Annotated in this window: 50 protein-coding genes, 1 tRNA gene and 1 riboswitch (1 of these 52 running past the window's edge); of the genes, 25 read left to right on the top strand and 26 right to left on the bottom strand. The window is 55.9% G+C overall.

Annotation, left to right across the window (positions count from 1 at the left end; genetic code table 11):
- On the bottom strand, positions 1 to 1,376 hold a 1,376-nt coding region (locus NP590_RS01220; protein ID WP_256600321.1), incomplete at its 3' end, for a putative inorganic carbon transporter subunit DabA.
- Positions 1,373 to 2,845 (bottom strand): complex I subunit 4 family protein, encoded by a 1,473-nt coding sequence (locus tag NP590_RS01225; RefSeq protein WP_256600322.1) that lies wholly within the window; start codon positions 2,843 to 2,845, stop codon positions 1,373 to 1,375. The genes NP590_RS01220 and NP590_RS01225, both read right to left, overlap by 4 nt.
- 312 nt (positions 2,846 to 3,157) lie before the next feature.
- Here NP590_RS01225 and rlmH point away from each other — a divergent pair, with 312 nt between their 5' ends.
- The 6 genes from rlmH to NP590_RS01255 are packed head-to-tail and all read left to right on the top strand — an operon-like array spanning position 3,158 to position 10,919.
- Positions 3,158 to 3,622 carry a 23S rRNA (pseudouridine(1915)-N(3))-methyltransferase RlmH gene (gene rlmH, locus NP590_RS01230; protein ID WP_256600323.1) on the top strand — a complete coding sequence of 155 codons (465 nt, stop codon included), beginning with the start codon at positions 3,158 to 3,160 and terminating at the stop codon, positions 3,620 to 3,622.
- A gap of 4 nt (positions 3,623 to 3,626) precedes the next feature.
- Positions 3,627 to 4,202, top strand: a complete 576-nt coding sequence (locus NP590_RS01235) for a Maf family protein (RefSeq protein WP_256600324.1) — start codon at positions 3,627 to 3,629, stop codon at positions 4,200 to 4,202.
- Positions 4,199 to 5,653, top strand: a complete 1,455-nt coding sequence (gene rng / locus NP590_RS01240) for a ribonuclease G (protein WP_256600325.1) — start codon at positions 4,199 to 4,201, stop codon at positions 5,651 to 5,653. The genes NP590_RS01235 and rng overlap by 4 nt, the downstream gene beginning before the upstream one ends.
- A gap of 12 nt (positions 5,654 to 5,665) precedes the next feature.
- The gene (locus NP590_RS01245) at positions 5,666 to 9,454 is read left to right on the top strand and encodes a YhdP family protein (RefSeq protein WP_256600326.1); all 3,789 of its coding nucleotides are present in this window, start codon (positions 5,666 to 5,668) and stop codon (positions 9,452 to 9,454) included.
- Between the two features lie 53 nt (positions 9,455 to 9,507).
- A complete protein-coding gene (locus NP590_RS01250) occupies positions 9,508 to 10,326 on the top strand; it encodes a carbon-nitrogen hydrolase family protein (protein WP_256600327.1) in 819 nt (272 codons plus the stop codon).
- Between the two features lie 5 nt (positions 10,327 to 10,331).
- Positions 10,332 to 10,919, top strand: a complete 588-nt coding sequence (locus NP590_RS01255) for a hypothetical protein (protein ID WP_256600328.1) — start codon at positions 10,332 to 10,334, stop codon at positions 10,917 to 10,919.
- A gap of 240 nt (positions 10,920 to 11,159) precedes the next feature.
- Here NP590_RS01255 and NP590_RS01260 read toward each other — a convergent pair whose 3' ends face one another.
- The 9 genes from NP590_RS01260 to NP590_RS01300 all read right to left on the bottom strand — a co-directional run bounded on the left by NP590_RS01260 (position 11,160) and on the right by NP590_RS01300 (position 23,381).
- Positions 11,160 to 12,182, bottom strand: a complete 1,023-nt coding sequence (locus NP590_RS01260) for an HD domain-containing phosphohydrolase (protein ID WP_256600329.1) — start codon at positions 12,180 to 12,182, stop codon at positions 11,160 to 11,162.
- A gap of 2 nt (positions 12,183 to 12,184) precedes the next feature.
- The gene (locus tag NP590_RS01265) at positions 12,185 to 15,973 is read right to left on the bottom strand and encodes a response regulator (RefSeq protein WP_256600330.1); all 3,789 of its coding nucleotides are present in this window, start codon (positions 15,971 to 15,973) and stop codon (positions 12,185 to 12,187) included.
- 593 nt (positions 15,974 to 16,566) lie between these two features.
- Entirely contained in the window at positions 16,567 to 17,421 is an 855-nt protein-coding gene (locus NP590_RS01270; protein ID WP_256600331.1) for a CHAD domain-containing protein, read from the bottom strand.
- Between the two features lie 5 nt (positions 17,422 to 17,426).
- Complete coding sequence (gene pssA, locus NP590_RS01275; protein WP_256600332.1) at positions 17,427 to 18,167, bottom strand: CDP-diacylglycerol--serine O-phosphatidyltransferase; 741 nt, start codon at positions 18,165 to 18,167, stop codon at positions 17,427 to 17,429.
- Between the two features lie 86 nt (positions 18,168 to 18,253).
- Entirely contained in the window at positions 18,254 to 19,117 is an 864-nt protein-coding gene (locus NP590_RS01280; RefSeq protein WP_256600333.1) for a DUF2608 domain-containing protein, read from the bottom strand.
- A 135-nt stretch (positions 19,118 to 19,252) separates the two neighbouring features.
- A complete protein-coding gene (locus NP590_RS01285) occupies positions 19,253 to 20,035 on the bottom strand; it encodes an outer membrane protein OmpK (RefSeq protein WP_256600334.1) in 783 nt (260 codons plus the stop codon).
- Between the two features lie 70 nt (positions 20,036 to 20,105).
- Positions 20,106 to 21,122: a ketol-acid reductoisomerase gene (ilvC, locus tag NP590_RS01290; protein WP_256600335.1), complete on the bottom strand. Its 1,017-nt coding sequence runs from the start codon at positions 21,120 to 21,122 to the stop codon at positions 20,106 to 20,108.
- Positions 21,123 to 21,152: 30 nt separating this feature from the next.
- Positions 21,153 to 21,644, bottom strand: coding sequence for an acetolactate synthase small subunit (gene ilvN, locus NP590_RS01295; RefSeq protein WP_256600338.1), 492 nt, complete (start codon positions 21,642 to 21,644; stop codon positions 21,153 to 21,155).
- Positions 21,645 to 23,381, bottom strand: a complete 1,737-nt coding sequence (locus NP590_RS01300) for an acetolactate synthase 3 large subunit (RefSeq protein ID WP_256600339.1) — start codon at positions 23,379 to 23,381, stop codon at positions 21,645 to 21,647.
- A gap of 186 nt (positions 23,382 to 23,567) precedes the next feature.
- On the opposite strand from NP590_RS01300, the gene NP590_RS01305 reads away from it, so the two are divergent.
- From NP590_RS01305 to NP590_RS01325, 5 genes are all read left to right on the top strand, one after another.
- Positions 23,568 to 25,025, top strand: a complete 1,458-nt coding sequence (locus NP590_RS01305) for a DUF3375 domain-containing protein (RefSeq protein WP_256600340.1) — start codon at positions 23,568 to 23,570, stop codon at positions 25,023 to 25,025.
- A 150-nt stretch (positions 25,026 to 25,175) separates the two neighbouring features.
- A complete protein-coding gene (locus NP590_RS01310) occupies positions 25,176 to 25,409 on the top strand; it encodes a type II toxin-antitoxin system Phd/YefM family antitoxin (protein ID WP_256600341.1) in 234 nt (77 codons plus the stop codon).
- A complete protein-coding gene (locus NP590_RS01315; protein ID WP_256600342.1) occupies positions 25,410 to 25,796 on the top strand; it encodes a type II toxin-antitoxin system VapC family toxin in 387 nt (128 codons plus the stop codon).
- Between the two features lie 160 nt (positions 25,797 to 25,956).
- Positions 25,957 to 26,991: a bifunctional nicotinamide-nucleotide adenylyltransferase/Nudix hydroxylase gene (locus NP590_RS01320; RefSeq protein WP_256600343.1), complete on the top strand. Its 1,035-nt coding sequence runs from the start codon at positions 25,957 to 25,959 to the stop codon at positions 26,989 to 26,991.
- 61 nt (positions 26,992 to 27,052) lie between these two features.
- Positions 27,053 to 28,435: a nicotinate phosphoribosyltransferase gene (locus NP590_RS01325; RefSeq protein ID WP_256600344.1), complete on the top strand. Its 1,383-nt coding sequence runs from the start codon at positions 27,053 to 27,055 to the stop codon at positions 28,433 to 28,435.
- Between the two features lie 592 nt (positions 28,436 to 29,027).
- Here NP590_RS01325 and NP590_RS01330 read toward each other — a convergent pair.
- The 7 genes from NP590_RS01330 to NP590_RS20540 all read right to left on the bottom strand — a co-directional run bounded on the left by NP590_RS01330 (position 29,028) and on the right by NP590_RS20540 (position 36,924).
- Positions 29,028 to 30,830, bottom strand: coding sequence for a restriction endonuclease subunit S (locus tag NP590_RS01330; RefSeq protein WP_256600345.1), 1,803 nt, complete (start codon positions 30,828 to 30,830; stop codon positions 29,028 to 29,030).
- A gap of 205 nt (positions 30,831 to 31,035) precedes the next feature.
- Complete coding sequence (locus tag NP590_RS01335) at positions 31,036 to 32,505, bottom strand: type I restriction-modification system subunit M (RefSeq protein WP_256600346.1); 1,470 nt, start codon at positions 32,503 to 32,505, stop codon at positions 31,036 to 31,038.
- 196 nt (positions 32,506 to 32,701) lie between these two features.
- Positions 32,702 to 33,037 (bottom strand): endonuclease domain-containing protein, encoded by a 336-nt coding sequence (locus tag NP590_RS01340; protein ID WP_256600349.1) that lies wholly within the window; start codon positions 33,035 to 33,037, stop codon positions 32,702 to 32,704.
- 12 nt (positions 33,038 to 33,049) lie between these two features.
- Positions 33,050 to 35,407, bottom strand: coding sequence for an EcoAI/FtnUII family type I restriction enzme subunit R (gene hsdR / locus NP590_RS01345; RefSeq protein WP_256600352.1), 2,358 nt, complete (start codon positions 35,405 to 35,407; stop codon positions 33,050 to 33,052).
- Between the two features lie 95 nt (positions 35,408 to 35,502).
- Entirely contained in the window at positions 35,503 to 35,988 is a 486-nt protein-coding gene (locus NP590_RS01350; RefSeq protein ID WP_256600353.1) for a GNAT family N-acetyltransferase, read from the bottom strand.
- Positions 35,957 to 36,268 (bottom strand): type II toxin-antitoxin system TacA family antitoxin, encoded by a 312-nt coding sequence (locus tag NP590_RS01355; RefSeq protein WP_256600354.1) that lies wholly within the window; start codon positions 36,266 to 36,268, stop codon positions 35,957 to 35,959. The genes NP590_RS01350 and NP590_RS01355 overlap by 32 nt, the downstream gene beginning before the upstream one ends.
- Before the next feature lie 302 nt (positions 36,269 to 36,570).
- Positions 36,571 to 36,924 (bottom strand): HGGxSTG domain-containing protein, encoded by a 354-nt coding sequence (locus NP590_RS20540; protein ID WP_371927212.1) that lies wholly within the window; start codon positions 36,922 to 36,924, stop codon positions 36,571 to 36,573.
- Between NP590_RS20540 and NP590_RS01360 the strand changes: the two genes are divergently transcribed.
- Entirely contained in the window at positions 36,869 to 37,093 is a 225-nt protein-coding gene (locus NP590_RS01360; protein WP_256600355.1) for a transposase, read from the top strand. The two genes, NP590_RS20540 and NP590_RS01360, sit on opposite strands and share 56 nt — an antisense overlap.
- Entirely contained in the window at positions 37,071 to 38,636 is a 1,566-nt protein-coding gene (gene lnt / locus NP590_RS01365; RefSeq protein WP_256600357.1) for an apolipoprotein N-acyltransferase, read from the top strand. The genes NP590_RS01360 and lnt overlap by 23 nt, the downstream gene beginning before the upstream one ends.
- 36 nt (positions 38,637 to 38,672) lie before the next feature.
- On the opposite strand, the gene NP590_RS01370 is transcribed toward lnt, so the two are convergent.
- The 6 genes from NP590_RS01370 to thiC form a co-directional block, all read right to left on the bottom strand.
- The gene (locus NP590_RS01370; RefSeq protein ID WP_256600358.1) at positions 38,673 to 39,020 is read right to left on the bottom strand and encodes a hypothetical protein; all 348 of its coding nucleotides are present in this window, start codon (positions 39,018 to 39,020) and stop codon (positions 38,673 to 38,675) included.
- A 335-nt stretch (positions 39,021 to 39,355) separates the two neighbouring features.
- Positions 39,356 to 40,480 (bottom strand): fatty acid desaturase family protein, encoded by a 1,125-nt coding sequence (locus NP590_RS01375; protein ID WP_256600359.1) that lies wholly within the window; start codon positions 40,478 to 40,480, stop codon positions 39,356 to 39,358.
- Positions 40,481 to 40,677: 197 nt separating this feature from the next.
- Positions 40,678 to 40,754 (bottom strand) — tRNA-Arg (locus NP590_RS01380).
- Positions 40,755 to 40,812: 58 nt separating this feature from the next.
- Positions 40,813 to 41,376: an RnfABCDGE type electron transport complex subunit B gene (locus tag NP590_RS01385; RefSeq protein ID WP_256600360.1), complete on the bottom strand. Its 564-nt coding sequence runs from the start codon at positions 41,374 to 41,376 to the stop codon at positions 40,813 to 40,815.
- A gap of 8 nt (positions 41,377 to 41,384) precedes the next feature.
- On the bottom strand, positions 41,385 to 43,397 hold the full coding sequence (metG, locus tag NP590_RS01390; protein WP_256600361.1) for a methionine--tRNA ligase: 2,013 nt from the start codon (positions 43,395 to 43,397) through the stop codon (positions 41,385 to 41,387).
- 135 nt (positions 43,398 to 43,532) lie between these two features.
- Positions 43,533 to 45,401 carry a phosphomethylpyrimidine synthase ThiC gene (thiC, locus tag NP590_RS01395; protein WP_256600362.1) on the bottom strand — a complete coding sequence of 623 codons (1,869 nt, stop codon included), beginning with the start codon at positions 45,399 to 45,401 and terminating at the stop codon, positions 43,533 to 43,535.
- 36 nt (positions 45,402 to 45,437) lie between these two features.
- Positions 45,438 to 45,548, bottom strand: a riboswitch (TPP riboswitch).
- Positions 45,549 to 45,581: 33 nt separating this feature from the next.
- On the opposite strand from thiC, the gene NP590_RS01400 reads away from it, so the two are divergent.
- Positions 45,582 to 45,749: a hypothetical protein gene (locus NP590_RS01400; protein WP_256600363.1), complete on the top strand. Its 168-nt coding sequence runs from the start codon at positions 45,582 to 45,584 to the stop codon at positions 45,747 to 45,749.
- A gap of 20 nt (positions 45,750 to 45,769) precedes the next feature.
- Positions 45,770 to 46,177 (top strand): hypothetical protein, encoded by a 408-nt coding sequence (locus tag NP590_RS01405; protein ID WP_256600364.1) that lies wholly within the window; start codon positions 45,770 to 45,772, stop codon positions 46,175 to 46,177.
- A gap of 5 nt (positions 46,178 to 46,182) precedes the next feature.
- Here the strand turns inward: NP590_RS01405 and NP590_RS01410 are convergent, their stop codons facing one another.
- Positions 46,183 to 47,187, bottom strand: a complete 1,005-nt coding sequence (locus NP590_RS01410) for a polyprenyl synthetase family protein (RefSeq protein ID WP_256600365.1) — start codon at positions 47,185 to 47,187, stop codon at positions 46,183 to 46,185.
- A gap of 210 nt (positions 47,188 to 47,397) precedes the next feature.
- Here NP590_RS01410 and rplU point away from each other — a divergent pair, with 210 nt between their 5' ends.
- From rplU to NP590_RS01455, 9 genes are all read left to right on the top strand, one after another.
- Positions 47,398 to 47,709, top strand: coding sequence for a 50S ribosomal protein L21 (gene rplU, locus NP590_RS01415; protein WP_013819936.1), 312 nt, complete (start codon positions 47,398 to 47,400; stop codon positions 47,707 to 47,709).
- A 17-nt stretch (positions 47,710 to 47,726) separates the two neighbouring features.
- Positions 47,727 to 47,984 (top strand): 50S ribosomal protein L27, encoded by a 258-nt coding sequence (gene rpmA / locus NP590_RS01420; RefSeq protein WP_256600366.1) that lies wholly within the window; start codon positions 47,727 to 47,729, stop codon positions 47,982 to 47,984.
- 83 nt (positions 47,985 to 48,067) lie between these two features.
- Positions 48,068 to 49,126: an Obg family GTPase CgtA gene (gene cgtA, locus NP590_RS01425; RefSeq protein ID WP_256600367.1), complete on the top strand. Its 1,059-nt coding sequence runs from the start codon at positions 48,068 to 48,070 to the stop codon at positions 49,124 to 49,126.
- Entirely contained in the window at positions 49,113 to 50,234 is a 1,122-nt protein-coding gene (gene proB / locus NP590_RS01430; protein WP_256600368.1) for a glutamate 5-kinase, read from the top strand. Before cgtA ends, proB begins: the two co-directional genes overlap by 14 nt.
- Before the next feature lie 22 nt (positions 50,235 to 50,256).
- Complete coding sequence (locus tag NP590_RS01435) at positions 50,257 to 52,788, top strand: tetratricopeptide repeat protein (RefSeq protein ID WP_256600369.1); 2,532 nt, start codon at positions 50,257 to 50,259, stop codon at positions 52,786 to 52,788.
- Between the two features lie 9 nt (positions 52,789 to 52,797).
- Entirely contained in the window at positions 52,798 to 53,124 is a 327-nt protein-coding gene (locus NP590_RS01440; RefSeq protein WP_256600370.1) for a J domain-containing protein, read from the top strand.
- Positions 53,125 to 53,129: 5 nt separating this feature from the next.
- Positions 53,130 to 53,780, top strand: coding sequence for a nucleotide exchange factor GrpE (locus tag NP590_RS01445; protein WP_256600371.1), 651 nt, complete (start codon positions 53,130 to 53,132; stop codon positions 53,778 to 53,780).
- Between the two features lie 17 nt (positions 53,781 to 53,797).
- Positions 53,798 to 55,534, top strand: coding sequence for an Hsp70 family protein (locus NP590_RS01450; RefSeq protein ID WP_256600372.1), 1,737 nt, complete (start codon positions 53,798 to 53,800; stop codon positions 55,532 to 55,534).
- Positions 55,534 to 55,941 (top strand): hypothetical protein, encoded by a 408-nt coding sequence (locus NP590_RS01455; protein WP_256600373.1) that lies wholly within the window; start codon positions 55,534 to 55,536, stop codon positions 55,939 to 55,941. The genes NP590_RS01450 and NP590_RS01455 overlap by 1 nt, the downstream gene beginning before the upstream one ends.
- A 27-nt stretch (positions 55,942 to 55,968) precedes the next feature.
- Here the strand turns inward: NP590_RS01455 and apbC are convergent, their stop codons facing one another.
- Entirely contained in the window at positions 55,969 to 57,060 is a 1,092-nt protein-coding gene (gene apbC, locus NP590_RS01460) for an iron-sulfur cluster carrier protein ApbC (RefSeq protein ID WP_256600374.1), read from the bottom strand.
- A 248-nt stretch (positions 57,061 to 57,308) separates the two neighbouring features.
- Between apbC and NP590_RS01465 the strand changes: the two genes are divergently transcribed.
- Positions 57,309 to 57,671, top strand: partial view of a L,D-transpeptidase family protein gene (locus NP590_RS01465; RefSeq protein WP_256600376.1) — the 5' portion only. It continues 969 nt past the right edge of the window; only the first 363 of its 1,332 coding nucleotides appear in the window; it begins with the start codon at positions 57,309 to 57,311; the stop codon falls past the right edge of the window.

Below are 57,671 nucleotides of genomic sequence, written 5' to 3' on the forward strand. Positions count from 1 at the left end.
GCCTCGGCCAGGCCCAGGGCTTGGCCGAGGCGGAACAGCCGCCAGCCGTGTCCGAAAACACTGAGTTCGCCGGCGCGCTCGGCCAAGGGGCTGTGCCGCCAGGTGCGGATGCGGTCGGCCAGTATTTGCCATTCGTCGCTGCTCCTGGGGTTGTCCGCCAGCAGGTTCAGGCCGGCATGTTGCAGATATTCCGGCAATTGCCGGCCGAAAACCGCTTGCCGGACCGTGAATTCGGCGCGGTTTTTTTCGAAACAGGCCCGCAGCTTGTCCAAGCGCGGCGCACAGCGCCAAGTGGCTTGGCACAGCCTGCCCAGATAAGCGTTATCCAGAATCAGGCGTATCGCCAGATAATCCGCCAGCAAGGGTTGGGTGGCTTCGTCGGCCCGGTAATCCGGGTGAGTTTGCCGCCAGTTGATCAGTCCCGACCAGCCGGGTAATTCCAGCGTCAGTCTTTCCAGATATCCCGCCCAGCGCTCGGCGGGAATGCCGGCATTTTGCAGTTGCCGGACAATGGCATCGACCGCATCCCCTGGCCAGTCGCCAGGCGGATTTTTCCAATCGTCCAGTTCCTGAAACATCGGCTCGGCGTCGTGTTCAAGCGTTAGCAGCCAAGCTTGGTACAAACCCAGTTCCCGCCGTTGCGGCAGGCGCCAGGCCGCCTGGCCTTCATCCAGCAGCGATGCGCAAAACCGGATCAATTGCGGGCGCACCTGCTCCAGGATATCGACGCCGGTCAATGCGGCCAGCAGGCCGCGCAGGCTCAAGCCGGCGCCCACTTGATCAAACAAATCCATTAACCGCATCGCATCTTGTTCGGCGCGGTCGATGTCGGTATTTGCCAGCCAGCTTTCGGCCTGTTCGCGGCTCAGGTCCAGCAGTTGTTCCGGATGCAGGTCCGGCAAGCTCAGTTCAAGCCGCTCCAGCACGCTATCCCAGAGCGCGCGGCTATCTTGCCCTTGCAACAAGTCGGTTTCCCGCAGTTGCCAGAGCAATTGAGCGGGAGTGGCGGGCGATAAATCGCACAGCAAGGCCTGTCGATAGAGTTGCCGGCGAGTCAGGGATTGTCCCGCCCACTTGCAGACTTCCTCGCCGCCGCTGTCGCCAAAATGCCGGTTTAAGGCGGCGTCCAGGTCGGCATCGTTGATGCGTCCTTCGGAGTAATATTGGCGGAATTGTTCGGCGGGCTGGTAGCAATCGATGCCGGTCAGGGCGGTAAAGGCCGCCAGGGCTTGCTCGAAAGGCAGATGTTGGAAGCCGTGCAGGGTATTGTGGTGCACGAAGTCGTGTATCGGCGCTTGACCGGGCAGCACATGATCCAGGTGCTTGATCGCATCCAGGACGATTTGCCGGTTTGAGGCTTGCTGCGCGGTTTTCAAGGCAGACGCTCCCCGATGGTCAGCAGCATGCGATCTATGGTCGACGTAGACAATTCGATCAGCGGCCCGGGCAGCAGGCCGAACAGGACGATGCCGGCCACCAATACTCCGGAGGCCATCAGTTCCAGCGGCTGTAAATCGGCGACGGTCTGCATGCGCGGCTTGACCGGGCCGGTAAACAGCAGGCCTATGGTGCGCATGGCGTAAGCGGCGCCGATCAAAATGCTCAGGCTGAAGAATACTATCAGCCCGCCCCATTGTTGGAAACCGCCGATCAGGGCGTGCAGTTCGGCGATAAAACCGACCGAGCCCGGCAGGCCCATGGCGGCCAGCAAGGTCAGCGTGGTAAAGGCGGCAAAGCGCGGCATCACCTGTGCCAGGGAGCTGTAATCCTGGATGTTGCGGGTATGGGTGCGTTCGTAAAGCAGACCGACCAGTAAAAACAAGGCGCCGGCAATCAGGCCGTGGGCGCTCATCTGCAAAATGGCGCCGGTAAAGCCGATTTGATTCATGGCGGCAATACCCAACAGCACCACGCCCATATGGCTCAGGGAAGAATAGGCCACCATGGCTTTCAGGTCGCGCTGCCGCCAAGCCAGCAAGCCGCCGTAAATCATGCCGAACAAGGCCAGGGCCACCAACAGCGGCTGGATCAATTTGGCTGCCACCGGCAGCATCACCACCGTGCGCAGCAAGCCGTAGGCGCCCATTTTCAACAGAATGCCCGACAGCAGGATGCTGATGGGGCTGGGCGCTTCCACATGCGCCAGCGGCAACCAGCCGTGCAGCGGGAAAATCGGCATTTTGACGCCGAAACCCAATAAAAAACCCAGCAATACCAGAACCTGTTCCAGTACCGGCATGCTTTGGGCCGCCTGTCCCATGGATACCATCAGAGAGCCTTGGTGTTCCAGATCGTATTGGCTGATGGCCAACAGGCTCAGCAGCATGAATACCGAGCCGCCCATGGTGTAGAGTACGAAATTCAAACTGGCCGCGTGCCGGCGCTTGCCGCCCCAGCGGTCGATCAGGAAAAACAGCGGGATCAGCGTCACTTCCCAGAAAATATAAAACAAGGCCCAATCCTGAGCCATGAATACTCCCAGCATGCCGAATTCCAGCAACAGCACGCAGATGTGATAACCCTTGAGACCGTCGCGAATGGAAAAAGACGCCAGCAAGGCGATGACGCTCAACAGGGTGGCCAACATCAGCATGGGCATGGACAAGCCGTCCACGCCCAAGGCGTAGGCGCTGCCCAGTTTGGGGTTGAGCGGATAAAATTCGCCGAACTGCATGGCACTGTCGGCGGTTTCGAAACTGAACAACAATCCGCAGGCCAGGATAAACGCGGCCAATGTGCTTGCAATGCTGATGTGCCTGATCAGTTTGTGTCTCTGCCCGGAAATGGGCGCCAGCAGCAGCACCCCCAGCGCCGGAGTCCAAAGCAGAGCGCTTAATATTGCCATGATTAATGGTGGTCAAGTCGAGTTGGCTTGGTATTCTAATGGCATTTGGTTGAAATAGGCCAATTTTAGCCAAATTGGTTTATATAAACCGGCTCGCTTCGACCAAGCCGATGCCATGGGAAGCTTTGGAGCCGGGAAATTTATGAGCTGTTTTTCGGCTTTGCTTTCGCAAAGTCAGGCGTATCGTGTACCCTTAGCGGCCACAAATTCGCGGTTGCCGAACCATGCGGCGGCCGAATTTTCCTCTCGACACTCGCTGAATTCAAGGTTGCAAGATTTGAATATGACTACCGACAGTACGCCCGCCAAACCATGCAGATACATCTGATCGCGGTCGGCAACAAAATGCCGGACTGGGTACGGCAAGGCTATAATGAATATGCCAAACGGCTGCCGCGCGAGTGCGAATTGGTGTTGAGGGAAATTGCTCCCGACAAGCGCCGAAGCGGCGATATCGCCCGGATTACCCAAGACGAAGGCGAGCGCATGTTGGCGGCCTTGCCGCCGCGCGCGCATCCGGTCACGCTGGACATACCCGGCAAACCCTGGACCACGCCCGAGTTGGCCAAGGCCCTGCAACGTTGGTTGGACAGCGGCCAGCCGGTGGCCTTGCTGGTGGGCGGCCCGGAAGGTTTGTCGCCGCAAGTCCGCGACGTGGCGCGGGAATCCTGGAGCCTGTCGCCGTTGACATTTCCCCACCCGCTGGTTCGCGTCATAGTGGCTGAACAAATCTACCGGGCCTGGAGTCTGATGAATAACCACCCTTATCACCGTTAAGCGTATGACGCCACAGCTTGTGCTTGCCTCGGCTTCCCCGCGCCGCAGCGAATTGCTGCGGCAAATCGGCATTCGCCACCTGATTCATGCGGTGGATATTGACGAAACTCCCTGGCCGGGCGAATCGCCCTTGGCCTATGTGGAGCGGGTAGCCAGCGAAAAGTCGGCGGCCTGCCGGGCCCTGCGCGGCGACGCACTGCCGGTATTGGCGGCCGATACCAGCGTGGTTTGCGACGGCGAAATCATGGGAAAACCCGAGAACGGCCGGCATGCCGCGCGGATGTTGACGAGGCTGTCCGGACGCGAACATCAGGTGTATAGCGCGGTTTCGCTGCGCGGCGACGGGCATTGGCAAGCTGTCAGCGTCAGCCGGGTGAAATTTCGTTGTCTGAGCGAGGCGGAAATCGGCGCTTATTGGGATAGCGGCGAACCGCGCGACAAGGCCGGCGGCTACGCCATTCAGGGGCTGGCCAGCATTTTTATCGAATCGATTACGGGCAGTTTTTCCGGCGTGATGGGCTTACCGCTGTTTGAAACCGCACAATTATTAGCCAAACAAGGGATTAGAGTCATCGCATGAGTGAGGAAATATTGATCAATGTCACCCCGCCGGAAACCCGGGTAGCGGTGATAGAAAACGGCGTGTTGCAAGAGCTGATCATCGAGCGGGTGCGGCAAAAAGGCTTGGTGGGCAATATCTACAAGGGCGAGGTGTGCCGGGTGTTGCCGGGCATGCAGGCGGCTTTCGTGGATATCGGCCTGGAAAAGGCCGCCTTTCTGCATTTGTCGGATTTCAACAGCCAGGAACTGGCCGACGGTTCGGAAAGCATAGAGCATTATCTGAAGGAAGGGCAGAAAATCGTGGTGCAGGTTACCAAGGACCCCCTGGGCAACAAGGGGGCCCGCCTGACCACGGATATTTCCATACCGTCCCGTTTTCAGGTGTACATGCCTTACGCAGCCAATTCCGGGGTTTCCCAGCGCATCGAGAGCGAGGAGGAACGCACCCGATTACGCGCCTGCATCGAAAACTATCTGCAAAAACACGCGGTGCCGGGCGGTTTTATTGCCCGTACCGCCGCCGAATGCGTGGAAGAGGTGATTCTGTTTTCGGACATGACGTTTTTGCATAAACTCTGGGAATCCATCCTGGATAAGAGCAAAAAGGCTAAGGTCAAATCGCTGATACACGAGGACCTGCCGCTCAGCGTGCGCACGCTGCGCGACCTATATAAGGAAGGCGTCGAACGGGTCAGGGTCGACTCCAAGGAAACCTTTTTACGTCTGGTGGAGTTCGCCGAGACCTTCGTGCCGGAAGTGGTGCCGGTGATCGAGCATTATTCCGGCGAACGACCGGTGTTCGATATCTATAACGTCGAGGACGAGATCAGCAAGGCCCTGGACCGCAAGGTCAAGCTGAAGTCCGGCGGTCATCTGGTGTTCGACCAGACCGAATCGATGACCACGGTGGATGTGAATACCGGCGGTTATGTCGGCGGCCGCAACCTGGAAGAAACCATCTTCAAAACCAATCTGGAGGCCGCGCAGACCATTTCCCGCCAACTGCGCTTGCGCAACCTGGGCGGCATCATCATCATCGATTTCATCGATATGCAGAGCGACGACCACAAGAAACAGGTGCTGACCGCCTTGCAGCGCAATCTGGACAAGGATCACGCCAAAACCAAAATCACCGAGGTCTCCGCGCTGGGCCTGGTGGAAATGACCCGCAAGCGCACCCGCGAAAGCCTGGAACACATTTTGTGCGAGCCTTGCTCGACCTGCGGCGGACGGGGTGTGTTGAAAACCGCCGAATCGATTTGCCTGGAAATTTTTCGCGAAATCATCCGGGTGGTGCGGCAATACAACGTGCAGCAAATTCTGGTGCTGGCGTCCGAACAGGTAGTGGAAATGCTGCTGGACGAGGAAGCCGACATGCTGGCCGAACTGGAAGTGTTTCTGAAGGTGGCGATCAAGATCCGCGCCGAATCCGAATACAATCAGGAACATTATGATGTAGTGCTGTTGTAGGTCGTCGAATTCGTGCTCGTACATATTACCCGCGCCACCCGCCATTTATTGTTCTGGTCGCTGATCGCAGTGGCCTTGGCGATGAGCGTCGCGCGGATTTTTCTGGCCGATATCGACGATTATCAGGCCGAGCTGGAGCAAAAAATCCGCCAAATCTCCGGCATTCCATTGCGCATAGGCACGCTGGACGCCGGCCTGCGCGGGTTTAATCCGGAAGTGATTTTAAAGGACATCCGCATAGAGGCCGAGGACCCCGCCGCCAAACCGGACATTCAACTGCGGGAGATTCGGCTGGGAATCGATTTTCTGGATTTGCTGTTGCGCCGGGATTGGCTGTCGGCCAGCCGGGTTACTCTGGTGGGCGCCAACATCAGCATCATCCGCCAGGAAGACGGCAGTTTCGTTCTAAAGGGTCTGCAGGCCAGCGACGAACCGCCCTTGTGGCTGCTGAGGGGCGGCAAATACGAAATTCTGGACAGCGAGATTACCTGGCTGGATTTGAAGCGCCACGGCAAGCCGGTGCATTTCGACCGCTTCGATCTGGTCTTGAAGAACCATTACTTCGATCAAAGCCACGAAGTGCATCTGCTCAGCAAACTGCCCGAGCAATACGGCGACAGCCTGCGCATTTCCGCCAACATCACCGGCAATATTTTTCTGCCCGACGATTTTGCCGGCGAAATCTATCTGGAAGGCACCGATCTGCAGTCGACGGCCTTGGTGACCGGCGACCTGCCGTTGGGCTTTAATCTGCAAGCCGGCGCCGGCGATATCCGGGTCTGGAGTTTATGGCGCAACGCCAGCCCCTATCAAGTGGACGGTTATGTGCAGGCTCAGCAGGTCAAAGTCAGCAAGAATCAGGGTAAACCCCTGGCGCTGGACACCTTCGAGGCCAGTTTCAGCTGGAGCGATATCGGCGGCCGCTGGCGACTGGCCGGCTACGACGTCAATATATACGCCAATCGGCAGCGTTGGCCGGACGGAGCTTTTTATTTGCAACAGGACGGGCGGGATAATCTGTCCGCCGTCATCAAGCAGTTGGATTTGCCGGCGGCCATGTATCTGGCGCCTTTGTTGATACCGACCGACCACGATCACGCCGATTACCTCGCCTTGAATCCCAAGGGCCGCCTGCACGATGTCAGTCTGTTCGTCAGCAGCGATTATCAACAATACGCCGCCCGCGGCAGCTTTAGCGATCTGGGAGTGGAGCATTTCGGCGCCATTCCGCAGATCAAGCGGATCAGCGGCGAAATCAGCTTGACCGATCGATACGGCCAAATCATTCTGAATACCCACGACGGCGAATTTCATGCGGCGGATTGGTTCAGAAATCCGCTGGCCGTCAAGCGCCTGCAAGGTACCGTGCACTGGTGGCAGACAGCCGAGGCCTGGCAGTTTTTCAGCCGCGATCTGGCGGTCGACAGCGCGGATTTTGCCGGCGTGGCTCAGCTGGATTTATGGTTGCCGAAATCCGCCGCCTCGCCCGTTCTGGATTTGACGCTGGCCTTCGGCCAGTTTGACGATATCAGTCAGGCGCCCAAATACTTGCCCGCCAAGATCATGGGCGAGGGTGCCGTCGAATGGCTGGACGATGCCTTTATCGGCGGGCATATCAAGCGCGGAGAACTGGTGGTGAAAGGCGCGCTGGATCAGTTCCCGTTCGTCGACGGGTCGGGTTTGTTCGAAACCGTTTTTACCATCGAAGACGGAGAGATTCAGTTCAACCAAGACTGGCCGCATCTGCGGGATGTCCATGCCGACGTGCAATTTTCGGCGGCTGATCTGCAAGTGGCGATACTCAAGGGTCATAGCGAAAAAGTGGCTATCGACCAGGCCGTGGTGACGATTCCCGATTTGGCCAACAGCGAGCATGTCTATGTCTGGGGCAGGGTGGAGTCCAAAATCATGGATAGTTTGGCCTTTCTGCAAAAATCCCCGTTAAAGACTAAAGTCGACCCTATTGCCGGCCTTATCCGCGGCACGGGGACGGCCAAGGTCGGCCTGGATTTGAAAATCCCCTATAGCGAAAGCGAGCCGGTCAAGGTCAAGGTGGATGCGCAACTGGACGGCGCGCAATTGACCGTGCTGCCCGTCAACCTGAACCTGGATGCCATCAAGGGTGTGCTGACGTTCACCGAAGATCGTATCTACAGCACGCGCCTGGATGCCCGCGGCCTGGGTTATCCGATACAAGGCCGGCTGACCAGCGATGCCCATGCCACTTATCTGGACCTGGACGGCGTTACCAGTATCGATAAACTGGTAGCGCAGTTTGGCTTTCTGAAAAACGATATCGCCAAGGGCAAATTTGCCTACGCAGGCAAACTCACGCTGCCTTATGCGGCGGAACTGCCGGCTTCCTTGCGCATTAGCAGTTCGCTTAAAGGCGTCGGCGTCGATAGTCCCATGGGCTTGAATAAAGCGGCCGACGAAGCGTTGGCCCTGAATTTGAACTTCGAATTTGCCGACGGGCCGGAACTGCCGCTGGAACTGAGTTACGGCGAGGGCTTGACTGCCTATTTGCTGATCGATAAAAACCGGGAAGCCTTGCAGTCCGCCCACGTGGTTTTCGGCCGGGGCCGGGCGGACCGCTATGACGGGCCGGGTTTAAAGCTGGACATCAGACAAGCCGAGTTTGATATGTCGCGGGCGGTCGGGGCAGTCGGCATCGACAGCCGCCTGCCGGCCCTGAAGGAGGTTTCCATCGATACCGGGCAGTTGGTGTGGCGGGATCAGAAACTGGGGCCGCTGAGCGTCAGCATGCTGGCGGCCAACCGGCATTGGCAAGGCAATCTCGACAGCGCGATGGCCCGTGGCCGTTTCAGCATACCCGAGCAACTCGGCGGCAGTGACCGTATCGTGCTGGATATGGATTTCCTGAACCTGTCGGCGATGGATAAATTCAATCTGGCCGGCGCGGACGAGGCCGTAACGGAACTGCCGTTGATCGACATAAACAGCCGCCATTTGTTATGGCGCGGCAGCGATTTGGGTGCATTGGCCTTGCAAACCGAGCGGGTCGCCAACGGCATTCATTTCAAGGCCATTGAATTACAGAGCGATAAAAGCAAAATCAATCTGACCGCCGACTGGTTGAAACAACCCACCGGTACCATTACCCAGGTCAAGGGTAACCTGAAAGCCGACAAATTCGGCGATTTGTTGTCCCGCTTGGCTTTTAGCGACGATTTCAAGGAAACAACCGCCGATATCAGGTTCAAGGGCGGTTGGCGCGGAGGGCCGCATCAGTTTTCGCTGGGCCGGCTGAACGGGTTGCTGCAACTGGATTTGAAAGACGGCCGCATTTCCAGCATAGAGCCGGGTTTCGGCCGCTTGCTGGGCCTGATCGCCATGGAACAATGGGTGAAACGGTTGAGCCTGGATTTTAGCGACGTGTACCGGCAAGGTCTGGCTTTCGATCAAATCAAGGGCCGCATTAAAATCAGGGACGGATTGGCCTATACCGACGATCTGACCGTGGATGCCGTGGCCGCCAATTTTTATCTGGCCGGCTACGCCAATCTGGCCGACAAAACCCTGGATCAAAGGGTGGCGGTAGTGCCCAAGAGTTCCGGCGCGCTGCCCATTGCTGGTACAATCGTGGGCGGTATCGCCAGTATCATCACCCAGGTGGTAACCGATGATTACAAAGAGGGTTATTTCTTCGGTTCGCAATATAAATTATCGGGAAATTGGGGCGATATCGACGTGACGCCGCTACACGATGAAGACGGCTTGGTGAATAAAACCTGGCGCGGTCTGACCGATTTCGGTTGGCTGGATTCCATCACCGAATGACGCGCGGGCCAAGGCCGGGTGTTGAACAATAATAACTATCGAAGGGATAAATCATGACAATATGCGCAGCGATTCAAATGGCATCGGGCCCGCAAGTCAATGCCAATCTTTTGGAGGCTGAAAAGCAAATCGCCGATGCCGTCAACGCGGGCGCCAAACTGGTGGCCTTGCCGGAAAATTTCGCCATCATGGGCATGAACGAATACGACAAGGTCAGCGCGCGGGAAGCCGACGGTCAGGGGCCGATACAGGAGTTTTTGGCCGCCGTGGCTAAAAAATACGGGATCTGGGTGGTCGGCGGAACCATGCCGATGGCGGCTAATGCGGACAACAAGGTGCGGGCCGCCTGTCTGATTTACGACGACCAGGGTCAGCGGGTGGCGCGTTACGACAAGGTGCATTTGTTCGACGTCAGCGTGCCGGATACCGCCGAAGAGTATCGGGAGTCCGATTCGGTGGAAGCCGGCGATTCATCCTGCGTGATCGATACGCCGTTCGGCCGCCTGGGCATCGCGGTTTGTTACGACCTGCGCTTTCCGGAGTTTTTCCGCCCCATGACCCGCAAGGGCCTGGATATCATCGTGATACCGTCGGCGTTTACCTCCAAAACCGGTGCCGCGCACTGGGAGGTATTGCTGCGGGCCCGCGCCATCGAAAATCTGTGCTACGTCATTGCGCCCAATCAAGGCGGCTTCCATATCAACGGCCGCCAGACCTACGGCCACAGCATGATAGTCGATCCCTGGGGCGTGGTGCTGGATTGCTACAAATCCGGTCCCGGCTTTGTCTCCGCCGATATCGATAAAAGCCGCCTGGAAAAAATGCGCGCCGCCTTTCCCGCGCTGGAACACCGCCGCTTTTTTTGCGAGTGAGGATTATGTCGAAACGCCTGATTGCCGGTTTGCCTGTATTGCTTTTACTGGGGTGCGCCGACACCTCGGACCGATATCGCGACAACCATCAGCTGGAATTGCCGCCGGAATTGCCGATAGAGCATACCCATGTTCAGCCGGCGTTGGCGGCGGACGATTTGAGCCCCAGGGCCGCCAAGTCGTCGCTGTTGGCCGAGCTGATGGATTTTTCCGACGGCGACAAGCCCAGGTTGACCTTGAAAACCCGTCCCGACCGGGCTTGGGAAATGGTGGTGGTGGCACTGAAAATCGGCAATGTCGAAGTGCTGGATAAAAACCGCCAGGAGAACCGTATTCAGGTTCGCTTCGACCCGGATTCCGCCGGCCGGGAGCCTACATTGCTGGATGCGTTCTTCAATAATGCCTATGACGAAGCCGACTACAACATTACCCTGAGGGAAGAGGCTTCCGGTGTCATGGTCAACGCAGAACTGGGCAAAACCGACGGTGGCCAGTCCGGCGAGGACGGTTCAGCCGAATTGTTGCGCCTGCTGCATAAAACCATCGATGAAAAGATCATTCATCATCAGCCAAAACCGAACGAGTATGACTAATACCGCGCGGCCGGCCGTCCTACAGACTCGGGTACGGGTAGACGTACCCTCCTAACCTCCTCCCGGCGGAGGCTGTCGTAAAAGCCCCCTCTCCTCGCGGGAGAGGGCTGGGGTGAGGGGGGTAAAAGCAAATAAGCTATTGTTTTATATATCCTAACTCTAGCCTCTTTCCGGCGGGAGAAGGGGCTGATAGGCTTCTACGACAGCCTCCAAAGGTTTAGGGTGTTTGTGGCGAAATTCTCAGTCGGGTAGGCCTGACATCAGGGTAAGTTCCTTTTCTTGCTCGCGGGCATCCCATTCCGCCTTGGTCCGCAGAATCTTCGGCAAAATGTCCATGAAGGCCTCGACCAGACGGCCGTCGAGATGGCTGCCGGCGTTTCCCCTCAGAAATTCCAGCGTTTTATCCAGGGGCCAGGCTTCTTTATAGGGACGTTTCATGGACAGGGCGTCGAACACGTCCGCGACCGCCACGATGCGCGCCGACTCCGGAATCTCGTCGGCCGCCAGGCCGCTCGGATAGCCGCTGCCGTCGCATTTTTCATGATGGTATAGCGCAATTTCACCCGCCAGTTGAAATAACGGCGCCTGGCTTTGCTTGAGGATACCGTATCCTATGGTGGTATGGGTTTTCATGATGCGCCATTCTTCTTCGTTCAGCTTGCCCGGATTTTTCAATACGGCGTCGGGAATGCCGATTTTACCGGTATCGTGCATGGGGGCGGCCAATTCCAGCAGGTGGCAGCGTTCTTCGTTCCAGCCCATGGTTTCGGCCAGCGAGCGGCTATACGCCGCCATGCGCCAGATATGGGCGCCGGTGTCCGTGTCGTTGTAGTGACCGGCCATGCCCAGCATATGGATGGCATCGCGGTAACTTTTTTCCAGAGTCTCCGCTCGTACCAGCGACAGGTGGGTTTGTACCCTGGCTTGAACGATGGGTACCGAAATGGGCTTGGTGATGTAATCCACCGCGCCGACGTCGAAGCCGGCTTTTTCGTCGATTTCCTGCGTCATGCCGGTGACGAAGATTATGGGAATATCCCGCGTTTCCAGATTGCTTTTCAGGCGCCGGCACACTTCGTAACCGTCCATGTCGGGCATTTGCACATCCAGCAGCAGCAAGGCCGGCCGATGTTTTTCCACCGCTTTTAGGGTTTCCGCTCCGCTGCGGGCAAACGCCAGCGGATGATGCTCTTTTAACGCCATGCGCAAAATGCCCAGATTGTAGGGCTCGTCGTCGACACATAGGATCGGACCGGTGGACATCGTCAAAGCTCCGGTGAATTGGCTTTTAACCGCTCGATGAGAGCTTGGGTCTGCTCCTCGGCGGCACGGAAATCGAAATTATCCAGCAGTTCCCGAATGGGTTGCAGCAATGTTGCCGGCAGCAATTTTTCCAGGTCCGCCAGAAGCGGTTCCGCTTCATCCGGATTGTCCCGATCGAGGGCCAGTAATAAGTCCTCGCACAATTGCAACGGGGTGCCGCTATCGGCCATGCGGGAAACCGCCGCTTCATGCGCGGTATCCGGTGTGGTCAGGCCGCTGATTTCCCGCAGAGCTTCATCCAGCGCCCGCTGCAGGGCTTGCGGCCAATCCGCGCTGTCATGCCCTTCGATCAGCGTGCGTTCGATTTTTTCGGCCAGTTCCCATAACGCCATCATGGCCAGATTGCCGGCGGAGCCCTTTAGTTTGTGCGTCAGAACGCGGGCTTGTTCGTGCAAACCCATGCCGATCAGTGCGCCAATTTCGTCGCCGTCGCGTCCGTGGGCATCGGCAAATTTGCGCAAATACCGGTGGTAAGTCTCCACATCGCCCCAATTGCGCAAGCCGCGTTCCAGATCGATAATCGGCTTTGGACCGGATTCGGAGACGGCCGCTGGAGTGGTAATCGGCGCGGAGGGAGCTCGATCTTGTTCCGGGGCGTATTGCCGCAGTTGCGTGATCAAGTCGTCGACATCGAAAGGTTTGGCGATGAAGCCGTTCATGCCGGCCGCCAGCGCGGCGGTTTGCTGGTTTTTGAAGGCGCCGGCGGTTAGGGCGATGATGGGGAGGTCGGTCAGGTTCAGGGTGTCGCGAATCCGCCGGGTGGCTTCGTAACCATCCATTAACGGCATCTGGATGTCCATTAAAACCACGTCCATGCTGTCGGGATTATCGCTCAGCCATTCCAAGGCGGTTTTCCCGTCGTCGGCCAGATGCACGCAGGCGCCTTCCGATTCCAGGATCCGGCGGGCCATATCGCGATTGATTTCGCTGTCGTCCACCACCAGCACACGCAAGCTCCGAAGTCGCCTGTCATTTAACGGCAAGGTCGCGGTTTCGGGCTGAAAATCTCCCTGCTGGCGCCGTTTGGCGGCCGAGACGACGTTATACAGCGCGGAGGCGGTTACCGGCTTGTTCAGGATGGCATCGACTATATTAGCGCCCGGCTCGCGCAGCAAGGCATCGCGGTCGTGAGCAGTGGTCATCACAATCAGCGGCGCGTTGGGAATGTCGCCCAGGGCGTTCTTGATTCGCAGCCCGGCCGTCAGCCCGTCGATGCCGGGCATGCGCCAATCCAGCAACAGCAGATCGGGGAGTTTGTTGTTCTCCGCCCGGGCAAGCACCCGTTGCAAGGCTTCCTCGCCCGAGGACACGACTTCCGGATTCCAGCCCAGGCTGCGCACGGTGGCTGCCATCGTTTCCAGGGCAACCGGATGGTCGTCGGCGATCAGGACGTTCTGGAAGGCCATGGTAGGCTGCATGTAGTCCAGCGGTTCGACCAACTCCACGGGCAGCACGAACCAAAATTCGCTGCCCTTGCCGAGTTCGCTGCCGACGCCGATCTCGCCGTCCATCATCTTCACCAGGTATTGGCAGATGGACAGCCCCAGTCCGGTGCCGCCGAAACGACGCGTGGTGGAGGTGTCTTCCTGGGCGAAGGGGGAAAAGATTTCAGCCTGTTTGTCGGCCGCGATGCCCTTGCCGGTATCCCGCACGCTGAATCGCAGGTAATTCTGCCCGTTGATTGCCGGGAGGTGCTCCACCGTCAGCGCTACGCTGCCGCGCTCGGTGAATTTGAGGGCGTTGCTGGTCAAATTCACCAATATCTGTTCCAGGCGCAGCGCATCGCCGCGCAGAAATTCCATGCCCTCCGGAGCCGGCCCCATGATCAGCTCGACGTCGGGTTTATACTCCACCGCGGACATCAGGGTCGCCACATTATCCAGCACGTCATTGAGGCGAAACGGCGCCTGTTCGATTTCCAGCCGGCCGGATTCAATTTTGGAAAAATCCAGGATGTCGTTAATGATTCCCAGCAGGGATCGGCCGGCGATGCGGATTTTTTTGACCAGATTATGTTCCTCGGCCGGAAGGTGGGCTTTTTCCAACAGATAAGCCAGGCCCAGAATGGCATTCATGGGCGTGCGGATCTCATGACTCATGTTGGCCAGGAAATTGCCCTTGACGCTGGCCAGGCGCTCCGCCTCGTGCCGGGCGCTGAGTAATTCGGCGGTGCGTTCGGCCACCCGCTGTTCCAGAACTTCATTCATGTGCATGATTTCGTCCTGGGCGCGCTTGCGCTCCGAAATATCGGCGACCGTGGCCAAGACAAAAGCCTGGTTATTGTCCTGAAAAGGGCTCAAGCCGATTTCGATCGGAAACTCCTCGCCATTCTTGCGGGTACCGTGCAGATCCCGGCCGGCGCCCATGGCGCGACTGGTGGGTTGCCGCTGATAGGCTTTACGCTGTTCGGCGTGATCGGCGCGCAGGGTTTCCGGCAACAGCATTTCGACCGGATGGTTCAGCAGTTCCGAGCAGCGGTAGCCGAACATGGTTTCGAAGGCCGGATTGGCCATGATGATGCGTCCCTCGGCATCGGCCACCAATAAGCCGCTGGTGTTGGCTTCGAACAGCATTCTAAAGCTGGCTTGCGCTTCCTGTAGCCTGCGGGCCGCTTCGGCTTCGCTACGCGCCAATGCCGCTTCCCTTTCGGCCCTGGCGCGGGCGGTTTTTGCCTGGATCAAGCGGCCAATGCCGCCGCCGAACAGCGAAAGTATGATCAATGCGCTAAGCAATTTGATCGGCCAGACCTGATCATGCAGCGCGGATAAGGTGGTCGCCGGCAAACGGGTAACCACTTTCCAGTGGATGTCGTGCGAAAGCCGGATATCCGTTTCGGAAACGGGTGATAAAGAGTCCCAGGTCCAAAGTCCGTCCGGCAGCAGAATTTGGCCTTGATCAACGTTCGCCATGGCTTCCCAAGCTCGCGGGTGGCGGTTGCCCAAGTTGTTTTTGCCCTGGAACAGAAAATCCCATTCGTCGTTCGGATCCGGACTCTTCAGCCAAAAACCGCCGGCATTCAGCAGCATAATACGATCGGCCGCCGGGCCGGCGCCGTCGACAAAGGCGTTCAGCATCGCACGGGCGGCTATATTGATGATCAGGATGCCGCGAGGCGAGCCATCTTCGGCGAAAATGCGGGTTGCAACCCTTATTGTCGGTTTGTAGGGCAGTTCGAACTGACCGTTATCGACGTTCAGATCGAGTGGAGAGATATAAATCTCGCCCTTTTCCAGACGCAGCGTGTCGAGATAGAAATAGCGGTCGTGCTTGTCCTGCAAATCGGCTCGAGCCACCAGTTGAGGCTGTCCGTCGACATTGTTGACCCGAACCCGTTCCCATCCGTTATTGTCTATCCAGCGCACTTTGTCGTAACTGGGGTTGCGCGACATCAAGGAAAAAAAAGCTTCTTCCATTTGCTTGGAATCGGCTCCTTCCGTGGCTTCATATACCTGGCGCACCGGCTTTTCGTTGGCAAGACTGGCCATATGCCGTATCGGCACCGCCAATTCCCGCATCAAGCGACCCTGGCTGAGCTCCACATACGTTTTTTCCTCGGCCATCAGCATCGCTATCTCGGCCTTGATGCGCGCTTCGCCCAAGGACCAAGTGCCCGCCAAGACCAGCACGGCCACCGGCAGGAACATCAGCAAAAACTCCCTCAGCATGCCGTCCCGTCCGAAGGCATCGGGATTTTGCGGCAGCTTGGTTGGATTGAATGAAAAATTTCCCATGGCGGTCTCAAAAAAAATATCGAAACATTTGCAGCGCAATTTGGCGCCACGCCGATATGGCGGTCAGCGCTAGGGATTCCGTCCCTAATAACTTCCCTATTTATATCCCTAACCCTAATTCTACTTTGTCAGATTCTTAAAGGGATTCGTCATTCCGGCAGGGATTGCCGGAATCCAGGCTCCATGGATGGACCGAAGCCTGCCATCCATGGCGCTGGATGTCCGCTTCCAGGCGGGCATGACGGCGGTTTTTTAAATGTGACAAAGTAGAACTAACCAACTCCCGGAGGAAGAGAGTGCGGAATCCTGAATCCTAAGGCAAATTTATCGTAAAGCCGCTGGATTGCCGGAACCGATACCGCCGAATGCGCGGAGCGGTGGAAACGACTATTGGCCGCGCGAGGTCAGCATAACTTATACACCAGAGCATGGCCGATTAAAAACAATAAAATTTGCGCTGGATTGCAAAATGATGCTTGTCAAAGCTGTTCGTCAGCCGGCTGTCCGGGTCCGGAAACAGGTGCTGTCCGGCGGGCTTGCCGGCAGTCGGCCAAGAAGACCGGCAAGGGCGCGGGATATAAACAGGGAAGTTATTAGGGACGGAATTCTTGGCGTTGCCAGGGAAACGGCAGATCGGGCTTGGCGCGCCAGAACCGCAAAATCTCGCCGGCGTGTTGCATATAGTCGTCCAGTAGGGCTTGGTGGCGGTGTTGATAATGGGTCTGGACGGCCGGTGGCGGCAGATGGCCGAAGAAACGGTTCAGATTGTCGGACAACACGCGGGAATTTTGAATCTCGCCCAGGCGGGTTAAATGGACTTGCATGCGGTCGAACTGGCTGTCTGGTAAATCCGGCAGCAGTTCGCGCGCCGAAGCCAGCATGTAGCGGAGTTTTTTCAGCGCAATTCGCAGCGAGTGCAGAGTTGCCGGGTCGCCGGGGTCGGTTTGCCGATGTCGCTCCAGCGCCTCGCGGTAGCAGTTGTCGACGGCCGCAAGTACCAGTGGCGTTAAGGGTTTATCGCCGAATGCGCTCCGCAGTTGTTTGCGGGCTTTTTCCACTAGTGGTTGCAAGTCCTCGCTGTCCCGTTGCCGCAATAGCGACGGTAGTTGTGTCAGCAGGCGTTGCTCGTTGAGCTGTAGGTGGCGATGGCAGGCAGCCAGCTCCGGCAGGCTATCGAGACGGTCGGTCACTTCCAGTAACATGACCTGGGTGTCGCGCAACTCGTCGAAATCGTCGAGTTGGGATTTCAGACGCTTGCGCAGTTTTTGCAGGTGGGAGTGGGGGGCAAGCGCTTGTAATAACTGAATCAGGGCTAGCAGGCGCCGACAGCTGATCCGCAGTTTATGCACCGCATCTTCGTCGGCTGTCCGCCGGCATTGGCTTAAGCGGCGCTCATATTTTTGCCAAAGTTTGGCAAGGCTGGTCAGCAGGCGCTTGCCGTCATGCATAAAGGTCAGGTTTTACGGCTTTGCAGGCGCTTTTTGCGCATCACCAGGGTGACGATGGGCCCGGATGCCGCGTAAGCCACGGACAGCAGAAACAGCATGCGCTGAGGTTGCGCCAGCACAAATCCCAGTACCAGCATGGCCAGTATGGTGGCAATAAACGGTACGCGGTTTTTGAAGTCGATTTCCTTGAAGCTGGAATAGCGGAAGTTGCTGACCATCAGCAGGCCGGTGGTAATGGTGGTCAGCAACACCACGTATTTGAAGTTTTCCACCTCGTAACCGTTTTCCACGCAAAACCACAGGCCGCCGGCCAGAATCGCCGCCGCCGCCGGGCTGGGCAGGCCTTGGAAATAACGTTTGTCCGCCACTTCAACCTGGGTATTGAAGCGTGCCAGCCGCAAGGCGCCGCCGGCCATGTGCACAAAGGCGGCAAACAGGCCGACCTGGCCCATGCTGGATAGGGTCCACAAATACATGACGATGGCCGGCGCGGCACCGAAGGACACCATGTCGGACAGACTGTCGTATTGCACGCCGAATTCGCTCTGGGTGTTGGTCAGACGGGCCACCCGGCCGTCCAGGCCGTCCAGTATCATGGCCACGAACATGGCGATGGCGGCTGTTTCGAAACGGCCGTTGATGGCCGAGGTAATGGCGTAAAAACCGGCGAACATGGCGCCCGTGGTAAATAAATTCGGCAGCAGATAAATGCCGCGATGGCGTTTGGTCTGGGGTTTTTGCATCATGGTGTTCGCAAACAAGGAAAAGGTGGTCGGCATTTTACATGGTCGGCAGAGGGCTTGCCATGTCGGTTACATGACAGCCCGGCGACTCAGTAAAAGCATTGGCCGTGGCGGAGTTGCTCCAGTCGGCGTGGAAAGGTTTGCGCAAGGTAGTGTTGTAGTGCTTGCCAAGCGGCATTGGCTTCGGCGACCAAACGTGTCTCGACAGGCAGCGGTTTTTCGATGCGGGTGTAATGCAAACCGTGGTAGTCGATGCCCGCCGCCCGCATCGCCTTGATATTTCGGGCGCCATCGTCGACCAGTATCACGTGGTCGTAATGCAGCTTGAGTTTCGCCAACAGGTCCAGCAATAACTTGCCTTTATTCCGCCCGCTGACCATAAGCACGCCGTCGTCATAACTGATGGCGGCTTCCTTGGCGCTTGGGATTTCTTGCCAGCCATACGCCAAACCGTTCGGGTCGCCGTCCAGCGGCAAAGGCAGGGCATATCCGGCGTTTTGCAGTTCCCTCAGCGTCGGACCGCGGCTGTAGGGGCTGCGGGCTGTAACTATGATTTTATCGGCCTCGATCGAGTTGACGATTTGCGCGCCGTCGGCTTCGGTCTTTTGCAGGGTTTCCGTTTCGTAATTGATGGCGTTGACGTCGAACTTGCACGGCACGTAGTCGGGATCGTTGCGATCCAGCGTGCCTTGCCACTGGTACCAATGATCGCTGCCGAAAAAGCTTTCCGAGGTCAGCAAGGTATCGTCGATATCGAATACCACCAGCGTGCGGCCGAATTCAGGGCCTAAATAATTTTTCACGTCGGACAGGTTCTTGCTGGGAATGACCTCGGAAATGGCGGGTTTTGAGAGCCCGTGGCCGGTGACGATTTGCCGGGGCGAGCAAGCGGCCAACAAAATGGCCAGCGCCGTAAGGCTTAGTACTGTTTGCAATGTATTGGCTGTTTTCATCGTTAATCGTGTGCGGCAAATCAAATAACAAAAGCGTAGCCGGTATGCCGCGAAGCGCAATCCGGGGTAAAGATTATAAATTTTGGTTCGAACCCGGATTCCGGCTCGCGTCATCCAGACTACGCGGATTCGAGCTCAAAACTTCCACAACACCAACGCCTGCGGCACATTGTCGTGCAAGCCCTTGATGCCGTATTTGTTGTGCCAATATTGGTATTCGATGCCGATGAACAGGTGGTTTTCGTCGCCCCAGAAATCGCCCAGGTCCAGGCGCAGTTGCGGCTGGGCCAGGGCTTGGCGGGCCGAGGTTTGGTTTTGGCCGATGAAGTCGGCGAAGCCTTCGAAGCTCCATTTAGTGCCGGCGATTTCGAACGGCAATTTCCACACCGGGGTGATCTGCCAGGAGGTGCCGATGTCGGCGGTTTCGGTGACGCGCTGGCGCAGAAAATCGATGTTGAAATAGGCGAAGCCGGGCAGATTAAGGTCGACGGTGACGCCGTATAGCCAGGCCCGGAAACCGCTTTGCGGACTGTGCATGTTTTCGCCCAGGTTGATGCCGGCTGTCAGGCCGACATCTTTGAGTATGCCGTAAGACAAATCCAGGCCGCTGATCTTGCCCAGGCTGAAGGTGCTATAGGCTTCGCCGTACAGGCTGGTTTGCGCTGCTTGGCCGTACTCGCTGAACAGCGTGTCCATGAAGAAGAAATTGCGGCCGTAGGCCCAGCCGTGGGCATGGGTGACGGTGATAATGGATTGGCCGACGTCGTTGGGATTGAAGGGCTCGTTGTAATTGCCGCCGTGCAGGTATTGGATTTCGCTGTTGCTCCATTGCATGAAATCGGCCGCGCACGGCGTGAGCAATACCGGCAATAACATGGCGGCACCCAAGGCGCTGTTCAGCGAAATCGATTTGAGCATGTGGTGCGCGAAATCCTACGGGCAAAAAAAAGCCCATCGTGAAGATGGGCTTTAATCCTAGCCGATAATCTTAGTTTTTGGATTTGTCGACGATTTGGTTGGCCTTGATCCACGGCATCATCGCGCGCAATTTGGCGCCGACGGTTTCGATCGGGTGTTCGGCGTTCAGGCGGCGGCGCGCGGTCATCTCGGGGTAGCCGGTTTGGCCTTCCAGGATGAATTGCTTGGCGTATTTGCCTTGTTGAATGTCTGCCAGGGCTTGTTTCATGGCCCAACGGCTTTCTTCGTTGATCACTTTCGGGCCGGTGACGTACTCGCCGTATTCCGCGTTGTTGGAGATCGAGTAGTTCATGTTGGCGATGCCGCCTTCGTACATCAAATCCACGATCAGCTTCAATTCGTGCAGACACTCGAAATAGGCCATTTCGGGCGGGTAACCGGCTTCGGTCAGGGTTTCGAAACCGGCTTTCACCAGTTCGACCGCGCCGCCGCACAATACCGCCTGTTCGCCGAACAAGTCGGTTTCGGTTTCGTCGCGGAAGGTGGTTTCGATGATGCCGGAGCGACCGCCGCCGATGGCGGAAGCGTAAGACAGGCAGATGGCTTTAGCCATGCCGGAGGCGTCTTGATGAATCGCAATCAAGTCCGGAATGCCGCCGCCCTTGACGAATTCGGAACGCACGGTATGACCAGGCGCTTTTGGGGCGATCATGATCACGTCCAGGTCGGCGCGCGGCACGACTTGGTTGTACAAAATGGCAAAGCCGTGAGCAAACGCCAAAGCAGCGCCTTGTTTGATATTCGGTTCGATTTCTTCCTTGTAAAGCTTGGATTGGAATTCGTCCGGGGTCAGGATCATCACCACGTCGGCGTAGGCTACGGCTTCCGGCACGTCTTTGACAGTCAGGCCGGAGGCTTGGGCCTTGGCGACAGACGCGGAATTGGCGCGCAAGCCGACCACCACGTCGACACCCGAGTCTTTCAGGTTGTTGGCGTGGGCATGGCCCTGTGAGCCGTAACCGATGATGGCGACTTTCTTGCCTCGGATGACCGACAGGTCGGCGTCTTTGTCGTAATAAACTTGCATAGATTTTCTCGTTTTCTTATGGGTGTAAAGTTAAAGGTGTAAGCCTTTTTCGCCGCGCGATATGCCGGTCGGGCCAGAGCGCACCACTTCGATGATGCTGTCTTCCTCGAAACCGTGAATGAAGGCGTCCAGCTTGCTGGGTTGGCCTGTCATTTCCACTACGTAGCTGGCGGGCGTGACGTCGATGATTTTACCGCGAAAGATGTCGACCATGCGTTTGACTTCTTCGCGGGTTTCGGCGTTGGTTTTGATTTTTACCAGCATCAATTCGCGTTCGATATGCGGGGCGTCGGCCAGATCGATCAATTTAACCACGTCGACCAGTTTGTTCAGCTGCTTGGTGATTTGCTCGATGATCTCGTCGTTGCCGCGAGTGACCAGGGTCATGCGCGACAGGCTGGCGTCTTCGGTCGGCGCCACGGTCAGCGATTCGATGTTATAGCCGCGGGCGGAAAACAGCCCGGCAACCCGCGACAGGGCGCCGGCTTCGTTTTCGATCAGGATCGAGATGATATGTCTCATTTACGATAACTCCCTGTCCAGCGGCGTGCCGGGGGCCAGCCGCAACTTCATGTCGTGATGGGCCTTGCCGGCTTCGATCATGGGGTAGACGTTTTCGGTACGGTCGGTGATGAAGTCCAGGAATACGGTACGGTCTTTCATCGCGAAGGCTTCCTGCAGGGCGGGGCGCACGTCGGCCGGTTTTTCCACCCGGATGCCGACATGTCCGTAGGCCTCCGCCAGCTTGACGAATTCCGGAATGGTGTCCATATACGACTGCGAGTAACGGCTTTGGTAGGAAAACTCCTGCCACTGCCGCACCATGCCCATGTAGCGGTTGTTCAAGTTGATGATCTTCACCGGCGTGTGGTATTGCAAGGCGGTCGATAGCTCTTGTATGCACATTTGAATACTGGCTTCGCCGGTTACGCAAGCAACGTCGGCATCCGGGAATGCCAGTTTGACGCCGATGGCGGCCGGCAAACCGAAGCCCATGGTGCCCAAGCCGCCGGAATTGATCCAGCGCCGGGGTTTGTCGAACTTGTAATATTGGGCGGCATACATCTGATGCTGGCCCACGTCGGAAGTGACGTAAGCGTCGCCACGGGTCACTTCGTACAACTGCTCGATAACGAATTGCGGCTTGATGAACAAACTGCCTCTGTCGTAATCCAGGCAGTTGACCGAACGCCAGCTTTCGATCAATTGCCACCAAGCTTCCAGAGCCGGTTTGGACGGCTTCAGCTTGCTTTCCTTGACCAAGTCTATCATTTGCTCCAATACCGGTTTGACTTCGCCGACGATAGGAATGTCGACCCGCACGGTTTTGGAAATCGACGACGGATCGACATCGATATGGATGATTTTTGCGTAAGGGCAGAATTCGGCCAGCTTGCCGGTCACCCGGTCGTCGAAGCGGGCGCCGACCGCCAGAATCACGTCGCTTTCGTGCATCGCCATGTTGGCTTCGTAAGTGCCGTGCATGCCTAGCATGCCGACGAACTGTTTGTCGGTGGCCGGATAAGCGCCCAAGCCCATCAGGGTGTTGGTGATCGGGTAGCCCAGCATTTGGGTCAGTTCGGTCAATTCTTTATGGCCTTCGCCCAAAATCACCCCGCCGCCGGAATAAATCATCGGCCGCTGCGCGGACAGCAATACTTCCACCGCGCGCTTGATCTGGCCTTTGTGGCCAACCACCACCGGGTTGTAGGAGCGCATGTTGACTTTTTTCGGGTACTTGTAGGGTACCTTGATATTCGGGTCGGTAATGTCCTTGGGAATATCGACCAGCACCGGGCCGGGACGGCCGGTAGTCGCCAAATAAAAAGCCTTTTTGATGGTTTCGGCGATGTCATGGACATCCTTGACCAGGAAATTATGTTTGACGCAGGGGCGGGTGATGCCGACGGTGTCGACCTCCTGGAACGCATCGCTGCCGATCACCGGCGACGGCACCTGACCGGACAGAATCACCATGGGGATGGAATCCATGTAAGCCGTGGCGATACCGGTCACCGCGTTGGTGGCGCCTGGGCCGGAGGTCACCAGCACCACGCCGGGCTTGCCGGTGGCGCGCGCATAAGCATCGGCCGAATGGGTGGCGCCCTGTTCGTGGCGTACCAGGATGTGTTTTACGTCGTCTTGATGAAAAATGGCATCATAGATGTGCAAAACCGAGCCACCCGGATAGCCAAAAATAAATTCGACGCCTTCGTCTTTAAGACACTGGACAACGATATGTCCGCCGCTGAGTTCCAATTTTATGTCCTCAAAATACTAATCAAACCTGAAAATGCTTTTTACAAAAAAAGGTTGTGTAAACTACTGTCTTTAGACGCTTTCGTCAAGGAAAACCAAGTGTTTTGCTTAGGTTTTCGGACGACATTGGCAAGGTCTATCATTTCGCGGCGCGCCCGCATCCAAAATCAGTCAAGCGAATCATGAATGCCTAACCTAGACTACTCCACCCTGGACCTGCTCTGGCAAAACCACCCGGCCTGGCGCCTGCTGAATTCGCCGCATGCCCCGTTGATTGCCGCTTTTCTGCACCGGGCCTTCGTCGCCCCCAACCAGCGCTTGATTGCCCAAGCCGATCTGACCGAAGCGCTGGAGGATGAATTGTTCGGTCTGCGCGAGCGCCTGGGTCACGAGGCTTTCCCCAAGCCGGCCTTGGAATATCTGAACGACTGGGCCGGTAACGACAAGGGTTGGCTGCGCAAGTTTTACCGCCAAGGTTCGGACGAGCCTTATTTCGACCTGACGCCGGCCACCGAAAAAGCCATCGTTTGGTTGGGCACCCTGAGCGAACGCGCCTTCGTCGGCACCGAATCGCGCTTGTTGACCTTGTTCGAATTATTGAAACAGATGAGCGAAGGCAGCGAGACCGATCCGGAAACCCGCATCGCCGAACTACGCAAGCGCCGCAACGAGATCGATGCCGAAATCGCCCGAGCAGAGGCCGGCGAACTGGCCTTGCTGGACGACACCGCGCTGAAGGACCGTTTCCAGCAATTCACCGCGCTGGCCCGCGAACTGCTCGGCGACTTTCGCGAGGTGGAACATAACTTTCGCGGCCTGGACCGAAGAGTGAGAGAGCGTATCGCCTTGTGGGAGGGCGCCAAGGGCGAGTTGCTGGAAGAAATAATGGGCGAGCGCGACGCCATCGCCGATTCCGACCAAGGCCGCAGTTTCCGCGCCTTCTGGGATTTTTTGATGTCCAGCCGCCGCCAGGAGGAATTGTCGGCCTTATTGGAAAGGGTGCTGGCGCTGCAACCCGTCGCCGAGCTCAAGCCCGACACCCGCATCCGCCGGGTGCATTACGACTGGCTGGAAGCCGGCGAACACACCCAGCGTACCGTCGCCGAACTGAGCCGGCAACTGCGCCGCTTTCTCGACGATCAGGCCTGGCTGGAAAACCGCCGCATCATGGAAATCCTGCACGGCATCGAAGCCAAGGCACTAAGCCTTCGCGAATGCCAACCGGCCGGCGAAGTGATGAGCATCGCCGAAGCCGGTGCCGACATCGAACTGCCGATGGAGCGCCCGCTGCACACGCCCAGCGTCAAACCTCGAATCTGCGACATCGCGCTGGAAGCCGGTGATGATGAGGTCGACGCCGGCGCCTTGTTCTCGCAAATCGTCATCGACAAGGCGCAACTGGCCCGCCACATTCGCCACGCCCTGCAAGACAAACCGCAAATCACACTGGCCGAACTCTGCCTTCGCCATCCGCTGCAATACGGTCTGGCGGAACTGGTCGCCTACCTGCAACTCGGCGGCGACAGCTTCAAAATTGCCGTGGACGAACAAGCCGAGGATGTGATCGTCTGGCGCACTGTGAGCGGCGCGGGCCGGGAATTAAGCAAACGGGCGCGCTTGCCGAGGGTGATTTTTGTCAGATGATGGCCCACGAAGTGACTGTTTCAGGCGTTAAAACACTATTAAACCAGCAGTCTTCGAGACGTTTAAAGATTGCCTTCCTTACCTTTCGTTGCCGCATCGCATGCTAGGGGCTATACTGAATTGGTCAATTAATTTGGTCAAGGAGTGCTCGTGAGCACCTATACTCTTTATAACGCCAAAACCCATTTATCCAGCTTGGTCGAGCAAGCGTTTGCCGGCGAGGAAGTTATCATCGCCAAGGGGAAAGTGCCGTTAGTCAAGCTGGTGCCGATAATCGAAAGCCGTCCGCAACGGCGGTTCGGCGCAATGAAAGGTCAAGCCCCGGTTACCGAAGCTTTCTTCGAGGCATTACCGGACGACGAATTGGATGCCTGGGCGCAATAGATGAAAGCTCTGCTGGATACCCACACTTTGTTGTGGTGGTTGGACGGTAACGAAAAGCTGTCTCGGATTGCCAAAGAATGGATTGCCGAGCCCAGTCACGTCATTCTGGTCAGCGCCGCTTCGGCCTGGGAGATCGCCACCAAAGTGCGTATCGGCAAATTGCCGGGCGCCGAAGCCGTGGTCGACAGCTACCAGGATTGTCTGAAGGAACAAGGGTTTACTCCGCTGGCCATCACAACCGACCACGCGTTGCGAGCCGGCAGCCTGCCCGGTCCGCACCGTGATCCTTTCGACCGCATGTTGATCGCCCAAGCCCAAGCCGAGAATATTGCCTTGATCAGCAATGAAGCATTGTTCGATAGCTATGGGGTTAGGCGGATTTGGTGAATGGGGACATGTTGTCGCGATTCGAATCGATTGAGACATTGCAGATCAATGCTGAATAGTTACCAAATAACATTGGAAATTTCCTACCAACGCTGGCTATAATCCCTGCACGGCCTTCGACAGACGAAGTCCGATTCAATAATGGAAGGGGAGCCCAACCATGAAAAAATACCAATTTGCGGTCTTCATCGGCCGTTTTCAGCCGTTTCATAACGGCCACGCCCACGTTATTCAGCAAGCGCTGTCGGTTTCCGAACGCGTCATCGTCTTGTGCGGTTCGGCGCATATGCCGGCGTCTTATCGAAATCCTTGGTCTTACGCGGAGCGCAAGGACATGATCCTTTCGGCTTTCGCCAAAAGCGACGCGGATAGAATTCACGTACTGCCGATCATCGATTCGCCCTATAACGAAGCGGCATGGGTACGCTCCGTACAAAAAATCGTTGCCGGCGTGACGGAAGCGTTGCACCCGGTTCCGCACCGGCCGCCGGCCATCGCCTTGATAGGCCACGGCAAGGACGAAAGCTCGTACTATTTGAAGCTGTTTCCGCAGTGGCAATCGGTCGACGTCGACAACCTGAAGGACATCAACGCCACCCAAATAAGGGAAAGCTATTTCAACGACGCCCCGGAATCAGCTTACTCCGAGCATTTGCCCAAACCGGTTCGGCATTATCTGGCCGGCTTTAAAAGCCAGGATACTTACGCCGGTATCGCCGACGAATTCGGTTTCGTGCGGCAGTACAAAGCGGCCTGGGCCGCTTCGCCCTATCCGCCGGTATTCCTGACCGTCGATGCGCTGGTCGTTCAGTCCGGCCACATCCTGTTGGTCAAGCGCCGCGCCAAACCCGGCAAGGGCCAGATGGCGCTGCCTGGCGGTTTCGTCAATCAGACCGAACGCCTGCAGGACGCCTGTCTGCGCGAACTGCGCGAGGAAACCGGCCTGAAGGTGCCGCTGCCGGTGCTGAAAGGCTCCGTCGTCAAGACCGAGACCTTCGACGCGCCCTACCGTTCGGCGCGCGGCCGCACCATCACCCAGGCCTTTTTGATACAACTGGAAGACTCGCGGCAATTGCCCAAGGTCAAGGGTGGCGACGATGCCGAAAAGGCCTTTTGGCTGCCGTTGGCGGAACTCAATCCTGAAAAAATGTTCGAGGATCATTACTTTATGATCCAACACCTGATAGGCGACTAAACTTTTATCCACGCGGCCCGGACAGACCGGGCCGTCAATTCACTTTCTGGAGGAATTTCAGATGCACGCATTATCCGACAACCTGATACTCAACACCGACAGCTACAAGTCCAGCCACTTTTGGCAATACCCGCCCGGCACCCAATTCGTGTCGTCCTACGTCGAATCGCGCGGCGGCGATTACCCCAACATCGTGTTTTTCGGCCTGCAGATGTTCATCAAGGATTATCTGTTGAAGCCCGTCACGGCGGCGATGCTGGACGAGGCCGAAGTGATCCTGAATGCTCACGGCGTGCCGTTCAATCGCCCGGGCTGGCAATACATCGTCGATACCCACGGCGGTTACCTGCCTCTGCACATTCAAGCGATGCCGGAAGGCATGGTCACCGAGCCTAGCCAGGTCATGATGCAGATCGTCAATACCGATCCGAACTGCTATTGGCTGACCAGTTATCTGGAAACCATGATTCTGCGCGCCGCCTGGTACGGCACCACGGTGGCCACCCGTTCCCATGCCTGCAAGCAGTTGATTGCCCGTTATCTGAAAGAAACCGGCGCCGACCTGTCCGGGCTGGATTTCAAGTTGCACGACTTCGGCGCTCGCGGCGTGTCGTCGTTCGAATCGGCCGCCATCGCCGGGCTGGCGCACCTGGTCAACTTCAAGGGTACCGATACCTTGAGCGCGGTGCTGGCCGCCAAACGCTATTACAACGAAAGCGGCATGCCGGCTTATTCGATTCCGGCCGCCGAACACTCCACCATCACCGCCTGGGGCCGCGAACGCGAAGCCGACGCCTACCAGAACATGCTGAATCAATTCATCGGCAAGGATAAGCTGGTTGCGGTGGTCAGCGATTCCTACGATTTATGGCAGGCCTTGGACCTATGGGGTAGCCGCTTCAAGCGGCAAATCGTCGAATCCGGCGGCCGCTTGGTGGTGCGCCCGGACTCCGGCGATCCGGTCGAGGTAGTGTTGAAAACCGTGCAGAAACTGGAGCAACACTTCGGTGCGGAAAGCGTCAACGGTTACCGTCTGCTGCACCCGGCGGTGCGAGTGATCCAGGGCGATGGCGTCAACATCAACAGCATCGGTCAAATTCTGGAAAATCTGAAACAGCACGGCTATAGCGCCGACAATCTGGCCTTCGGCATGGGCGCCGGCCTGCTGCAGAAACTGGACCGCGATACCTTGAAGTTTGCGATGAAAGCCTCGGCGATTTGCATAAGCGACAGTTGGCAAGACGTCTACAAAGACCCGGTTACCGACCCCGGTAAACAATCCAAACGCGGCCGGCTGGCCCTGGTGCGTGACGATGCGGGCCGTTTGCAAACGATACGCGAACAGGACTTGGGCGAAAGAGAAAACTTGCTGCGCAGCGTCTACCGCAACGGCGAGTTGTTGATAGACGAGACTTTGAGCGAGGTCAGAAGCAGGGCGGTGTAAAATTTGCTCCGTTTTTGCCAGGAGCTTCCCGTTTAAAGGGCTTAATCGCTGGCCGTGCGAAGGTCGTAGGTTCGATTCCTATTGTCGGCACCATTAAAATCAATGGCTTATACAATTTTTAACCCCGCATAAATTATCAATGGGACACTGGCGGGACAGTTCAAAAAAAAACCATAAAAACCGGCAATAAAAAGCCGCCGGTAAGCCAACCAAGGCCATATGAACAATAGTTTTGATCGCCGTGCCGGTAATCATGCCTGTCAAGTTGTTATGGGGTTATTCAAGGCGTTGGTATTGGATGCGCTCACAACGCCGATAAAGGCCATCGGCTTGTCGTCGTGTAGCCTCGTGCAGCGCCAGCGGAATCCAGGACACTGGCAAGGGCTGGCAGTTTTGCATACAGCTTTTTGGTGGCGTGGATGGTGATCATGAAGCCGGTTTTCGATAGTGGGTTGTCGTCAGCGGACCTTGTCGAATCAATCCTCTCAATAACAGTTGCTCTCCCTCAGGGATAGGGTTAGGGTGAGGGGAATAAATTGGATGATCACCCTCACCCCGGCCCTCTCCCAATGGGAGAGGGAGAAATACCCGCTCAGGCGACGGCTTGCTCGACAATCGCATCGGCGAGCTGAAGCTGCGTGGTTTGCGCGGCGGCGATGCGGGCTTTGAGGGCGTCGCAGAGGGCCATCAGTTCATCGACTTTGGCGACGATTCGGTGTTGTTCATAAATTGGTGGAACAGAAACCACGAGTGAACCAATATGCTTCTGATTTACAGTTTTTTGGCCAGCGGTACTGATAAACAGATGTTTAATCCGATTCCTTACAAGGTCGGACAAACCTAACAGCACTAAATAACCTGGAACTAAAATTTCTCGGGGAAACCGCAAGCGAATAAAGTGGTCGCAATAGATTGCACCATAACTTTCATCACATAATACAAATCTCCCAACAATGTCAGCACTGCCATTGACTCTAATTATTAAAACATCATTCTTCTGAAGAGAATATTTAGCTATTGATTGTTCCAATATTGTTAACGTTCTTGTATCTCTTAACGACACTTTCCAATTATCAATATCAGCCAATCTTAATACGATAATCTCTTTTCCTGATTTATCACCTCGGCTCGAAGCACCATTTTGAAATTCTGGTGATAAGTCATCTAAACGCACCCAACGCCAGTTACTAGGTAATTGAAACGGTTTTTCGTCTGCCAAAATCTCGGATAGTTCTTTTTCATTTTTTAGATTTCCTTGTTTACCTGTTTTCTCCTTTTGTTTGGCATCTCTTTCCAGTAAAACACTTATAGGCTCATCATTCTGATCTTGCGGCACCAATTTACCCATCACGGCCAACTGCAGGAGGGTTTGTTTGAGTTGGTCGATGCTGGATTCGGTGGTGAACAGGGTCTCGAAGTGGTCGGCGATGCGGCTCCAGGCTTGCTCAAATTCGGCGGCATCGGCGGCTTGGGTCAGTGTGTCGAGCAGGGTTTGCACCAGGGTTTGATGGGCGGCGAGATGATCGGTTTGCTGCTGCTCCAGTTGATCGCACAGCGCCATCAATTCATCGACTTTGGCGACGATGCGGTGTTGTTCGGCGAGAGGAGGGATTTCCAAAATCAATTTTTCCATCCGTTCTTTCGTCATATGGATCATTGCAATTCCGTTTCCTGATGCCTTAATTTTTTCAGTTATCGATGTAAAAAAATAAAACAAAAACTGCTTATCAAGGCATGAAGGATCATAGAGGTCTAATTTCCAAATATGGTAGTGGTATATAGCTTTTCCGCCTTGCCAAATAAACGGTCCGAAAGACGCTGACCACGCGTAAATCAAATCGCCATTATCTATGTACTTATCAGGCTCGAGTTCTAAATCTGAGTAGTACCATTCATTTGATGTAAATAGATTTCCAACCCTTAATAGAGGTGTGCCTTCCTGCAACATCTCATGTTTTTTATATGCTCGCCCGTTAAGCACATTGATTATCTCGCCAAGTCTGACCAACTCCCAGCCAGTTGGTAAATGAGGGGGCATTTCTTCCTCTGAAATTTCAGGAAGACCTTTCTGTGGTTTTAGTTTTCCTTCATCTATCAATCGCGTTTTTTGAAGGTAAATTTTATCTAACAAAGTTCTTGCAGGCTCGTCATTTGGGTCTTGTGTAACCAACTTCCCCCGCACCGCCAATTCCAATATCAATTCGCGCAGTTTTTTGATGCCGTATGCGGTGTACTTGGCGTTGCGGGTATTAGTTGGATTCCCCTCACCCCGGCCCTCTCCTTTATGCCCTATAGGGTGCGCTGGAGAGGGGGATTTTCTACCACGACCTGAGTTGCTTTTGCTGGCGATGGCAGTGGTACAAATAGCTAAATGTTGGCTGATGAATTCGTTCATATTGTGTGCGTTTCAAAAGCCCTCTCCGAAGGGAGAGGGTTGGGTGAGGGGAAATTTAAAATAATGTGGCTTCAATCATTGCGGCTTCGCATTGTTTTAACACACCCTCACCCTAGCCCTTGTATGTTATGTGAGAACGATCCATATAAGGTTTTGAAGAAAGATAGGTCGTTAACCCTCTCCCAGTGGGAGAGGGGATTTATTGTTAACGTTGCAAGGCTTGCTGCAGCACGGCTTTAAGCTGGTCGCGCAATTGGCCGATTTCCTGTTGCTGTTGGGCGTAGCGTTGCAGCAGTTCGTCCGGGTCGTGGCTGATTTGTTCGCCGACGTGCGGGTTTTTGATGTCCAGGTTGTAGTTGCGGGCTTTGATGTCGTCGATAGACACTGGCCAGGCTTGTTCCGTGGCTTGGCGGCTGGCGTAGCCGTCGGCGGCGCTGCCCCACCAGGCGATTTCGGTTTGAAATTCTTCAAAACGCATCGGCTTGGTTTTGTTGTAGCTTTTCACGCCGTCCGGATACGGGTGCTCGTAATACCAAACGGTTTGCGTCGGCGTGCCTTTGTCGAAAAACAGGATGTTGGTTTTGATGCCGGTGTAAGGGTTGAACACGCCGTTGGGCAGACGGACGATGGTGTGCAGCTTGCATTCGCTCAGCAGGCTTTCCTTGAGGCGGGTTTTCATGCCTTCGCCGAACAAAAAGCCGTCAGGCAACACCACGGCGGCGCGGCCCTTGTCTTTGAGCAGTTTGATGATCAAGGCCATGAACAAGTCGGCGGTTTCGCGGGTGCGGAACTGGGCCGGGAAGTTGTTTTCGATGCCGTCTTCTTCCATGCCGCCGAACGGCGGGTTGGTGATGATGACGTCGACGCGGTCGGCGTTGCCGTAGTCCTTGTACGGACGGCTGAGGGTGTTGTCGTGGCGGATGTTGGTGGGCGTGTCGATGCCGTGCAGAATCATGTTGGTGACGCAGAGCATGTGCGGCAGGGCTTTTTTCTCGACGCCGCGGATCGAGGCTTGCAGGGTTTGTTCGTCCTGTTCGGTTTTGACGTAACGGTCGCGCTTGTGGTCGATAGCACAGCTTAAAAAGCCGCCGGTGCCGCAGGCCGGGTCGAGCACGGTTTCGTGCAGTTGCGGGTCGATGCGGTTGACGATGAATTGGGTGACGGCGCGCGGGGTGTAAAACTCACCGGCGTTACCGGCGCTTTGCAGGTCTTTGAGAATTTGTTCGTAAATACTGCCGAAGGTGTGGCGGTCGGCGGTGTTGTTGAAGTCGATTTCGCCGATTTTATTGATGACCTGGCGCAGCAAGGTGCCGGATTTCATGTAGTTGTAGGCGTCTTCGAACACGTCGCGCACCACTTGGGCACGTTGGCCTGAGGGGCCGTGTAGCGGCAGACGGTCTTTCAGGGTGGGGAACAGTTGCAGGTTGACGAAATCGGCCAGTTCGTCGCCGGTCATGCCTTCCGGGTCTTGCGCCCAGTTACGCCAGCGCAGGTGTTTGGGCAGCGGCGATTGGTAGTCGTCTTCAATCAGTTCCAGTTCTTGTTCGCGGTCATCGAAAATTTTCAAAAAGAACAGCCACACCAATTGACTGATGCGCTGGGCGTCGCCATCGACGCCGACATCCTTGCGCATGATGTCTTGGATGGATTTGATGATGCCGGAAACGTTGCTCATGTATGTCTTTGTCCTGTTATTAAAAGCCCTCTCCAAAGTACCCAAGGGGCATAAAGGAGAGGGTTGGGTGAGGGGAAATTAAAGCAGCTTCGCACTGTTCTGATCCCCCTCATTCCTGCCTTCTCGGCAAATGCTCCTGCTTTGCTCTACCTCCTGCATCCTTGCAGTCGTCCCTGAGGGAGAAGGAGTTGTTAGCCTAATTGTTTAAAATCGCCAATCTGATGGCTTCCAACACACTCGTGATGTTTTGTAGTACGTCGTTGTTCCAAAAACGCAGCACTTTGAAGCCGCGTTTTTGTAGTTGCTCGGTGCGGCGGTGGTCGTATTCGAGCTGTTCGGCATGTTGGCCGCCGTCCAGTTCGACGATCAATTTTACCTCCAGGCAGACAAAATCGACGATGTAAGTGTCGATGGGGTACTGCCTGCGGAATTTTTGGCCGCATAGTTGCCGGTCTCGCAAATGTCGCCACAGCAGGTGTTCGGCGTCGGTTTGGTTTTTTCTGAGATTGCGGGCGTTGCTGGTTAGGGACATTTTTTATTCTCCTCACCCCGGCCCTCTCCCGCTGGAGAGGGAGAACAACTCTTGCTCTAATTCTTGTATCGCGATTTCGTATTGGTCCTTGCCGCCAAAGACTTGGTTGATGATTTCGACCGGCGTGCCGATGTCGCTAAACGGTTTGAGTTTGAGCACTTTGGCGCTTTCGATGGTACCGATGCCTTCGTCGGCGTATTTGTCCAGCAAGGCATTCAGCACGGCGCGGGCTTGTTCGCCGTATTTGGTGAAGTAGTTGCGCTTTTTGACGTTGTTGGCGCGTTCCTTCCGAGTCAACGGCGGCTGGTCGTAGGCGATGTGGGCGATTAGGTCGAAATCGCCGTAGTCCTTGCCGACTTCGGCGGCCAGGTTATCCAACACGATGCCATAGTCTTCCAGCAGGTCGATGATGGCCTGTTTTTTCTTGGCGTTGTGCCAGCGTTGCAGAAACTCGTCCAAGGAGGCGAACTCGGATTGAATCTGTTTGCGGGTGAAGTCGCGGTAGGATTCGGTAATCAGGGTGCCGTCCGGGCCGAGGTATTCGACGCGCTCGGCGATGATTCTGACCGGTACGCCGCTGACGCGGATTTTATACGTGCCAGCGGGTTCTTCGATGTCGTCGCCGTCTTCTTCGCCGTCCGGCTCCGGATCGGGCGGCACGGGATCGTCGCCATCGTCGGGTTCGTAAATCACCACCGGTTCGCCGTCGAAATCCGGATCGCGGAACAGTTCGGTGGCTTTTTTGAAGTCCATGATGGTGAAGAAGAACTTGCCGAATTCTTCGTCGATACGGGTGCCACGACCGATGATTTGCTTGAAGATGGTCATCGAGCTGATGGTTTTATCCAGCACGATCAGCTTGCAGGTTTTGGCATCGACGCCCGTGGTGAGCAGTTCCGAGGTGGTGGCGATGACCGGGAATGTGCTTTCCGGGTCGATAAAGTTGTCCAGTTCGGCTTTGCCTTCCACGCTGTCGCCGGTAATGCGCATGACGTATTTGGGATTATCCAATGCCAAATTACCAGCGGCGTTGACGATGGCGACGCGCATGCGTTCGGCGTGGTCGATGTCTTCGCAGAAGATGATGGTTTTGGCGTAAGGGTCGGTTGCCAGCAGATATTGCATCACGCGCTTGGCAACCAGTTTGGTGCGTTGGTTGAGCACCAAAATCCGGTCCATGTCCGCTCGGTTGTAGGTGCGGTTTTCGATGGCGTTGCCGAGGTCGTCGGTCATGCCAGTCGGCGGCGTCCAGCCGTGAATGTCTTTGTCGATGTCGATGCGCACTACTTTGTAGGGGGCAAGAAAACCGTCTTCGATGCCTTGTTTGAGGCTGTAGGTGTAAACCGGTTTGCCGAAGTAATCGGTGCTGGAGACGTATTTGGTTTCTTTGGGCGTGGCGGTCAAACCGAGTTGAATGGCGTCTTTGAAGTAATCGAGGATTTCCCGCCAGGCGGAATCGTCGGCGGCGCTGCCACGATGGCATTCGTCGATGACGATCATGTCGAAAAAGTCGGGCGAGACGTTTTTAAAGATTTTGTCTTCTTCGGCGGGGCCGGTGATGGCTTGATACAAACCCAGGTAAATTTCGTAAGCCGGGTCGAGCTTGCGGTTTTTGATTTTGGTCATCACCGAACCGAACGGCTTAAAGTCGTTGACCAGGGTTTGATCGACCAGAATGTTGCGGTCTGCCAGAAACAGTATGCGCTTGACCTGCTTGGCCTTCCACAATCGCCAGATGATTTGGAAGGTGGTGTAAGTTTTGCCGGTGCCGGTGGCCATCACCAACAGCACGCGCTTTTGCTGGTTAGCGATGGCTTCAATGGTGCGGTTGATGGCTTCGACTTGGTAATAGCGCGGCTGTTTGCTGTTGCTGTCTTCGTAGTAGGGCTGAACGACCAGTTTTTCGTTTTGGTCGTCTATGCCTCGATAGTGTTTGTAACGTTGCCAAAGTAGGTCAGGTGGAAGAAAGGCATCGAGTGCAAATTCGGTTTCGATGTCTTCGTTTGGCTTTGGAACTTTGTTATGTGCGGCAAAAGCGTCGCCGTTGGAACTAAAGGCGCTGGGGACTTGCAAAATCTCCGCGTAGCCCAGGGCTTGTTGCAGGCCGTGGCTGACGGAGTGGTTGTTGTCTTTGGCTTCGACGACTGCCACCGGCACGCCGGGTTCCCAGTACAGCACGTAGTCGGCGAATTTCTTCTTTTTCTTGTTGCGGGACGAGATATTGCCCCTAACGACGATAGGTCCTGGCGTTAAGGTTACTTCGCGGCGGATTTGCCGAACGGGATCCCAGCCTGCATCGCGGATAGCCGGGGTGATGAAAAGGTCGCAGATGTCGGTTTCACTGAGGGCTTTTTTGTCCTTAGTATCCATTGTAAAAAGTCCTAATTTGAAAGGAAATACGCATTTACTGGTGAATACTTTAGGGTCCGGCCTGTGCGGTTAGAAATCATTGTGGCGTCCCTTTTTTACGAGCCAATTGCTGTGCAAGATAAGAATAGCAACAGCGGATTATCCGGCGAAGCTTCAAATCCAAAACGCCGATAGTAAGCAGCCGCTGGTTCATCAATCGCGTCGACAAATAAACCGATGCCTCCCGCCTCGGTATGGATACGCCGCGCGCGCATCAAGGAATCAATCAGCAGTAACTCGCCGAGCCGCTTATTTTGGAATACCTGATCGACGGCCAACCGACCCAATCGAACCCCAGGTATGCGGCGAGGCATTTTTTTACCCCAAGCAGCCGGCAGATGGCGATTTTCGAGTTCGGCTAGTGTGAGAGCGTAATAGGCGCAAATTTGAGTTGGCTTGGCTTCGTCGATAGCAACAAAGGTTTTCGACAGTCCTTTGTCCTGATGCTGGCGAGCAACCTTTCGCAACCAGTCATTCAGTTCTTCACAGCCGCAATCAAACCGTTGCCGATCATGGTCCCCAGTTAAAGGTATTATCTGCATCGTTTTGCTTCGCGTCCTGGTAGTGCTTCATAGCGGCCTGCAACTTGGCGTTGGGTTGCGGCGGGTTTTCCATCAGATCAAGCAACCAATTCCAGTCGCGAGGGGATAAACGGATGACTTCCTCGCGCTCGATAACGGCCTGGGCTTCTTTTAAGGCCGACTGCACTAAAAACTGATTGACCGTGGCACCGGTCAGTTCGGCAGCACGGCACAATGTTTCGTAAACCTCATGCGGGACGCGCGCGCCGATGCGGTCTTGCTTGGCTGTGACAGTTTCCATGGTGTTTACCTGCGATCAAATGGAATATTCCGTTTAGTGTAGCACTGTCGCCAAAATGGCGCCATATAGAATAGTGTTCAGCTAATCCCTTCCGAGGTGCAAACCTCGGTTTGCACTCTGACGCTTAACGAGGCCGCGCGCTGTAGGTATTTTCCAGTATTACATGGCTTCGCATGTTCACAGCATCTGGATTGCAAAACCCACTCGATCTGGCGTTTTGTATAGTCGCATGACTCCACTTTTCTCATGGCAAATAATCACACTTTGCCGCGCGGAAAACCTGGTCGAAAAATCAGGTTTTATCACCCTTCATGAGTTCGCTTCTTCTTCGGGCAGTGACCGTTCATCGCTGCCCGCGCTTTGCCAGCCTGGGAAGTCGGCCCCGTACTGCAACCCCCATGGAATAGACAACGCCCGTTTCGATAAATCGCCGTGCTTTTTGCAAGGCGTTCCAACTCGCGTAGTTTTGGCGCCGCATTGCAGGCCACGCAAATCATCCGGGAAAGCAGGATAGCGTGGCGGCATTCGGTCATTACCTTGTCCCATGCTTCGCGGATCACGTCGCATTGCCGGTAATAGGCTTTTAAGACCCTGGCTGGGATGCTGAAAGACCTGGAAGCGCTCGCCGGCGCTCTGGTGGTCATGGATGCCGGCATCGCCACGGAAAGTAATTTGATCCGGCTACGCGAACACGGTTACCGTTATTTGGTGGTTATCCCAAGCGCATGGGTTTCCAACCGGGGTTTCGTCAAGCAATCGGGTACAATCGGTTTTTTCAATTCCTGGGGCGGGATATCCGAGTATGCGCAAGCTGTGGCCGGCTAAAAATTCTCAATGGTGGTTGCCGGTGTTGTCCGGCGTTTTCATTGGCACCAGTTATATTCCCTTCCCTCCTTGGGCGTCGTTGTTTTGCTTTGTGCCGTTGTGGTTGTTTTGGCGGCAACAGAACAGCTTGAAAAACGTTGTGCTCGGCGGTCTGCTGACCAGCTTTATTTATACCTTGATCGGCTTTAACTGGGTGACCTACACCTTGCATGAATTTGCCATGGTGAACTGGTTTGTATCCGCTATCGGCATGGCCTTGTTTGCCTTGTTCGGCCATGTATTCGTGCCGGTGGCGGGAGCGTTGTGGTTCTGGAGTCGCGGGTTTTACGTCTCGGACCGGTCTTCGTTCGCGCTGATGGCCGTGCTCACGGCGCTGGCCGAACTCTACGTGCCGATGTTGTTCAAATGGAATTTCGGCTATAGCTGGTACGGGGCCGGCGCGCCGGTTTACCAGTGGGCCGAGTTTGTCGGTTTCAGCGGTTTGAGCATGTTGACGATATTGGCCAATCTGCCGGTGTTATTGGCTTGGCGGCAACGGGCGCACATCGGCGGCAAATTGAGCTTGACGGCAATTTTATTGGTTTTTCTGGGCCTGAATGGCGGCGGCATGTGGCTAAAAAATCGCTTGCCGGAGCCGGATGCCTCCCTGGTTACCATGATGGTGCAGGCGGATATCAGCAATCTTGAGAAGCAGGCGATGGAGCACGGCAGGGGCTTGCGCGGCGAAATTTTAAAGAAATATTTACAGGTTACCGAAGCCGGTCTGGCGGAAAATCCGGCCGTCGATTTTGTGATGTGGTCGGAAACGGCCTTTCCGGCCCTACTGGGGCCCGAGTTCAATCACTCCGATTACGCGCGGGAACTGCGCGCATTCTTGCAAGCTCATCGGGTGGCCTTAATTACCGGCGCCTACGGCAAGCATGAAAGCTCCGGGCTGATCACCAATTCCCTGTTCGCCATCGACAAACAGGGCAACGTCACCGAGCCGCATTACAGTAAGACTAATTTGCTGGCCTTGGGTGAGTTCATTCCGGGAGAAGAAACCTTTCCCTGGCTGCGGACCTTGTTGCCGATGGTGGGGCATTTCGGCCGCGGGCCGGGGCCGACCTTGCTGCTGAATTTCAATGGTTACGCCATGGGGCCGCAAATCTGCTATGAGAGCCTGTTCCCCGAGTTTTCCAAGGGCTTGGCCGACCTGGGCGCGCAATTCATCGTCAATGTCACCAACGATTCCTGGTACGGCAGCTGGCAGGAACCCTATCAGCATTTGTATATGACGCTGGCGCGCGGGGTGGAATTCAGGCGCCCGGTATTGCGGGTTACCAATACCGGGGTTTCGACCGTTTCGCTAGCGAACGGCGAGGTGTTGGCCCTATCGCCCACCGATGCGCGCTGGACCGGGGTTTATCGCGTGCCTTACCGGGCTCAGCCTCGGACGACGTTCTACCAGCGCCACTTTGGTTTGATGCCCGGGCTGTTGTGGAGTGCTTTAGCCGTATTGCTGGCTATCGGCGTAAGAAAAAAACGCGGCAAAACGTTGTGAATCGTTGGCAAAAATCACTGAACATCAAACGGTAACTTATCCACCCAGTTCGGCAATCGAGGAGGTTGCATTGCACTGCGCGATAGCTTCAGCAAGCTGAGATTCGGTGAGTTGATGCCGGATGGCATCGACGCCATTCATGGTAAATGCTTGGTATTCCTTTTGAGCAAAGGTCACGATTTGGCATTTCTTGCAGGGTGAATTTTCAAAAGGCATGTCCGTGAAGCCAAGCTCCAGTCCTTCGGAACTCGGGGCATAAATCAAAAAATCGCCCCGCATTGCCAGTACGGCACGATATTGATTGGCTGTCGTGAAATACAAATAGCCGACTTCAATATCGGACGCCTTCAGCCAAAGCGCTTTGTTTTTCTTGGTCTTTTTCATGCTTACTCTGAAAGTAAAAAATCTGGCGGGTACGGTTGCTTGTTGGACAGGCGTCGGCGGCAAGGATGCTGCCGTCGAGCCTACAAGGACGTATTTACGGCGTCCTGTCCGGCGAGGAACCGTACCCAGCTGCACTACTTTTATTCGTCGGGACGATCGCCAGGCCTTCATGAACGTTACTCTGAAAGTCATGGTGGGAGCGACGAATTGTCGCGATTCGCAAGGCCATCATCGCGACTGTGCGTCGCTCCTACGAGACTGCCTTTCATTTGGCGGGGCGATGCCTTGCCTTCATGAACGTTACTATGGAGTCACAATTCGTACCTGGTTTCAACTTACCCCGCCACCGGCTTCAACATCGACGTCTTACCCACCATGATATCCACGGCCTTCAACAGCCGCTTGAATATGTTGTCCTGGCAATAGGGTATGTTGTGTTTTTCGCACAGGGCTTTGACGCGCGGCTGCAGCTTTTGATATTGGCTGAGCGGCATGTCCGGCCATAGGTGGTGTTCGATCTGGTAGTTCAGCCAGCCATAAAAAAAGTCGTTGAAATTGGAGCCGGTGGGGTAGTTGACCGAACCCAGTATCTGCCGCAGGTAGAATTCGCCCTTGCTGTCCGATTTGTTTTCGAATGCCATGACGTCATCGCCGGCGTGGTTGGGCATCATGACCAGAAAGCTGTGCATATTGGTAAAGATTTCCGCCAGAATGGAATTCAACAACACGCTGGTGGCGGCGAAGCAGCCCAGCGGCAAAAATAACGCGGGTATCAGCACGAAGCGATAGCCGACATAGGGCAGCACGCTTTGCAGCCACAGGGCCCGGCCCTGCGGGGTAAACCAGCTCCAGGCGCCGATGCGGGTGGTAGCGGGCGCCGGCTGGCCTTGGCGGCGGGCGGCATTGAGTGCCAGCTCTTTATGGGTGCGCGGGGTGTAATAACTGATTTTCCAGATACCGGAGAAAAACGCCACGATGACATAGCGCAACCACATCGGTAGCCTGGATTGTCTCAGCCATTCCATATTGTACTGGGCATTGTTGGGGTCGGTTGTTTCGCCCAGGTTGTAGTGGTGCAGCAGATCGTGTTCGTGATGCCAACCGGGCAGGGTCATCCAGTCCGGCCAATCGATAAAGCGCCTCCAGCCCAGACCGAAGGCCTTGCTGGTGTGATTCTTGTCGGCCGCGGCATTTTTGTCGTAGCCCTTATGCACGATGGGGTGAGCGACCTGGGTCCAGCGGGTGAAACTGCCCTGACTGATCAACAACGCCGATACGGGGTTGGGCAAGATCCAGGCCGTGCCGTAACCGAGTATGGAACAAAGCTTGCCCCAGCGTTCCATGCGGGTTAAATGTTCAAAATCCTTGGGGCCGATGTCGGCGAGGGCTTGTTGGTGGAGTTGATCTATGTCCTTGGCTAATAGGGTGCGATCGACTGATTGATAGCTATGTAAACTCAAAAGGGCAGGCCTCGATTGGCAAGGGTGTTGTTAAAGTTGTGCTTTTATAAGTGCGACAGTCTTACGCTTACGGCTCTCGCGACTGACATTTAATGACGGGCATGCGGCGCGCGCGTTTTCCTTTTTTCGAGGAGGCAACTTGAATTGAGGCCTATGATGCCGCCATGACTGTTTTCGGTAGTGGGGAGGTGTCAAAATGGCGCGCCCGAGAGGATTCGAACCTCTGGCCTCAGCCTCCGGAGGGCTGCGCTCTATCCAGCTGAGCTACGGGCGCTTGCGATAAGAAGCGGCATTATAAAGCCAATCCGGCTTTAAGTCATTGCCGATGCCGATTAAAGTTGGGTTTTTGTGTTCTTGACTTTAGCCAACATTTGCTTTTGCCGGTTCAGACGCTCGGTTTTGTCGGCTTCCTGGAGGGCGAGACGGCGCGTTTTGGCCAGAAAGCGCCGTCTGCCGCGCTCGGCGTTTTCCATGGTCCAGTCAGGATCGGCGGCGGGCCGCATGCTTATGCAATTGACCGGGCAAGGCGCCACGCACAATTCGCAACCGGTGCATTCCGCCGCAATGACCGTATGCATGTGTTTTGAACTGCCCAAAATGGCATCGGTCGGACAGGGCGGCAGGCACTTGGTGCAACCTATGCAGTCCGCTTCGTTGATAACGGCGACCAATCGGGGCTGCTCGCTGCCGCAAGCGGGATCGAGCGGTTTGGCGGTAACACCCAGCAGCGCCGCCAATTTTTCTATACCGGCCGCGCCGCCGGGCGGGCAGCGGTTTACGTCGGCACTACCTTGGGCAATGGCTTCGGCGTAGGGTTTGCAGCCGGTAAAACCGCATTTGCGGCATTGGGTTTGCGGCAGCAGGGCGTCGATTTGTTCGGCAAGCGTGGAACGCATGGGCTATGTTATTTGACCCGCATGCCGGCCACCGCGCCATCATCCGGCGACAATACGTAAATATCCTTGCCGCCCGGACCGGCCGCCAATACCATGCCCTCGGACAGGCCGAAGCGCATCTTGCGCGGTTTCAGGTTGGCGACCACCACGGTCAGTTTGCCGATCAGGTCTTCCGGCGCGTAGGCGGATTTGATACCGGCGAAGATACTGCGGGTTTCGTCGCCGATGTCGACGGTCAGATGCAGCAGTTTCTCGGCGCCTTCCACGTGTTCGGCATTCAGAATTTTGGCGATGCGCAGGTCTATCTTGGCGAAATCGTCGATTTCTATCGGCTTGGCAATCGGATCGAACCGTTTGGCCGCCTGTGGAGTTGGCTGCAGGTTTTCCTTGGACGCTTCCACGATGGCGGCGATTTTTTCCGGTTCGACGCGGGTCATCAGCGGCGTGAAGGCGTTGATTCTGTGTGCCAGCAATGGTTGTGCGTCGCCGGGCCAAGCTTGCGGCGGCAGATTCAGAAACTGTTCGGCATTGGCCGCCAAGCTCGGAATCACAGGTTTAAGATAGACGACCAGCAGGCGGAACAAATTCAGGCCGACGCTGCAGACTTGTTGCAGTTCCAGTTCCTTGCCGGCTTCCTTGGCAATCAGCCAGGGTTTTTTGTCGTCTATGTATTGGTTGGCCTTGTCCGCCAGAGCCATGATTTCGCGCATGGCCTTGCCGAATTCGCGGCTTTCGTATAGGTTGGCAATGTCGCTGTGCTGGTCGATGAACTGCTGGAATAGGGTCGGTTCGACGCATTCGCCGGACAGCAAGCCGTCGAAGCGTTTGCTGATGAAGCCGCTGCAACGGCTGCCTATATTGACCACTTTGCCGACCAGATCGGCGTTCACGCGCTGGGTGAAGTCGTCAAAGTTCAGGTCGATATCGTCGACGCCGGCGCTGAGTTTGGCGGCAAAGTAATAGCGCAGGTATTCCGGATTCAGATGGTCCAGATAAGTGCGAGCCTTGATGAAGGTGCCGCGTGATTTCGACATTTTTTCGCCGTTCACGGTTAAAAAGCCGTGGGCGAAGATGGCGCTGGGGGTGCGGAAATCGGCGCCGTGCAGCATGGCCGGCCAGAACAGGGCGTGGAAATAGATGATGTCCTTGCCGATAAAATGGTACAACTCGCTGGTGCTGTTCTTGTTCCAGTAACTGTCGAAATCGATGCCCAGTTTGTCGCACAAGGCCTTGCAACTGGCCATGTAGCCTATCGGCGCGTCCAGCCAGACGTAGAAATATTTGCCGGGCGCGTCGGGAATCTCGAAGCCGAAGTAGGGCGCGTCGCGGGAAATGTCCCATTCCTGCAAGCCGTTTTGCAGCCATTCCGCCATTTTGTTACTGACTTCCGGTTGCAAATGGCCGGCCCTGGTCCAGTCGTTCAGCATGTCGCTGAAGTCGCCCAGATTGAAAAAATAATGCAGCGAGTCTTTTTCGATGGGTTTTTCGCCGGAAATGGCCGATACGGCGTTTTTCAGTTCCATCGGCGAATAAGTGGCGCCGCAGGCTTCGCAATTGTCGCCGTATTGATCGGCGGCGCCGCATTTCGGGCAGTCGCCCTTGATGAAGCGGTCCGGCAGAAACATGTTTTTGACCGGATCGTAAGCCTGGGTAATGCTGCGGCTGTTGATGTGGCCGCCGTCCCGCAGTCTGGTGTAAATCAGGCTGGAGAGGGTTTTGTTTTCCTCGGAATGGGTGCTGTGGTAATGGTCGAAAGCCACGCCGAAAGCATCGAAATCGGCGCGGTGTTCCTGTTCCACCTGGGCGATCAATTGTTCCGGCGTGATGCCTTCGCGGTCGGCGCGCAGCATGATGGGAGTGCCGTGGGTGTCGTCCGCGCAGACGTAGTGGCATTGGTGACCGCGCATTTTTTGAAAACGCACCCAGATATCGGTCTGGATGTATTCGACCAGATGGCCTAGGTGAATCGGGCCGTTGGCATAGGGCAGGGCGCTGGTAACGAGGATTTTTCGATTGGACATGGAGGCAAAAACAGCAGGAAAAATGAGCCGGCGATTATGTCACAAAACAGCCGGTCTTTCACGGCTGAGCCGTCCGGAGGGCGAGACCGGCCGGTTTCGCATGGCGGCAAACCGGCTGGCTCGGATTGAGATTGTTTAAACCTCGTGGTAAATCGCCGCGCCTTCCTTCAAAAATTGCTCGGATTTTTCTTCCATGCCTTTTTTCAGCGCCTCTTCTTCTTCCAGGCCTTTTTGCTCGGCGTAGTTGCGCACATCCTGGGTGATTTTCATCGAGCAGAAATGCGGACCGCACATCGAGCAGAAATGTGCCACCTTGGCCGATTCCTTGGGCAGGGTCTCGTCGTGGAAGGAGCGAGCTTTTTCCGGGTCCAGCGCCAGATTGAACTGGTCTTCCCAACGGAATTCGAAGCGCGCCTTGGACATGGCGTTGTCGCGGATTTGCGCGCCGGGGTGGCCCTTGGCCAGATCGGCGGCGTGGGCGGCAATCTTGTAGGTGACGATGCCTTCGCGCACGTCCTGTTTGTTGGGCAGGCCCAAATGTTCCTTCTGGGTCACGTAGCACAGCATCGCGCAACCGTACCAACCGATGTTGGCGGCGCCGATGGCCGAGGTGATATGGTCGTAGCCGGGAGCAATATCAGTAGTCAACGGGCCCAGGGTGTAGAACGGCGCTTCGAAGCAATCTTCCAGTTGCTTGTCCATGTTGAGCTTGATCATTTGTAGCGGCACGTGGCCGGGGCCTTCGATCATGGTTTGCACGTCGTGTTTCCAGGCGATTTGGGTCAATTCGCCCAGGGTTTCCAGTTCGCCAAACTGGGCGGCGTCGTTGGCGTCGTAAATCGAGCCGGGGCGCAGGCCGTCGCCCAAGGAGAACGACACATCATAGGCCTTCATGATTTCGCAGATTTCTTCGAAGTGCGTGTACAGGAAGCTCTCGGTATGGTGCGCCAGACACCATTTGGCCATGATGGAGCCGCCGCGCGAGACGATGCCGGTCAGGCGTTTGGCTGTCAATGGCACGTGATGCAAGCGTACGCCGGCGTGGATGGTGAAGTAATCCACGCCCTGCTCGGCTTGTTCGATCAGGGTGTCGCGGAAGATTTCCCAGGTCAGTTCCTCGGCCTTGCCGTCGACCTTTTCCAGGGCTTGGTAGATCGGCACGGTGCCGATAGGAACCGGTGAGTTGCGCAAGATCCATTCGCGGGTTTCATGGATGTTTTTGCCGGTCGACAAGTCCATGATGGTATCGGCGCCCCAACGGATGCCCCACAGCATTTTTTCGACTTCTTCTTCAATCGAGGAAGTGATCGCCGAATTGCCCAAGTTGCCGTTGATCTTGACCAGAAAGTTGCGGCCTATGATCATCGGCTCCAGTTCCGGATGATTGATGTTGGCGGGAATGATGGCGCGGCCGCGCGCTACTTCGTCGCGAACGAACTCGGGCGTGATGAAGGATTGAATGTTGGCGCCGTAGGAAAAGCCCGGATGCTGGCCTTGGTAACGGTCGCGCATCGCTTCCAGATTCTGGTTTTCGCGGATGGCGATGTATTCCATTTCCGGGGTAATGATGCCTTTACGGGCATAATGCATCTGGCTGACGTTGTGGCCGGACTTGGCGCGGCGCGGGTTGCGGGTCAGTTCGAAACGCAAATGGGCGGTTTTGGGGTCGTGCAGGCGCTCGTGGCCGAATTTTGAGCTTGGACCGTTCAGCAGTTCGGTATCGCCGCGCTCTTCTATCCATTTACCGCGTACCGAACCCAAGCCTTGATGCAGGTTGATGTCGACGTTCGGATCGGTATAAGGGCCGGAGGTGTCGTAGACGAAGATTGGCGGGTTCTTCTCGGCGCCGAAATGGGCAGGCGTGTCCGACAGGTTGATCTGGCGCATCGGTACCTTCATGTCGGGGCGGCTGCCGTCGATATAGATTTTTTCCGAGGCGGGATAGGAATCGATTCTTACGCTACTACCGGTATCGGTGGTAATTTCATTGCGGACGGCGCTCATGCTTAACTCCAAAACATACAATAGATCGCGAGCGCAGGGAAAAGATTTGGGCTTTCCTACGCCGGCATTAACCGGATCAGGTTCGAAGGGTTTTTCTCAGCTTTCCCGGCGAAACTGCCATAATTGAAAGCACCCCTAGCCTTTTAAGGTGGCGGCTAAGTTATATGATTGGCGCCGAAAATGCAAGCAAATCCTGGCGGCTTGGCCTATAAAAAGCTTATAAAACAATGGGTTTTGCCGGTTGTTGGGGAATGTGGCTGGCGCGGTTTGGTGTTTGCCGCCACGGCGATACTGGGCAACGGGTTGGAAGCGCCTTTGGGTCGGGCGGACGGTTTTTGGAACTACTAGCTAGGAAATGGGGCGGGGCAATGAAGTCGGTAAAGAAGCGGTTCAGAACAACGCTGGCTAGGCTGGAGGATATTGCGGCCGAACTGCGCTTATTGGCGGAGGATGTGGCGATCCTGGCGCCTGTGGGGGAATTGGCGGAATCCGTATTAGGGGCGTGCGAGATTTTGCAGCGGGAAGCGCGGCAACTGCACAAAGCGGATTTTGTTGAGTGGATGCTTGATAACGAGGTTTTGTATCGTCTGGATGAGTTGGCGGACGGCGACGTGATCAGTTTGCTGGAGGAGCGCTTCGCGCAGGCATTAGGCGAGGCGGCGGACGGTCAGGTTGCGGAAATGCTGCGGCAACTGCTGGGAAAGCTGGATAAAAAGCTGGTGCTGTTGCACGAAAACATTCAGCAGCTGGGCGGGCTGCTGAATGAGGCGCAATAACCGGGTTAGTGGTCGCGCTGAACCGAGAAACGGGCCAGTTGCTCCAGGGCGGTTTTATATGCGGAATTCGGCAGGCAGTGCAAGGCTGCTATGGCTTTTTCGGCCGCGCTGTCGGCGCACTGTTCGGTATATTCGATGGCGTTGGTGGCCTTGACCACGGCGTAAACTTCGTTAAAGGCGTCCCTGGAGCCTTGGCGAATGGCGTCGATGATAACCTTGGCTTGTGCCGGCGTGCCATGCTCGATGGCGTATATCAACGGCAGGGTGGGTTTGCCTTCGGCTAGATCGTCGCCCAGGTTTTTGCCCAGGTCGGCGGTGCTGGCGGTGTAATCCAGCGCGTCGTCTATCAATTGGAAGGCCACGCCCAGTTGCTGGCCGTAAATGGCCAATGCGCCTTCCACTTCGGGGCCGGCATCCGAAATAACGGCAGCCAGACGGGTCGCGGTGCTGAACAGAATGGCGGTTTTGCGGGCGATGACGTCCAGGTATTTTTGCTCGCTGGTGTCGGGGTTGTTACAGTTGAGCAATTGCAATACTTCCCCTTCGGCAATCGCGGTAGTGGTTTTGGAAAGTATGTCCATCACCCGCATGTTGTTGGTGCGAACCATCATTTCGAAGGCGCTGGAATACAGATAATCGCCGACCAGTACACTGGCGGCATTGCCCCACACAGCATTGGCGGATTCCTTGCCGCGCCGCAGCTCGGATTCGTCCACCACGTCATCGTGTAATAAAGTGGCCGTGTGAATGAATTCGATCACGGCGGCCAAAATCAAATGATGGTCGTTGACCTTGCCCAAGGCTTTGGCCGCCAGCAGTAGCAGCATGGGTCGCAAGCGTTTGCCGCCGTTGCCTATGATGTAATGGCCGATTTGATTGATCAGTACCACATCCGAGCTCAACTCGGTCAAAATCAGTTGGTCTACGGCAAGAGTTTCGGTCGACGTTAAATTTTTGATCGAGTCGAAATCAATGTTTACCGAATCGGTGCTGAGGTGAGTGGCTGTCATGAGTAGTATGAAAAGTTCATTCGGTGACGCGTGGCGTTGGATAAAATGGCCGTCATGCTATTTATTATGCCGGTTAGTGTCAATAGTACCACTGGCGATATTGCGCGGATTTGTCGAACTAACTGTAATTTAGGTTTGACGGCATCTCTGTTTGAAAATATAATCCGCTGTTCACTTTTAACAGATATATGCTTGATGGAGCTTGCGCTGATGTATGCGGTAATTCAAACAGGTGGTAAACAGTATCGTGTCGCAGAGGGTACTACCTTAAAAATCGAAAAACTTGAGTTGGGCGCCGGCGACAGCGTAGAGTTTGACAAGGTGCTTATGGTTCAATCAGGCGACGCTGTAAAAGTCGGTCAGCCTTACGTCCAAGGTAGCAAAGTCACCGCGACCGTGGTTTCCCAAGGTCGACACAAAAAAGTCAGAATCATTAAATTCAGAAGACGCAAGCACCACATGAAACAAATGGGGCATCGTCAATATTACACGGAAGTCCAGATTACTGGCATTTCCGCTTAACATACGAGGTTTGAAAAATGGCTCACAAGAAGGCAGGCGGTAGTACCCGTAACGGACGCGATTCTAATGCTCAGCGACTGGGTGTTAAACGCTTCGGCGGTCAAGTTGTAAAAGCGGGCAATATATTGGTTCGCCAACGCGGCACCAAATTCCACGCTGGCGACAATGTCGGCATGGGTAAGGATCACACCTTGTTTGCAACTGTTGATGGCGTTGTGGTTTTTGAAGAAAAAGGTGCTAAAAACCGCAAATACATCAGTATTGCAGCAGCATAAAAAATTCCTGGCTGTGCTTTTGGCACAACTGATACAAAAAGCCTCGTTTTTTAGCGGGGCTTTTTTGTTTATACCGGTAGATTATGAGATTTGTTGATGAAGCGGAAATCCGCGTGGAAGCAGGCGATGGCGGCAATGGCAAGGCCTCGTTCCGCCGCGAAAAATATATACCCCTGGGTGGCCCGGACGGCGGCGACGGCGGCGACGGCGGTAGCGTGTATCTGATAGCGACCGAAAACGTCAATACCCTGGTCGACTTTCGTTACCACTCGGTACACCGCGCCCAGCGCGGCGAAAACGGCGGTAGCCGGGATTGTACCGGCAAGAAGGGCGAAGATTGTCTGGTGGCCGTGCCGCCCGGTACCATAGTTTACGAAGCCAGTACCGGCGAGAAGATCGGTGATCTGACCAGGCCCGGTCAACGCCTGCTGGTGGCCAAGGGCGGTTTTCACGGTCTCGGCAATACCCGCTTCAAGAGTAGTATCAACCGGGCTCCGCAGCAGACCAGCAAAGGTTCGGCCGGCGAACATCGCTTGCTGAAATTGGAATTGATGGTAATTGCCGATGTCGGTTTGCTGGGCATGCCCAATGCCGGAAAGTCGAGTTTGATCAGAGCGGTGTCTTCCGCGCGGCCGAAAGTGGCCGATTATCCTTTCACGACTCTGCACCCCAATTTGGGCGTGGTGCGCGTCGACGACCTGCGTAGCTTCGTGATTGCCGATATTCCCGGCGTGATCGAAGGCGCGGCCGAAGGCGCGGGATTGGGCCTGCAATTTTTGAAACATTTGTCCAGAACCGGTCTGTTGCTGCATATCGTCGATATCGCTCCCTATGAAAGCGACGAAACACCGGTTTCGGCGGCCCGCAAAATCATCCAGGAAGTGGAAAAGTGGAGCGATGAATTGGCCGATAAACCGCGCTGGCTGGTGTTGAACAAGATCGACAACGTGCCGGACGATGAGGTCGAACAACATTGCCAAGCCATAGTCGATGAACTGGCTTGGACCGGTCCGGTATTTCATATCTCCGCGCTGAAGAGTCAGGGTACCCAGGCCTTGATGTACGCCATCATGGACTTTCTCGACCAAAGCAAAGCAAAACAACAAGCCGGGGAACAGGAGTTTATCCGTGAGCCGGAGTGATTTTCGCCAAGCCAGGCGCGTTGTGGTCAAAATAGGCAGTTCCTTACTGACCGACGGCGGGCGAGGTCTAAACAAGCCAGCGATTGCCGGCTGGGTGGCGCAAATGGCCGCACTCAGACAGCAAAACGTCGATGTGGTATTGGTGTCGTCCGGTTCGGTGGCGGAAGGGGTGAGTCGCTTAAAATTGAAAGCCCGGCCCAAAACCCTGCATGAACTGCAAGCCGCCGCCTCGGTGGGGCAGATGGGCTTGGTGCGTTGTTTCGAAAACGAATTTGAACGGCATGCCTTGCTGGCGGCGCAAGTCTTATTGACTCACGACGACTTGTCCGACAGGCAACGTTATCTGAATGCCCGTAGCACCTTGTTGACGTTGCTGAATTTCGGCGTGGTGCCCGTCATCAACGAAAACGATGCCGTCGCCACCGAGGAAATCCGTTTCGGCGATAACGATACCCTGGGCGCCTTGGTCGCCAATCTGGTGGAAGCCGATCTGTTGATCATACTGACCGATCAAACCGGGTTGTACGACGCCAACCCCAGTCTCAATCCCGATGCGAAATTAATTTCCGAAATCAGCGTCAACGACGCCCTGCTGGATGAGGTGGCCGGGGGCAGTATTAGCGGCCTGGGGCGCGGCGGTATGTACACCAAGGTGCGCGCCGCGCGCTTGGCGGCGCGTTCCGGCGCGGCCACGGTGATCGTTTCCGGCAAGATAGAAGATGTGATTGGGGGCGTGTTTCAGGGCGGACAATTGGGAACTTTTCTGATTCCCAACCTGGAACCGCTGGTAGCCAGAAAGCAGTGGTTGGCGGGGCAGTTGCAAATCAAGGGCAGCGTCACGCTGGACGACGGGGCGGTCAAAATTTTGCAAACAGCCGGCAAAAGTCTGCTGGCGGTGGGCGTAACGGCGGTTCGGGGCGGATTCAAGCGCGGGGATTTGGTGTCCTGTCGCGACACGCGGGGAACGGAAATTGCCCGCGGGCTGATCAATTACGGCGCCGAAGATGCGGCTAAAATCGTCGGCAAGCCCAGTAGCGAATTCGAGGCCTTGTTGGGTTACGCCGACGAGGCCGAATTGATACATCGGGATAATTTAGTGCTGGTCTGATCGGACTAGCCTGTAGGGCTTAATGATTGACACAGTTGTGAATGCCGGTGCCGCCGTGAAAAAAATCATCCAAACCATTTCCGCCGGAATGAGCGAATCGATAACGCTGCAGATGGCCCGAGGGCATTTTGCGGCCGGGCGCTATAAGGAAGCGACCGAGTCGTTCAAGGAGCTGTTGAAAAAATCCAATGACGGCGAATACCGGCGCTGTCTGGCGGACTGTTATTTGCAGAGAGCGCAAGCCATGGCCGGCAAGGGCATGTTCAAGGAAGCCTGTATTCTGTGGGAAAATTATGCCGATTACGCCGAAAAGCCGTTGCATGCGCGGGATATGTATGTGCTGTGGCAGTTGGCCGCCAAGAACCATCGTAAAGCCCATGCGGCGCTGGAAGGCTTCGACGGCCGGCAGTTGGATGAAGATTATCCCGAGTTGGCAATGTGTCTGGGCGCTTTATTGGTCTCCGGTCTGGAGGAATTGCCGCCGCATTTGCCGCAAGACTCGGCATTGCTCAGGCATTGGTCGCTGATCGGCGAAGCGCTTGCCGCTTATCGAAACGGTGACGCGGAGCAGTGCGGTCAAAGCTTAAAAAAGCTGCCCTACCGTTCCGCTTTTCGCGACTTGGGTATTTTGCTGAAAGTGCAACTGCTCGATACCGTTTCCAGCGAACAGGCCGGGGCCTTGTTGTCCAAAATCCCGGAAACCTCGCCTTATCGGCCGGTCGTCAATGCCTGCTTGGCTTATCTTAAGTCCGGCGCGGATTTCGTGGACGCCTTGACGGGGCTCGAACACAATCAACGCCGTGCCGTCGCGCGGGCCAGGGGAATATCCGGCAAACGGGCGGATTTGCTGGAAACCTTGATCAAACAAAAAGCCCGGTTGGCCGACAAGGCGCGCTTCAATCTGGTTCTGCAATACCGGGATTTGTTCGGGGGGCAAGCAGCACAAGCCTATTGTCAGGGCGCGCTGGAACAGTACCCGGACGGTTATGCGGATTATCTCAAGCACTTTTCAATAGCGGACGAATTCGAGGAAAACCGGGTAAGGGCTTTGTCTTGCGAACAAAACGGGAGAGGCGGAGACGCCCGTTATTTCTGGGAACGCTGTCTCGATATCCTGAAAAAAGACCGGCCGGCGAACGACAGAAAAATCGCCTTGATCCTCAGGCATCTGGCCGACCGCGTCTCCAGAGCCGATGCGGCGAAATTGCTGGCCGCAAGTCTGGAATTCGATCCCGACGACAGGCAGAGCTATCTGGGCATCTTGAGCATTTACGAAAAAGACCAACTCAATCCGGCTCATTACGAACAATGGTTGGAACGCGGTTTGCTGCGCTTTCCCGCTAATACCGAATTGTTGGTGCGCGCCGCCAAGTCCGCTGCCAATAGAAAGGCCTTTAAAAAAGCCGCCGCTTACGCAAAAGCTTTATTAAAAGTCGACCCCGTCAATACCCTGGCCAAACAACTGTTGTTTGCCAATCACATGGCTCATGCCCGCCGCCTGCTTAAAACCGAAAAATATCATTTGGTGGAGAAGGAAATTCGTTTCGCGGAACAATTGACCGTCGACAAACGATTGCGCCTGCAGGCCGAGCTGTTGCGCGGCTTATATTTGTGGCGGGCGGAAGATAAAAACCAGGGCTTGCAACATATCGTCGACGTACTGGGGAAACTGAATGACAATCCCGTTGCCATGCAATTTCAGGCCCAGATGGAAGCCGGTTTGCTGGAGCTGGCTACCGCAATGCTGACCAAGGCATTGCCGGCGTTCAAGGATTATCTGTTGTCCGCTCGGGAGTTACAGGGATTGATCGCCACGCTGGAATATTATGACGGGCAATTGGATGATGGGGCCCTGTTAATTGACGCCTTGGATAAAATCAAGGCGCCGGTGAAAAAGTCGCTGCAATGGCTGCTGGATCACGAAACCTTGTTATTGTCCTGGTGCCGGGTTTTGGAGCAGGTTGGACATTTCGAATTGTTGAAACACTGCGCCAAAATGGGTCATGCCAAATGGCGCGCGCCGGCGTGGTTATATTATTTGACGGTCGGCGAATGCCGGGGCGACTACAGCCGCTTGGATTTCATGAGGCTGTTTGCCTTGCGGGATGCCTCGGAGCAAGCGAAAGAGGAGGGCGACCTGAAGACGGCCGTGTCGATTGAGCGCATCCTGGTACAGCATGATAGTTACATGGACAATCCCTGTGAATTCGAGGACGAGGAGGCCGGATTAGACGACCCAGAGGTCGAGAACGATCCGATAGAAGATCTTTTCGGCCATTTGCCGAATTCCATCATGACCAAGGTGGCCAAAAAAGCCCAGGGCATCATGAAAAAAAACGATCCCGGCCGGCTGGCGGACAAATATATCCGCCGTTATGCCGGCAGCATAGATGGGCAAACGCTGGCCATTCTGTTCATGAATCAGGACTTTTATGCTTCGGTAACGCTGCTGGAGGCGGCGGAGGAACTGCGGATCGACATCGGAATCGATTTCGAGAATATTGTCGGGCGGTTTCAAAACGATTCCCCCCAATTTTCGCTGCCATTTTTTTGATTGCCGCCAATGAATACACCTTATCAAATCCTGGGCGTAACCGAGCAGGCCTCGGACGCGGAAATCAAGCAAGCCTATCTGGAAAAGGTCAAGCACAATCCGCCGGACCGGGATCAACAGCGCTTTCAGCAAATCCATCGGGCCTACGAAACCATCAAGGACGAGGACAGCCGCCTGCGTTATGCGCTGTTTCATTGGCCGGGCATGGAGTTCGACGAATTGCTGGAACACGTCTTCAAGCCGGCGGATCGGATTTCGCCCCTGCCAGCGGATGAGTTTCTGAAATTGCTGTCCAGCGTTTCGATAGAACAAACCCTAGCCAAGAAAATCAACTGACTCTCATGACCACCGAAGCCACGCCAGACTCCCTGCTTTCAGCCCTGCGGCAGTATTTGCTGGAAACCGATTTTGCCCATTTGACCGATGTCGATCAGCCGGATTTGACGGCGTTGTTCAGCGATCTGGCCGGATTGAAAACCGAGGTCAGGACTGAGTCGCGGCAGTTCAAGGCCACTCTTGACGCCTTGAGCATGGCGGTGGAAACGCTCAAGGCCGACAATCAGGCCCTGGCCGGCGAATTGGCGGCGGCGGCCGAGCGAAGCCAGCGGCAACGCGGCGAGCTGGAGCGTGCCATGCTGTTGGAACTGATCGATATTTACGACCGGCTGAGCGAGGGTCATAAGGCCTTGCAAAACTACAGACCGCTGGATGCCTTGTTCAATCATTCCAAACAACGGGACGTGCGCTTCATCGCCAGCGTGGCCCAAGGCCAGGAAATCACCTTGAAGCGTCTGGAGCAACAACTGCAGCGCCGGCGCGTGTTTGCGATGGATTGCGTCGGCAAGCCGTTTGATGCCCACACCATGTCCACCATTGCGGTCGGCAACGATCCTCGGCTGGATAACGGCATCGTGCTGGAGGAACTGCGCAAGGGCTTTTGGTGCGGTGACCAGTTGTTGCGTCCGGCCGAAGTCAAAGTCAATAAACTCTAATATTTACGCGGAAACTTATGAACGACATCATCATCGGAATCGATCTGGGTACCACCAACTCGGAAGTGGCGATTGTGGAAAACGGTGGGGTGACCGTGATCTCGGAGGCCGGCAAAAAGATATTACCGTCGTTTGTTGGCGTCGACGATAACGGCGAAATACTGGTTGGCGAGACCGCCCGCAACCAATATCTGATTTACCCGGAGCGCACCGTCAAATCGATCAAGCGCTTGATGGGGCAGGACGCGCGGGTCATGATGGCCGGGCAGGCTTATACGCCGCAGGAAATTTCCGCCGTCATTTTGAAGCGCCTGAAGGCGATTGCCGAACAATACGTCGGCCGGCCCATAAGCAAGGCAGTGATTACGGTGCCGGCTTATTTTTCCGATGCCCAGCGTCAGGCCACTCGCGAAGCAGGCCAGATCGCCGGGCTGGAAGTCGTGCGCATGATCAACGAACCGACGGCGGCCGCGCTGGTATACGGCTCCGGCCCGGACGAAGCCAAACGCATGCTGGTGTATGATCTGGGCGGCGGCACCTTCGACGTTTCGGTGGTCGGCGTGCAGGCCGGCGTCGTCGAGGTGTTATCCAGCCATGGCGACAACCACCTGGGCGGCGACGATTTCGACCGGCAGATCGTCGAGCATATTCTGGAGCACCTGCGGCAACGGGGGGTGGACATCGCGGCCAACAGTAAGGCCATGGCGCGGGTTAACCGCGCGGCGGAAAAGGCCAAGCTGCTGTTGTCGGACGAACCCTATGCGCAGATCGAGGAGGAATATCTGCTGGAGCACCAGGGAGCGCCGGTGCATTTGACGTTGGAGCTGGCGCGTTCGGCTTATGAAGACATGATAAGCGATTACATCAATGCCACCCTGGATGCAACCCACATCGCGCTCAAGGGCGCCAAGCTGACCGCGTCGGACATCGACGAAATCATTTTGGTCGGCGGTTCGACCCGCACGCCCTGCATACGCCAGCGTCTGTTCGACGAATTCGGTTTCGAACCGAGCGGCGGCGTGGATCCCGATCTTTGCGTCGCCATGGGGGCGGCGATGCAGGCGGCAATGATCAACGGCCAGGATATCGGCACGGTATTGGTCGACGTCACTCCCTACACCTACGGTACCAGCGCGCTGGGATATTTGGACGGCATGCGCTATCCCTATCAATTCGTGCCCATCATTCACAAAAACAGCGTGTTGCCGGTGCATAAGTCGGAAGCCTTCATGACCCATCGGGACGGGCAACGCCAGGTGGATGTGGAGATTTATCAGGGCGAGGATCCCGATGCGTTGAACAATATAAAAATCGGCGAATTCAGGGTAGAGGATCTTTTGGACGTACCGGCCGGCAACATCATCACCTTGACGCTGGATCTGGATTTGAACGGCATTTTGCACGTTTCCGCGCGGGAAAAAGCCTCCGGCAAGGAAAAAGCCATTACCATCAACAACGCGATTTCCCGTTTTGCGGCCGAGGAATTGGCCGGCGCCAAACAACGCATCGACGGCTTGTTCGGAGACGATGGCGGCGCGGAAACGGGCTCGGCCGCGGCAAGTCCGGCCGCCGCCGAAGCCGGAAAATTGATCAAAAAAGCCGAATCCTTGTTTGAAACGGTATCGGCCGAAGATAGAGAAGACATGGTGGGTTTGATCGAAACCATCAGTGATTGCCTGTCCAGCGGCGACGATGCGGGATTGCGGGAGCCGGTCGAGCGTCTGAGCGACATCATTTATTACCTGGAATCCTGATGCAGCGCTGCCCGGTCTGTAACGCCCGGCTGAATGGCGCCCCTGCATGCCCGCGTTGCGGCGCCGAGTTGGGGCGCATCCGGCGCGGCGAACGCTTGGCCGAACAGTGGCTGAGCGTGGCACTGCAGAGTTTGAGCGCCGGTCAGGCTAGTTTGGCGGCGGCGGCCGTCATGCGCTCCTTGAGTTTCAGGCAAGGGCCCGAGGCTGAATTGCTCAAGGGTTTTTTGCTACGGCAACAGTATCGGCGGTTTTATCAAGGAGTGGGGCGGCAAAATTGGCCGGAGGCCGAAAATGCCCTTGACTGCCTGCGCCAGTTGCGAGGCGATAGCGAAACCTTGCTACGATTTACCGAACTGCTCGCTTATTTGTCGGCCCGCTCCAGTGAAAATGGCGCTATGGGGGAATAGCGCACATCAAGCAAATACGCTGAACGCTCAGGTGTTTTGAATCACAATGTTCGGAAATTTGCCGCTGTAATCGCGGGCGCGCAAGGCCAGTTTGGCGGCCATTTTACGGGCGATGGCCTTATACATTTCGGCGGCCCGGCTGTCCGGGTCGCTGGCTACTGTCGGTCTGCCGCTGTCGGCTTGTTGGCGAATGTTGATGTCCAGCGGTAGCGAGCCCAAAAACTCCAGCTTGTTTTTTTCGGCCATGGCCAAGCCGCCGCCCTGGCCGAAAATGGCTTCTTCATGACCGCAATTGCCGCAGATGTGTATGCTCATGTTTTCCACCAAGCCCAAAATCGGCACGTTGACTTTCTCGAACATGCCTATGCCGCGTTGAGCGTCAATCAGGGCGATGTCTTGCGGGGTGGTGACTATGATGGCGCCGCTGACCGGTATTTGTTGGGCCAGCGTCAGTTGAATGTCGCCGGTGCCGGGTGGCAGGTCTATGATCAGATAATCCAGATTGTCCCATTGGGTTTGGGTAAGTAATTGCTGCAGGGCGCCGGTTACCATGGGGCCGCGCCAGATCATGGCTTGGTCGGGGTCGACCAGATAACCGATAGAGATGGTTTGAATGCCGAACGATACCTTGGGTAGCATGGCCTTGCCGTCCACCGTGTCCGGCTGTCCGGACAGACCCAGCATGGTGGGAATGCTGGGGCCGTAGATGTCGGCGTCCAGAATGCCCACGCTGGCGCCTTCGGTGGCCAGCGCCAGCGCCAGATTCACCGACGTGGTGGATTTGCCGACCCCGCCCTTGCCGGAGGCCACGGCAATGATGTTTTTGACGCCGGGCAGCGGCTTCAGGGTTTTTTGCACGCTATGGGCAACGACGTTGAAACCGACATCGACCTGAATCTTGCCTATTCCCGGCAAGGCGGCCAGTTGCTGCTCCAGCTTGGTTTTCAATTCCGGCAGATAACTTTTCGCCGGATACCCCAGTTCAATCCTGATGCCGACATCGTCGCCCTCGACGTGGATGTGTTTTACCGCTTTCGCGGCCACCAAGTCGGTAGCGACGTTGGGATCGATAAAGGATTTGAGCAGATTTTCGACAGCAGCCTTGTCAATGCCGGTCATGTAGGGACTCCTTGGCTAAATAGTGTTGAGGGATACGTCAGCGCGGTGCAAGGTGTAGCGTACCACTATAACGGGTGTCAATGGAGGATAAACAGTGTTTGTCGGGAGGGAACAATGCCGGATGGCGGGAAATGAAGTCTTTACGATTCAATGGGGTGGAATGTAAAGATGAGAGTTTGGTTAAAACTCCGCAAGGCCGAGCAAAAAAAGCTATGTTAAGGACTCATTACACTGTTTTATGTTGAGTCATGGCTTTATCCGTTAAATTCGAACATTACGCCGCCACGGCGGCCGTGTCGCCGCATGGCTGTTGGGCGGCTTTATTTTTATTGGTCTTAAGCGGCTGCCAGTCCTGGACATTTACCAGGGATTCGGAGTTGTTGGTATCCAGCGGCAAGGCCGAAACTGTTGAAACTCATGCCTTTGCACTCGCGGAAGGACAGGGCATGGTGGGGACGCTGGCTGCCGTGGACAGTCAAAGAGACGATACCTTGTCGGACTTGGCGCGCCATTTTGGCTTGGGGTTCACCGACATCACCATTGCCAACCCCGGCCTGGAACCGTGGGCGTTGGCGGACAATCAGCCGGTGTTGTTGCCCGTGCAATTTATT

Source organism: Methylomonas subterranea, from assembly GCF_024505185.1.
Taxonomy (GTDB): Bacteria; Pseudomonadota; Gammaproteobacteria; order Methylococcales; family Methylomonadaceae; genus Methylomonas; species Methylomonas subterranea.

Bases quoted from the DNA above. Each gene is read 5' to 3' on its own strand.
- NP590_RS01225 (WP_256600322.1), bottom strand. From the start codon at position 2,845: ATGGCAATATTAAGCGCTCTGCTTTGGACTCCGGCGCTGGGGGTGCTG.
- rlmH (WP_256600323.1), top strand. From the start codon at position 3,158: ATGCAGATACATCTGATCGCGGTCGGCAACAAAATGCCGGACTGGGTA.
- NP590_RS01235 (WP_256600324.1), top strand. From the start codon at position 3,627: ATGACGCCACAGCTTGTGCTTGCCTCGGCTTCCCCGCGCCGCAGCGAA.
- rng (WP_256600325.1), top strand. From the start codon at position 4,199: ATGAGTGAGGAAATATTGATCAATGTCACCCCGCCGGAAACCCGGGTA.
- NP590_RS01250 (WP_256600327.1), top strand. From the start codon at position 9,508: ATGACAATATGCGCAGCGATTCAAATGGCATCGGGCCCGCAAGTCAAT.
- NP590_RS01255 (WP_256600328.1), top strand. From the start codon at position 10,332: ATGTCGAAACGCCTGATTGCCGGTTTGCCTGTATTGCTTTTACTGGGG.
- NP590_RS01260 (WP_256600329.1), bottom strand. From the start codon at position 12,182: ATGTCCACCGGTCCGATCCTATGTGTCGACGACGAGCCCTACAATCTG.
- NP590_RS01265 (WP_256600330.1), bottom strand. From the start codon at position 15,973: ATGGGAAATTTTTCATTCAATCCAACCAAGCTGCCGCAAAATCCCGAT.
- NP590_RS01270 (WP_256600331.1), bottom strand. From the start codon at position 17,421: ATGCATGACGGCAAGCGCCTGCTGACCAGCCTTGCCAAACTTTGGCAA.
- pssA (WP_256600332.1), bottom strand. From the start codon at position 18,167: ATGATGCAAAAACCCCAGACCAAACGCCATCGCGGCATTTATCTGCTG.
- NP590_RS01280 (WP_256600333.1), bottom strand. From the start codon at position 19,117: ATGAAAACAGCCAATACATTGCAAACAGTACTAAGCCTTACGGCGCTG.
- NP590_RS01285 (WP_256600334.1), bottom strand. From the start codon at position 20,035: ATGCTCAAATCGATTTCGCTGAACAGCGCCTTGGGTGCCGCCATGTTA.
- ilvC (WP_256600335.1), bottom strand. From the start codon at position 21,122: ATGCAAGTTTATTACGACAAAGACGCCGACCTGTCGGTCATCCGAGGC.
- ilvN (WP_256600338.1), bottom strand. From the start codon at position 21,644: ATGAGACATATCATCTCGATCCTGATCGAAAACGAAGCCGGCGCCCTG.
- NP590_RS01305 (WP_256600340.1), top strand. From the start codon at position 23,568: ATGCCTAACCTAGACTACTCCACCCTGGACCTGCTCTGGCAAAACCAC.
- NP590_RS01315 (WP_256600342.1), top strand. From the start codon at position 25,410: ATGAAAGCTCTGCTGGATACCCACACTTTGTTGTGGTGGTTGGACGGT.
- NP590_RS01320 (WP_256600343.1), top strand. From the start codon at position 25,957: ATGAAAAAATACCAATTTGCGGTCTTCATCGGCCGTTTTCAGCCGTTT.
- NP590_RS01325 (WP_256600344.1), top strand. From the start codon at position 27,053: ATGCACGCATTATCCGACAACCTGATACTCAACACCGACAGCTACAAG.
- NP590_RS01330 (WP_256600345.1), bottom strand. From the start codon at position 30,830: ATGAACGAATTCATCAGCCAACATTTAGCTATTTGTACCACTGCCATC.
- NP590_RS01335 (WP_256600346.1), bottom strand. From the start codon at position 32,505: ATGAGCAACGTTTCCGGCATCATCAAATCCATCCAAGACATCATGCGC.
- NP590_RS01340 (WP_256600349.1), bottom strand. From the start codon at position 33,037: ATGTCCCTAACCAGCAACGCCCGCAATCTCAGAAAAAACCAAACCGAC.
- hsdR (WP_256600352.1), bottom strand. From the start codon at position 35,407: ATGGATACTAAGGACAAAAAAGCCCTCAGTGAAACCGACATCTGCGAC.
- NP590_RS01350 (WP_256600353.1), bottom strand. From the start codon at position 35,988: ATGCAGATAATACCTTTAACTGGGGACCATGATCGGCAACGGTTTGAT.
- NP590_RS01355 (WP_256600354.1), bottom strand. From the start codon at position 36,268: ATGGAAACTGTCACAGCCAAGCAAGACCGCATCGGCGCGCGCGTCCCG.
- NP590_RS01360 (WP_256600355.1), top strand. From the start codon at position 36,869: ATGCTGAAAGACCTGGAAGCGCTCGCCGGCGCTCTGGTGGTCATGGAT.
- NP590_RS20540 (WP_371927212.1), bottom strand. From the start codon at position 36,924: ATGCCGGCATCCATGACCACCAGAGCGCCGGCGAGCGCTTCCAGGTCT.
- lnt (WP_256600357.1), top strand. From the start codon at position 37,071: ATGCGCAAGCTGTGGCCGGCTAAAAATTCTCAATGGTGGTTGCCGGTG.
- NP590_RS01370 (WP_256600358.1), bottom strand. From the start codon at position 39,020: ATGAAAAAGACCAAGAAAAACAAAGCGCTTTGGCTGAAGGCGTCCGAT.
- NP590_RS01385 (WP_256600360.1), bottom strand. From the start codon at position 41,376: ATGCGTTCCACGCTTGCCGAACAAATCGACGCCCTGCTGCCGCAAACC.
- metG (WP_256600361.1), bottom strand. From the start codon at position 43,397: ATGTCCAATCGAAAAATCCTCGTTACCAGCGCCCTGCCCTATGCCAAC.
- thiC (WP_256600362.1), bottom strand. From the start codon at position 45,401: ATGAGCGCCGTCCGCAATGAAATTACCACCGATACCGGTAGTAGCGTA.
- NP590_RS01400 (WP_256600363.1), top strand. From the start codon at position 45,582: ATGCAAGCAAATCCTGGCGGCTTGGCCTATAAAAAGCTTATAAAACAA.
- NP590_RS01405 (WP_256600364.1), top strand. From the start codon at position 45,770: ATGAAGTCGGTAAAGAAGCGGTTCAGAACAACGCTGGCTAGGCTGGAG.
- NP590_RS01410 (WP_256600365.1), bottom strand. From the start codon at position 47,187: ATGACAGCCACTCACCTCAGCACCGATTCGGTAAACATTGATTTCGAC.
- rplU (WP_013819936.1), top strand. From the start codon at position 47,398: ATGTATGCGGTAATTCAAACAGGTGGTAAACAGTATCGTGTCGCAGAG.
- rpmA (WP_256600366.1), top strand. From the start codon at position 47,727: ATGGCTCACAAGAAGGCAGGCGGTAGTACCCGTAACGGACGCGATTCT.
- cgtA (WP_256600367.1), top strand. From the start codon at position 48,068: ATGAGATTTGTTGATGAAGCGGAAATCCGCGTGGAAGCAGGCGATGGC.
- NP590_RS01435 (WP_256600369.1), top strand. From the start codon at position 50,257: ATGATTGACACAGTTGTGAATGCCGGTGCCGCCGTGAAAAAAATCATC.
- NP590_RS01440 (WP_256600370.1), top strand. From the start codon at position 52,798: ATGAATACACCTTATCAAATCCTGGGCGTAACCGAGCAGGCCTCGGAC.
- NP590_RS01445 (WP_256600371.1), top strand. From the start codon at position 53,130: ATGACCACCGAAGCCACGCCAGACTCCCTGCTTTCAGCCCTGCGGCAG.
- NP590_RS01450 (WP_256600372.1), top strand. From the start codon at position 53,798: ATGAACGACATCATCATCGGAATCGATCTGGGTACCACCAACTCGGAA.
- NP590_RS01455 (WP_256600373.1), top strand. From the start codon at position 55,534: ATGCAGCGCTGCCCGGTCTGTAACGCCCGGCTGAATGGCGCCCCTGCA.
- apbC (WP_256600374.1), bottom strand. From the start codon at position 57,060: ATGACCGGCATTGACAAGGCTGCTGTCGAAAATCTGCTCAAATCCTTT.